Genomic DNA, 57,423 nt, shown 5'->3' with positions numbered 1-57,423 from the left:
CCAGGCGCTCGAGCAGCGGCACGCGTTCCTGTCCGACCAGCTCGACGACCTGCAGAAGACCCGCGCCGACCTCCTGACGATCATCGAGGAGCTCGACGGGAAGATGCAGACCATCTTCGCGTCCGCGTTCGAGGACACCCGCGAGGCGTTCGACGTCGTGTTCCCGATCCTGTTCCCCGGCGGTTCGGGATCGATCACGTTGACGAACCCGGACGACCTGCTCACCACCGGCATCGACGTGCAGGTCAAGCCCGCGGGCAAAAAGATCGACCGACTGACGCTGCTGTCCGGTGGGGAGCGGTCCCTGGCCGCCGTGGCGCTGCTCGTGGCGATCTTCACGGCCCGGCCGAGCCCGTTCTACATCATGGACGAGGTCGAGGCGGCGCTCGACGACGCGAACCTCGGCCGCCTGCTCACCGTGTTCGGGCGGCTGCAGGAGTCGTCGCAGCTCATCGTCATCACGCACCAGAAGCGGACCATGGAGATCGCCGACGCGCTGTACGGGGTCTCGATGCGGCAGGACGGCGTGTCCGCCGTCGTCGGCCAGCGGGTGCAGAAGCCCGAGCCCGCCGCAGCGGTCGCGTAGCCGACGCGGTCGGAGACGGACGGGAGGCTCCCCACCGGCCGGTTCCGGACCGACGCGCCAGCGTCGGGTCGGCCGTGACCGGTGGGGAGCCTCCTGTCAGGCGTGGGGAGGTGGCGACTACTTCGCGTCGGCCTCGACGGCGTCCGCCGGCTCGCCGGTCGGGGTGAGGCCGCGCTGCTGGCGCTTCTTCGACACGACGAGGCTCGCGACCGTCGCGACGGTGATTGTCAGGAGGATGAAGCCCAGCGAGAACCAGATCGGGATCTCGGGCGCCCACTCGACGTGCTGACCGCCGTTGATGAACGGCACCTCGTTGACGTGCAGGGCGTGGAAGACGAGCTTCACGCCGATGAAGGCGAGGATGACGGCCAGGCCCTGACCGAGGTAGATGAGCCGCTCGAGCAGGCCGGCGATGAGGAAGTAGAGCTGGCGGAGACCGAGGAGCGAGAACGCGTTCGCGGTGAACACGATGAACGCGTCCTGCGTCAGCCCGAAGATCGCGGGGATCGAGTCGAGCGCGAAGAGCACGTCCGTCAGGCCGATCGAGACCATGACGAGCAGCATCGGGGTGAAGAGGCGCTTGCCGTCGACCTTGGTGGTGAGGCGGTCACCGTCGTAGTGCTCGGAGGTCGGGATCACGCGGCGGAGCAGACGGATGAGCTTCGAGTCGCCCTCCTCGGCACCGTGTTCGTCGCCGCCCTTGGCCTGCGACCACGCGAGCCAGAACAGGAGGAGACCGAACAGGTAGAAGACCCACGAGAAGTTCTCGATGATCGTGACGCCGAGGGCGATGAAGACACCGCGCGCCACGAGGGCGATCGCGACACCGACGAGCAGGACCTTCTGCTGGAACTCCTTCGGCACCGCGAAGGTCGTCATGATGATGAGGAAGACGAAGAGGTTGTCGACCGACAACGCCTTCTCGGTCAACCAGCCGGCGAAGTACTCACCGCCGGCCTGTCCGCCGCCGAACACCCACACGCCGACACCGAACAGGATCGCGAGCGCGATGTAGACGATGGACCAGAAGGCCGATTCGCGGATGTGCGGCACGTGCGGCGTGCGCACGTGCGAGAAGAAGTCGAACACGAGCAGGCCGAGGATGCCTGCGATCGTGAAGAGCCACACGTACAGGGGGACGTCCATGGAGAGCCTCCAGGTCAGGGGCGTGCCACACAGAGAAAGTGGGTACGCCGGAGCCTGAAGGTCTCTTCCGCCGCGGTCCCGTCCGGTGATCCGGTGGGGCCGCGACCGACGCCCCGGGTCCGGGTCGTTCCGGGCCGTACTGACGGGGTCGCCGAGAGGGAATACTCCCCTTCGCGACTCCGACCCTACCGAAGGCCGGCACCGAGTGGGCACCCGTAAGCTGGGAACATGGCGAGTAGTTGGTCCCTGTCCTCCCGGCTCCGTGGTCTGTTCCAGCGGAAGACCATCGACGAGACGACGTGGGAGGACCTGGAGACGGCGCTGATCGGCGCGGACTTCGGCCCCGACATCTCCGAGGAGATCATCGAGGACCTCCGTGCGCGCGTCGCCCGGTACGACACGACGGACCCCGCCGACCTCAACCGCATGCTGCGCGAGGTGCTCGAGGAGCGGCTGTCGAAGCTCGACACGACGCTCAAGCTGAGCAACCGTCCCGCCGTGGTCCTCGTCGTCGGCGTCAACGGCGTCGGCAAGACCACCACCATCGGGAAGTTCGCGAAGTTCCTCCGCACCTACGACCGCACGGTCCTGGTCGGCGCGGCGGACACGTTCCGCGCCGCGGCCGTCGAGCAGGTCGCGACGTGGGCGCAGCGTGCCGGCGTCGACGTCGTCCGCCCCGCACAGCCCGGGCAGGACCCGGCGTCGGTGGCGTACCAGACCGTCGAGCGTGCGATCCGCGAGGGCACGGAGATCGTCGTCATCGACACCGCCGGCCGGCTGCACACGAAGGCCGGGCTGATGGACGAGCTCGGCAAGATCAAGCGCGTCGTCGAGAAGCAGACCGAGATCGCCGAGGTCCTGCTCGTGCTCGACGCGACGACCGGGCAGAACGGGCTCGCGCAGGCGCAGGCCTTCATCGAGGGCGCCGGGGTCACGGGACTCGTCATCACGAAGCTCGACGGGTCGGCCAAGGCAGGGTTCGTGCTCAGCGTGCAGGAGAAGACGGGCATCCCGATCAAGCTCATCGGCCAGGGCGAGGGCATCAACGACCTGACCGGCTTCACGCCGCACGTCTTCGTGCAGAACCTGGTCGGGTGAGTCCCGTCCTCCGCCGGCTGACCGACCGCGCTCCCGGCGGCGTCTCCGTCCTCGAGCTCGTGGTGATGTGCTGCGTCGCCGTCGCGCTCACGTTCGGGAGCCTGTTCCACAAGCTGCAGTGCGCGGCGGACGGGTTGGACCTGGCGTACGTGACGGGGCACGCGTGCCTCGGCGACACCCTCAGCCTGTGGGGGATCCGCGACCTCGGGTCGCACGTGTTCCCCTACGTCGGGGAGCTCACCGACCGCGGTCTGCCGCCCGGCACCCTCGAGTACCCGACGCTGACCGGCCTCTGGGCCTGGCTGTCGGCACTGCCCGTCGACTCGCTGCGCGGGTTCCTCGTCGTCACGGCGATCACCTTCGTGCCCGTGGTGGTCCTGGTCACCGTGTTCCTGGCCCGCGTCGCCGGACGCCGCGCCTGGGTCTTCGCCGCGACTCCGCCGCTGTTCCTCTACGCGCTCTACAACTGGGATCTGCTCACCGTGCTCTGCACCGCTGCCGGCCTGTTCGCCGCGGTGCGGTGGCCGGCCGGACGCGCACCCGTCTGGCGAGCGGTCGTCGTCGGGGCGCTGTTCGGCCTCGGCGGGGCCTTCAAGCTCTACCCGCTCGCGTTCGTCGCACCGTTCGTCCTCGCCTTCCTGGTCGACGCCGGTGTGGCGTGGCCGGACCGGTTCCGTCGCGCGGCCGCTGCCGTGGCGGGTGCCGTCGGCGTGGTGCTCGCGGCCAACCTGCCGTTCGTGGTCGTCAACGCCACGTCGTGGTTCTCCGTCATCCGGTTCCAGGGCACCCGGGCCATCGACCCGAGCACGATGTCGGTCTGGTACTGGGGCCTGCAGCCGTGGTCGGCGAACCCCGACCCGGGCGTGCAGCACAAGCTGAACCTGCTCTCCACCGGAGCGACCGCGGTCGCCGTGCTGGCCGTCCTGGTCGTCGGGCTCCTCATCGGGCTCCGCCGCGGTCGGATGCCGTGGATCGAGACGAGTGCGGCCCTGCTCTGCGCCTACCTGGTCGCGAACAAGGTCGATTCGCTGCAGTACGTCCTGTGGCTCACCCCGTTCTTCGCGGTCGTGCGCATCCGCCTGTGGTGGGTCGTCGCGTACATGACGGCGAACCTGCTGCTCTTCGTCGGCTGGTTCCACAGCTTCGCGCTGAAGGCGGTCGGCATGACGGCGCGGAGCTGGGCGGACGAGGCGCAGTCGATCGGCATCTGGGGACAGATCATCCTGCTGCCGATCCTGGCGGTCGTCTTCCTCCGCAGTCGTGCCGTGGACAGTGACGTCGCGCAGGGTGTCGATGTCGACGTCGACCGGCGCGCGCAGCAGCCCGCTGACGTGTACCGTCCGGCTGGTACCTGACCGACCGGAAGAGGACATCTCATGCCCGCACTGCTCATCATCGCGATCATCGTCGGCGTCGTCCTGCTGATCACCGGCATCGTCAGCGCCGCGCTCAAGGCCCTGCTCTTCATCGGGCTGGTGCTCATCGTGCTCGCCGTCGTGGGGTGGATCCTCCGGCGCGTGCGCGGAGGCGGTTCGCGCGTCTGACGTCGCGACTCCACGGCCACTGGCGCGTCCCGTTCGGCGGGGACGCGCCAGTCGTCGTTCCGGTCGCGCTGTCGAGGTGACGGACGGCCCGGACCGGTGGGAGGCCTACCGGCCGGCCGCTGCCGGTGGTGCCCGCCGGTCCGGGAGTCAGACCGACTGTCGACCTGCCGGCGCCTCGAGCAGGTGCGCCAGGTGCGCCGGCACCGTCCCACCGCGAGCGACCGTCGCCCGGGCCCAGAGGCGTCCGGCCCGGTAGGACGACCGCACGAGCGGTCCGGCGAGGACCCCGGCGAACCCCATGCCCTCGGCGAGCTCGCGGAGCTCGACGAACTCCTCCGGCCGCACCCACCGTGCGACGGGCAGGTGCCGCGGCGAGGGGCGGAGGTACTGCGTCAGCGTGATGATGTCCGTCCCCGCGTCGCGGAGCTGCTGCAGGGCGTCCTCGACCTCGTGCCGTTCCTCGCCCATGCCGAGGATGAGGTTCGACTTCGTCACGAGACCGGCGTCCCGCCCCTGCGTGATGACGTCGAGGGAGCGGTCGTAGCGGAACGCCGGGCGGATGCGCTTGAAGATGCGCGGGACGGTCTCGACGTTGTGGGCGAAGACCTCGGGCCGGGCGTCGAACAACGCACCGAGCTGGTCCGGTCGGCCGGAGAAGTCCGGCACGAGGATCTCGACGCCGGTGCCGGGGGAGTGCTCGTGGACGGCACGGATCGTCTCGGCGTAGAGCCACGAGCCGCCGTCGTCGAGGTCGTCCCGCGCGACGCCGGTGACCGTCGCGTACCGCAGCTGCATGGCAGCGACCGAGTCCGCGACGCGCCGCGGCTCGTCCCGGTCGAGGGGCTCCGGCCTGCCGGTGTCGATCTGGCAGAAGTCACAGCGGCGGGTGCACTGCGAGCCGCCGATGAGGAACGTGGCCTCGCGGTCCTCCCAGCACTCGAACACGTTCGGGCAGCCGGCCTCCTGGCAGACCGTGTGGAGGCGCTGGTCACGCACCAGGTCGGTCAGTTCCCGGTACGCCGGGCCCTGCGTGGCGCGGGTCTTGATCCACTCGGGCTTCGCCTCGATCGGGGTCTCGGCGTTGCGTGCCTCGACGCGGAGCATCCGCCGGCCTTCCGGGGCGAGGGTCATGCTGCGGTCTCCTGTCGATCGGCGGCGGCCGGGAGGCCCGACCCGCTTCCGGCGTGCATGGTCGCCTCGTCCCGCGGCCGGCTCGGGGCGCCTCCGCGTACCGCGGCCACGGCATCGAGGACGCCGGCGGCCACCACCTCGACGACGTCGTCCACGGAGACCGGTCGTCCGGCGGCGAGGCTCAACGTCGTCACGCCGGCGTCGGCGATGCCGCACGGCACGATCGCCTCGAAAGCCGTCAGGGGGTTCGAGCAGTTGAGCGCGATGCCGTGGCTCGAGACCCCCTGGGACACGTGCAGTCCGACCGCACCGACCTTCGCCGCCGTCGGCCCGGTCCCGACCCAGGCTCCGCTCCACCCCGGCACCCGCTCGGCGGGAACGCCGACGGCCGCCGCCGCGTCGATGAGCACCTGCTCGAGCGACCGGACCCACGCGACGACGTCGAGCGGCTCGCCGAGCCGGACGATCGGGTACGCGACCAGCTGTCCCGGGCCGTGCCAGGTGATCCGGCCACCGCGGTCGACGTCGACCACCGGAGAGCCGTCCGTCGGCAGGTCAGCGGGCTCGGTCCGTCGCCCGGCGGTGTAGACGGACGGGTGCTCGCAGAGGACGAGGACACCCGGGGAACGCCCGGCGACGACGTCGGTGTGCAGCGACCGCTGCAGCGCGAGCCCCTCGGCGTAGGGCAGGAGTCCCGGCCGACGGACCACCTCGATGTCGGTCATGGGCCGAGGGTACCGAGTAGTTGGACTGCGTACAAGAACCCGGTCGCGGACGGAGCGGTTCGGCACTGGCGCTCTGCTGCGGTCTCACGACCAGCGGCGCACCTCCGCTCAGAAGGAGTCCTCCGCGATCTGGCGAGCCTCCGTCGACCGCGCTTCGCTGCCTGAACAGGATCGCGGCTCCTGCGCCTTGTCATACTCTGACGAGAAGAGTATCCTTGCCACATGAGCACGCCGGAGATGCGCGAACCGACCCTGCTCGTGCTGACCTCCCTCGCCGGAGGGCGCAAGCACGGGTACGGGCTCATCGGTGACGCCGCCGAGTTGTCCGAGGGGCGGGTGCGACTCAAGGTCGGCACGCTCTACGCCGTGCTCGACCGGCTCCTCGACCAGGGCCTGGTCGCCGAGGCGGGCGAAGAGGTCGTCGACGGACGACTCCGTCGCTACTTCGAACTCACCGACACCGGCGCCGACGCACTCGACGCCGAGGTCCGCCGCATCGAGGCCAACGCCGCCGCTGCACGCGCGCGGCTCACCGCGTGGCGGCCGGCTCCGGCCACACGCAGCATCCACATCCGACTGGGGGGAGTGTCGTGACGAACACGAGGCTGGGACAGGGCCCGAGCCTGGAACGCGAATACGGACGGGCGCTCGGGTGGTACCCGTCCCGGTGGCGGCGGACGCACGGGTCGGCGATGCTCGGCACCCTGCTCGACGTCGCCGAGGGGGAGGGCCGCGACCGACCGGCGCACGGAGAACTCGCGGACTTGCGGTGGCAGGGCCTCCGCGAACGCGTCAACGCCGTCGTGCCGGCCGACGTCCGGGCGCTCGCCGCGTCGATCGGCACCGGCTCCGCGGCCGGCTTCGCCCTGGTCTACCTGCTCGCGGTGTCCTGGGTGCCGTGGGGGCCACCGGCGGGGACGGCCTGGCCTGAGCTGCCGTGGTTCGGCCCGTTCCGCAACCCCGGGGTGCTCTTCGCGGTCCCGGTGCTGATGGGAGCGCTCGCCGCCCTCGTCCGGCAGCGGATCCTCGCTCACGTGTCCGCGGTGATCGCCGTGCTCGGCGTCGTCGTCGCACGGATCACCGTGCAAGCGACCGAGAACTGGAACGGACCGGGGACGACCACGCTCGTGACGGTGGCGGCGCTCGTCGTGGTCGCGAACGTCGGCGATCCACGGGACCGTCGAGCGCTCGGCGTCGCGTTCGCGGTCGTCACCGTCGGGCTGGCGCTCTTCGCCGGCCTGCAGCTGCCGACCGGTCACCCGTTCGAGTCGACGCTCTTCACGGACGGCGCGTGGTGGGGCGCCGCGGTGACGCCGGCGCTCCTCGGCGGCACCGGGGTCCTGGTCCTCGTGACGGTGGTCGGACTGGTCCGTCGTCGCCGGACGGACATCGCGGCAGCGCTCGCCGTGGCCTGGATGCCGTGGGCGCTCGCAGGGACCATCACGCTCCGGTACTTCGCCTCCGAGGACGTCGCCTCGCTCCTCATGGCGGTCGGGTCGACCGCGATGGCGCTCGTCGCCCTGGTGGTCGCCCGCCGGGTCCCCGAGCGGTTCCGGCGCGAGCGGGCGTGAACGGCGCCGGCGGTGCGGGCCCGCGCAGCGCCTCCCGGGCCGACGACCGCGGACGGTAGGATGGTCGGATCATGGCGCAATTCGGTTCACTCTCCGATCGGCTCACCGAGACCTTCCGCAACCTGCGGAGCAAGGGACGGCTGACCCCGTCCGACGTGGACGGCACCGTCCGCGAGATCCGGCGGGCCTTGCTCGACGCGGACGTCGCGCTCGAGGTGGTGAAGTCGTTCACCGCCGCCGTGCGTGAACGTGCGCTCTCGGACGAGGTCAACAAGGCCCTCAACCCGGCGCAGCAGGTCGTCCAGATCGTCAACGAAGAACTCGTGGGCATCCTCGGCGGGCAGCAGCGCCGCCTCGAGTTCGCCAAGCGACCCCCGACGGTCATCATGCTCGCGGGTCTGCAGGGCGCGGGCAAGACGACCCTCGCGGGCAAGCTCGGCAAGTGGCTCAAGAAGGACGGCCACACCCCGATGCTCGTCGCGGCGGACCTCCAGCGTCCGAACGCCGTGCAGCAGCTGCAGGTCGTCGGTGAGCAGGCCGGCGTGCACGTCTTCGCGCCCGAGCCCGGCAACGGCGTCGGCGACCCGGTCAAGGTCGCCAAGAACGCGATCAAGGCGGCCGTCGACCAGCAGTACGACACCGTCATCGTCGACACCGCCGGTCGACTCGGTGTCGACGCCGAGCTCATGAAGCAGGCGGCGAACATCCGCAAGGCGGTCGACCCGGACGAGGTCCTGTTCGTCATCGACGCGATGATCGGTCAGGACGCGGTGAACACCGCCCGTGCCTTCCAGGAGGGCGTCGACTTCACCGGCGTCGTGCTGTCGAAGCTCGACGGCGATGCCCGCGGTGGTGCGGCGCTGTCGGTCGCGTCGGTCACGGGCCGGCCGATCATGTTCGCCTCGACGGGTGAGGGGCTCGACGACTTCGAGCCGTTCCACCCGGACCGCATGGCGAGCCGCATCCTCGACCTCGGCGACATCCTGTCCCTCATCGAGCAGGCGCAGGGTGCGTTCGACGAGGAAGAGGCGCGCAAGGTAGCGGACAAGATCGCGTCCGACAACTTCACGCTGAACGACTTCCTGCAGCAGATGCAGCAGCTGCGCAAGGCCGGCTCGATCAAGGGCATGCTCGGCATGCTCCCGGGTGCGAAGGGCATGCGCGAGGCGCTCGACAACTTCGACGAGCGGGAGATCATCCGCACCGAGGCGATCATCCAGTCGATGACGCCGCAGGAACGCGAACTGCCGAAGCTCCTGAACGGTTCCCGTCGTCTCCGCATCGCGCGCGGTGCCGGCTCGACCGTGACCGAGGTGAACGCCCTCGTCAACCGGTTCGAGCAGGCCGCGAAGATGATGAAGACCGTGGCGCGCGGCGGTGTGCCGCAGATGCCGGGCATGGGACCGATCCCGGGTATGCACGGCGGCAAGAAGCAGCAGCCGCAGACCAAGAAGAAGAAGGTCGGCAACCCGGCCAAGCGCGCGGCGCTCGCGGCGGGCGCCCCGGCCACCCCGCAGCAGGCACCGTCCGGCGCCGGACTCGGGCTGGGCATGGGCAAGGGCGGCAAGGCACCCAGCGAGGAGGAGCTCGCCTCGCTCCAGAAGTTCCTCGGTCGCTGACCACGACCAGGGGTCGCGCACGCGACCACCAACACGACGGGAGGCCCGTCACCGGCTGGTGACGGGCCTCCCGTCGTGCGTCCGGCGGGTGTCAGAGCGAGTCGCGCAGCTCCGCGACGAGGTGCCGGACCACGGCGCGCAGGTCCCCGCTGTTCTCCTGCGCCACCGCGAGTTGCCGCTGGTACGACGCGCCGCGCTCGATCATCGTGTCGAGGTGGTGCAGCTCCTGCTGGCAACCGAGCCGCTCGGCGACCGGGTCGAGCCGGGTGACGAGGTCGTGCACCTCGTCGGTCACGAGCCGTTCGTCGCCGGCGACGTTCGTGATGATCTCGGCCTCCATGCCGTACCGGGCAGCGCGCCACTTGTTCTCGCGGACGAACCAGGGCTGCATCGCCTGGAGGGTCTCGCCGGCGTCGAGCCGGTCGGAGCTCTCGGTCACCAGGCACTGCACGAGGGCGGTGACGGCGCCGACCTCGTCGAGCGTGGAGATCCCGTCGGACACGCGGTTCTCCAGCGTGCCCCAGCCCGGCGACGGTCGGATGTCCCAGCGCAGGTCCTTCACGCCGTCGATCACGCCGGTGTGCACGAGGTCCCCGACGACCTCCTCGAAGTTCGCCCATGCCCCGAGCTGGGGCGGGAGTCCGCCGGTCGGGAGCTGCTGGAACATCAGGGCCCGGTTCGACGCGTAGCCGGTGTCGGTGCCGCCCCAGAACGGACTCGACGCGGTGAACGCCTGCAGGTGCGGGACGAAGCCGAGCATCGCGTTCATGATCGGGACGGCCTTGTCCCGGTCGTCGATGCCGACGTGCACATGGACGCCCCAGATGAGCATCTGCCGTCCCCACCAGCGGGTCCGGTCGATGAGTTCCGCGTAGTGCTCGCTGTCCGGGGTGATCTCCTGCTGGTCCCACTGGGCGAACGGGTGTGTGCCGGAACACATCACGTCGGCGTCGAGGGGAGTCGCGGCGTCGATGACCTCGCCGATGATGCCGGAGAGTTCCCGCGTCGCCCCGCCGACCGAACGGTGGACGCCGGTGACGACCTCGACCGTGTTCGTCAGGAGCTCCTCCGTCACCCGGTCCGCATCGCCCAGGCGCTCCCGCACGGCTGCGAGCACAGCCGGTGCCCGGGGAGCGAGGTCACCCGTCGCGCGGTCGACGAGGGGCAGCTCCCACTCGACGCCGATCGTCGACGGGGCTGATTCGGTGAACCGGATGTCCATGGGGCCATCCTGCCCGTCCACCTGACGGATCGGCGGGGAGCGCGGCGTGTCCGCCCTGACGAGCACCCGCACGGGTCGCCTAGTCTTCCTTGCGTGACCGCTGTCGTTCCGCCCGCCGCCACCGTGCCCGTCGACCTCCGCACGGTCGGCTCGCCCTGGACACTGGGTCCGCTGCACCTGCCGAACCGGGTGGTGATGGGGTCGATGCACACCGGGCTCGAGGTGCTCGACGACCGTGGGGTCGCGATGGCGGCGTTCTACCGGGAACGAGCGGCCGGGGGAGCGGCCTGCATCATCACCGGCGGCATCGCCGTGAGCGACGAGGCGCGGGGCGGTCCGGACTTCGCGGTCTTCGGCGTCGGCGGGGCCGACGAGCGCTTCCGCACGGCGGTCGACGCGGTGCACGACGCGGGCGGGACGGTCCTCGCGCAGCTCTTCCACGCCGGTCGGTACGCCCTGGTCGGCGGGCTGCAGGACCGACACGGCCGACCCCAGCGCGCGGTCGCTCCGTCTGCGCTGCCCTGGGCTGCCGCGCGCGGGGTGGTGCCTGAGGAACTGACCGCGGACGAGGTCCGGCGCACGGTCGAGGACTTCGCCGCCGCGGCGCGGACCGCCGCTGCGATCGGCTTCGACGGCGTCGAGATCATGGCGTCCGAGGGGTACCTGGTCAACCAGTTCCAGTCGCCGCTGACGAACCTGCGCGACGACGAGTGGGGTGGGACCCCCGAGAAGCGCCGTCGGTTCGCGGTGGAGGTCGTGCGTGCGGTCCGCACCGCGGTCCCGGACCTGGCCGTCACGATCCGCCTGTCCGGAGCCGACCTCATGCCCGGCTCGTCGTCCGATGCCGACGTCGACGCGCTCGTGCTCGAACTGCTGCCGCTCGGGCTCGACGCGATCTCGGTCGGCATCGGGTGGCACGAGTCCCGGACGCCGACGATCCAGGCCGCGGTGCCGCACGGCGCGTGGATCGAGCAGGCCGCCCGGATCGCCGACGTCGTCCGCGCCTCCGACCACCCGCACGTCCGGGTCATCGCCTCGAACCGGATGACGGACCTCCGTGACGCCGAGGCCGTGCTGGCCGACCGACGGATCGACGCGGTGGCGCTCGCCCGACCGTTCCTGGCCGACGCGCAGCTCGTGGAACGGTCCCTGGCCGGCCGGCCCGACCTCGTGAACACCTGCATCGGCTGCAACCAGGCGTGCCTCGACCGGTCCGTGGTCGGCGCACCGGTGTCGTGCCTCGTCAACCCACGCGCAGCCCGGGAGCTGCAGTTCCCCCTCCGACCCAGCTCGGAGCCGAAGCGCGTGGACGTCGTGGGCGGGGGACCGGCGGGACTCGCCGCAGCGGTCGACGCCGCCCGCCGTGGTCACGACGTCCGGCTGTGGGAGGCGTCGGACGTCCTGGGCGGACAGTTCGGACTCGCCGCGGTGATCCCCGGCAAGGAGGACTACGCCGGTCCGGTGCAGGCCGCACGCGCGGAACTCGCGGAGCGCGGCGCCACCGTGCACCTCGGGCGGGCGGCGACCGTCGACGACCTGACGGGCAGCGACGCGGTGGTGCTCGCATCCGGTGTCGTGCCCCGGGAGGTTGCCCTGCCCGGCGCCGACCTGCCGCACGTGCTCACCTACGAGCAGGCGCTCCGCGAGGGCGTGCCCGAGGGCAGCGTCGCGGTCATCGGCGGCGGCGGGATCGGCGTCGACACCGCCGCCTTCCTCACCGAGTCATCCGACGAGGCGGTCCGCGCCGTCGAGTTCGCCGCCCGCTGGGACGTCCCGGTCTCCACGGAACTGGTCGGTGACCTGCCACAGCGCCAGCCGACCGTGCACCGGACGGTCCGCCCGGGCCACCTGGTCACGGTGCTCCGGCGGAACGGGAAGTTCGGCCAGGGCGTGGGGCTCACCTCGCGGTGGGTGGCGCTCGGTCGGCTCCGCGACGCCGGCGTCCGGATGGTCGGTGACGTGCAGGAGTACCTCCGCATCGAACCGGGCGCGCTCTGGATCCGCGACGGGTCCGGCACGGAGGTCGCCGTCCCGGCGGACGTCGTCGTGCTCTGTGCCGGCCAGGAGGCGCGGGACGACCTGGTCGCGGGCCTCCGGTCCGCCGACGTGCCGTTCGCGGTGGTGGGCGGTGCCCGGGACGCCCGCGCGGTCGACGCCGTGCGCGCCACGAGTGAGGCCCTGGAGACGGTCCGCGCGTTGGCGCCGTGACCGCCCGGATCGAGTGCCCGGGGCGCGCCGCGCGTCGTGGCTCGCTTCCCGCTCGGGAATCTGCAAGAATGAACGGTCGAATCGTGTCCGCTCGACCCTCTATCCAGCGGATCGCGAGTCTCTCAGAGCTTCCACCGTGTGTGCCCCCACGCCCGCGGTTCCGGTTCAACCACAACACGTACGCAACAGGAGTCATTGTGGCTGTCAAGATCCGTCTCAAGCGCCTCGGCAAGATCCGAGCGCCGTACTACCGCATCGTCGTCGCCGACTCGCGCACCAAGCGCGACGGTCGTGTGATCGAGGAGATCGGCAAGTACCACCCCACCGAGGAGCCCTCGTTCATCGAGGTCCAGTCCGAGCGTGCGCAGTACTGGCTCGGCGTCGGCGCGCAGCCGACCGAGCAGGTCGCCGCGCTCCTCAAGCTGACCGGTGACTGGGCCAAGTTCAAGGGCGAGAAGGACACCGAGTCCAAGGTCAAGGTCCGCGAGCCGAAGCCGGCCTTCACGGTCGACAGCTCGAAGAAGGCCGTCCTCAAGCCCAAGTCGGAGAAGACGGCCCCGGCCGCTCCGGCAGCGGACGAGTCCTCCGACGAGACGACCGAGGCGTAGTCCTTGCTCGAATCCGCGCTGACGCACCTCGTCAAGGGGATCGTCGATCACCCTGACGACGTGCGCGTCGCCAGCTCCACCTCCGCGCGGGGCGAGGTCCTCGAGGTGCGTGTGCACCCCGAGGACCTCGGCCGCGTGATCGGTCGCGCCGGACGCACCGCGAAGGCGCTCCGCACGCTCGTCACGGCCCTGGCCGACGGCAAGCGCGTGCGGGTCGACGTGGTGGACAGCGATTCCTAGGGAGACGACCCAGCTCCGGGTGGGTCGCATCACGAAGGCGCACGGGCTCAAGGGCGGCATCAAGCTCGAGCTCTACACCGACGACCCGGATCGTCGGTTCACGCCGGGAGCGGTCTTCACGCTCCAGGTCCCCGACGACTCCCCGTGGTCGGGCAAGACCATCGCGCTCGACGAACTCCGCTGGTACAACGGCCACCCCGTCGCGTTCTTCGCGGGCGTCGCCGACCGGAGCGCCGCCGAGACCCTCGCGCGGGCGATCCTCTGGGTCGAGCAGGACACCGACGAGGACACCGGTGAGGACGACGCCTGGTACGACCACCAGCTGGTCGGCCTGAAGGTCCTCCGCGACGGCGTCGAGGTCGGCACCGTCGCACGGGTCGACCACCTGCCGGCACAGGACCTGCTCGCGGTCGACACGCCCGATCGCGGCGAGGTCCTCGTGCCGTTCGTCGCGGCGATCGTGCCCGCGGTCGACCTCGACGCCGGCACCGTCACGGTCACCCCGCCGACCGGTCTGTTCGAGGACCCGGAGGACACCAGCCGTCCCGAGACGGTGACCCCACCGGCGACCTCCCGGGCCGCCGACACCGAGGACTGACCGTGCGGATCGACATCGTCACGATCTTCCCGGAGTTCTTCGGGGTGCTCGACGTCTCCCTGCTCGGCAAGGCCCGGCAGGGCGGCCTGCTCGACCTGCACGTGCACGACCTCCGCTCGTGGACGACCGACCGGCACCGCACGGTCGACGACACCCCGTACGGCGGCGGCGCCGGCATGGTGATGAAGCCGGAACCGTGGGCCCAGGCCCTCGACGCCCTGCTCCGCCCTGACGGCTCGTCGACGCTCGTCGTGCCGACGCCCGCGGGGACGCCCTTCCGGCAGACCATCGCCCGGTCCCTCGCCGAGCACGAGCACCTCGTGTTCGCCTGCGGACGGTACGAGGGTATCGACGCCCGCGTGTTCGAGTGGGCCGCGGCGCGCAGCACGGTCGTCGAGCTCTCCCTCGGTGACTACGTGTTGAACGGCGGCGAGGTCGCGGCGATGGCCGTGATCGAGGCCGTCGGACGGCTGGTCCCGGGTGTCGTCGGCAACCCCGAGTCACTCGTCGAGGAGTCCCACGAGGACGGCCTGCTCGAGTACCCCTCCTACACGAAGCCGGCGTCGTGGCGCGGCCTCGACGTGCCGGACGTGCTGCTCAGCGGGCACCACGCGCGCGTCGCCTCCTGGCGCCACGAGCAGCAGGTGGAGCGGACGCGGCGCGTCCGTCCGGACCTGCTGCCGGACTGAGCGGGTCGACGCGACCCCTCGACGGACGGGAGGCCCGACACCAGCTGGTGTCGGGCCTCCCGTCCGTTCGTCGGTGCTGCCGCCTCAGGCGCCGCGCTGCGCGCGCCGGAGGGTGAGGACCTCCGGGCCCTGTTCCGTGACGGCGACCGTGTGCTCGACGTGCGCGGCCCGTGACCCGTCGACACTGCGGAGCGTCCAGCCGTCCTCGTCCTGGACGAGCTCGTCCGTGCCCTGCATGAGCCAGGGCTCGATCGCGACGACGAGGCCCGGTCGCAGCTTCAGTCCGCGTCCCGGGCGGCCGTCGTTCGGGACGTGCGGGTCGCCGTGCATGGTGCGGCCGACGCCGTGCCCGCCGAACTGCAGGTTCACGTCGTACCCGGCGCCCCTGGCGACCGAGCCGATCGCGGCGGAGACGTCGCCGAGCTTGTTGCCCGGGGTCGCCTGCGCGATGCCGGCGGCGAGGCACCGTTCGACCGTGGTGATGAGACGCTGGTCCTCGTCCCGGGGTGTGCCCACCTGCACGGTGACGGCGGAGTCCGCGACCCACCCGCCGACGCTCGCGGCGAAGTCGAGGCTGACCAGGTCGCCGTCCTGCAGCACGCGGTCGTACGGCAGCCCGTGCAGGGCCGCGTCGTTCACCGACGTGCAGAGGTTCTTGCCGAACGGCGACTTCCCGAAGGACGGGTGGTAGTCGACGTAGCAGCTCTCGGCGCCACGGTCCGCGATCATCCGCGCGGCCACGCGGTCGAGGTCGAGCAGGTTCACCCCGACGTCGACCGTCTCCAGCAGGATGTCGAGGACGTCGGCGACGAAACGGCCGGCGACACGCAGTCCGTCGAGTTCGGCGGGGGTGCGGAGTTCGATCATGGGACCATCCTGCCGGTTGGCTGCGGTGGGGTTGTTGTGGCATGATGATCGATCGTGCCCTGGCTGGACTCTGCCACGGGGGAGTCGCCGACACCGGGCACGCATCTCGTACTTTCCGAATTCGATCCGCGGCGACCCGTGTGCGTCCGCAGGAAGTGACACCATCATGCAGCTGCTCGACCACGTGACCGCCGGTGCCCTGCGCACCGACCACCCGGACTTCCGCCCCGGCGACACCGTCAAGGTCCACGTCAACATCGTCGAAGGCACGCGTTCGCGTATCCAGGTGTTCCAGGGCGTCGTCATCGGCCGCCAGGGCCACGGCATCGGCGAGACCTTCACGGTCCGCAAGGTGAGCTTCCAGGTCGGCGTCGAGCGCATGTTCCCGGTGCACTCCCCGATCATCGACCACGTCGAGATCGTCACCCGCGGTGACGTCCGTCGCGCGAAGCTCTACTACCTCCGCGAACTCCGCGGCAAGGCGGCCCGCCGCAAGATCAAGGAGAAGCGCGACAACTGATCGCCTTCACAGCGACGCCCGGAACGCCGGGCCCGCTGCGAGCCCCTCGTCCATGTACGGTTGTGCATCGGCGGGGGGCTCGCCCGTTCCCGGAGCCGCTCGCGCTCCGGGGGCATGCGTCCCGGGCCCCCGGGGAACAGGTCGACGAGAGTGGAAATGACGGACACGACTGAGGGCGAGGCCCGTCGCCCGCGCAACACGAAGAAGCCGCGGAACGGGGTGCTGACCTTCCTGCGGGACCTCGTCATCATCTTCATCGCGGCACTCCTGGTGTCCTTCCTGGTGAAGACCTTCCTGATCCGCTCCTTCTACATCCCCTCGGCCTCGATGCAGAACACCCTGCAGATCAACGACCGCGTGATCGTCAACGAACTCGTGCCGGACACCGTCGCCCTCAAGCGCGGGGACGTCGTCGTCTTCAAGGACCCGGGCGGGTGGCTCGACGGCGAGCAGCTGCCGAACGTGACCCCGACGTCGCCCGTCGGTCAAGCGGCCGACTGGCTGCTCACGCAGGTCGGGCTCGGGACCGGGGACAGCGACGACCACCTCATCAAGCGGGTCATCGGGCTGCCGGGCGACACCGTCGCGTGCTGCAACGACCTCGGTCAGATGACGGTCAACGGGGTCCCGATCACGGAGCCGTACCTCAAGCTCCCGGCCGGCGACACCCGTGCCTCGTCGACCGACTTCTCCGTCACCGTGCCGAAGGGCACCATCTGGGTGATGGGCGACAACCGGAACGACTCGAAGGACTCCCGGTACAACGGGGACACCCCGTCGAAGGGGTTCGTCCCCCTCTCCGACGTCACGGGCCGGGCGTTCGTCATCTCCTGGCCGATGAGCCGGTGGACCTGGCTCGACGACCATCCCGAGGTCTTCGCCGGCGTGGAGGAGCGGGACGAGTGACCCCGGTCCGTCCGTCCCTGCGGCTGGAGAAGTCGCTCTTCGCCGCCGGCCGGGTCACCGTGATCGGTGTCGACGAGGTCGGCCGTGGTGCCATCGCCGGGCCGGTCGGCGTCGGTGTCGCGGCGGTGACGGTCGACGTCCGTCGCGTGCCGCAGGGGCTGGCCGACTCGAAGCTCCTGTCCCAGGCGCGGCGGACCGAGCTCGTGCCGACGGTCACCCGGTGGGCGCGCACCGCCGTCGGGATGGCGTCCGCCGAGATCGTCGACGAGCAGGGCATCGTCGCCGCACTGGGGCTGGCCGGGGCGCGGGCGATCACGACCCTCGTCGACGACGGGGTCTCGCTCGAGGGAGCGGTGGTGGTGCTCGACGGGTCGTTCGACTGGCTCTCGCGGGCCCTGCCGTCCGAGCACCGGCCACTGGACGTCCAGGTGCGGGTGAAGGCGGACCGTGACTGCGCCTCCGTGGCCGCGGCGTCCGTCGTCGCCAAGGTCGCTCGTGACGAGCTGATGATCGCTGCGCACGACGATGCGCCGCACTACGCGTGGGCGTCCAACAAGGGGTACGGCTCGACCGCGCACTACGACGCCATCCGAACGGTCGGGCCGCATGCGCTGCACAGGAAGACCTGGTTGCACGCCGCCTCCGCGGTCGCGCTCGACGGGTTCGAGGAACTCGACCGCGTCGCCGTAGACTGAGCGCGCGATGGATGACGAAGAATTCGACGACTACGACCGCGAGGTCGAACTTGCCCTGTACCGCGAGTACCGCGACGTCGTCGGGCAGTTCCGGTACGTGGTCGAGACCGAGCGCCGCTTCTACCTGGCGAACGAGGTCGAGCTGGTCCGTCGGGACACCGAGCACGACTTCTACTTCGAATTGACGATGAACGACGTGTGGGTCTGGGACGTCTACCGGTCCGACCGATTCGTGAAGTCCGTTCGCGTTCTCACGTTCAAGGACGTGAACGTCGAAGAACTCACCGCGCGGGAACTCGAACTCCCCAAGGAACTCGCTCTCGACGAGTAGGGGATCGCCGACGCATTCGGTCATTCCGGAAACTCCTGCGATACGCTGGACCGTATTCACGATCCTGAAGGAGTGAGAAATGGCGCAGAAGGTCACTGTCCAGCTCGTCGACGATCTCGACGATTCGCCGATCGCCGCTGGCGATGGCCGCACGGTCGAGTTCGCGTTCGACGGTTCGTCCTACGAGATCGACCTGTCCAACGACAACGTCGACAAGTTCCGGGACGCGATCTCGGACTACATCGCAGCAGCGCGCAAGACCGCCGGTCGTCGCACCGGGTCGACGGGCAAGCCCTCGTCGGCGCCGAAGCGCGGCAACTCCGAGGAACTCGGCAAGATCCGCGAATGGGCGAAGGAGAACGGCTACGAGGTCTCTTCTCGTGGTCGTATCTCGACGCAGGTGCAGGAAGCGTACGCAGCCGCACACTGATCATCCCGATCGGCGTCCGTCGCCGATCACAGCAAGGGCCGGACATTCCGTGAGGAATAGTCCGGCCTTTGTCGTTGTGCGGGACATCGGGCCAACCGTTCCTCCACAGGACGGTCTTTCCGCGCGTCCATCCACAGGACACCACGAGCCTTCTCCATTCGGTCCCGGCGTTCATCATCCTGACTCCATGACGAATCGAGCAGCGCCACGAGTTCCGACCGACTCGCGGAGAGCAACGGGGATGACCGGAGAACGCCACGCCGTGGAATGGCTCGAGCGGCACGGGTTCCGGATCATCGACCGGAACTGGCGATGCGCACGCGGCGAGATCGACATCGTCGCGCGGACCGGCGAGACCATCGTCTTCGTCGAGGTGAAGACCCGGACCGGCCAGGCCGCCGGTCATCCGCTCGAAGCCGTGACGCCGCAGAAGCTCGCCCGCATGCGTCGACTCGTCCCGGCCTGGTTCCACGCGAACCGCGAGGAGACGGCGCGCGCGATCCGGCTCGACTGCATCGCCGTCACGATCGTGGCGGACCACGTGGCGATCGAGCACGTCGAGGCGATCGGATGAGTGACATCGGACGGACGTCGGCCGTGGCGCTCGTGGGGGTGCGGGGGACCCTCGTCGAGGTCGAAGCGCACCTCACCAGTCAGCTGCCGACCTTCAGCATCATCGGGTTGCCGGACACGTCGCTCGGGGAAGCCCGGGAACGCGTCCGCTCGGCAGCGACCGTCGCCGACTGCCCGCTGCCGTCACGTCGCATCACGGTCAACCTCACACCGGCCAGCGTCCCCAAGCGCGGCTCCGGGTTCGACCTGGCCATCGCGATGGCGGTCCTCGCCGCCGCGGGGACGGCTCCCGGGGCCGACCGACGGACCGTCTACGTCGGAGAGCTCGGTCTCGACGGACGCGTCCGCCCCGTGTTGGGCATCATCCCGGTCGTGCTGGCGGCCCGCGAGGCCGGGATGGACCGCGTCGTCCTGCCGATCGGGAACCTCGCAGAGGCGCAGGCCGTCCCCGGGGTGACGCTCACCGGGGTGGACTCGCTCCGGTCCGCCGCGATCGACGCCGGTGCCGATCTCCCGGCCGGGTTCGTCGACCCGGTGCTCCTCCCGGTGCCGGTCGACGACACACCACCGCCGCTCGAGCTCGCCGACGTGGTCGGCAACGCCATCGGTGTCCGCGCGGTCGTCACCGCCGCCGCGGGCGGCCACCACGTCCTCCTGCTCGGGCCGCCGGGTTCGGGCAAGACCATGCTCGCCGAACGCCTGCCCGCGCTGCTGCCGGACCTCGATGGCGACGCGGCACTCGAGGTCGCCGCGGTCCGGTCGGTCGCAGGGCACGGCGTGCGCTCCTGGACACGGCGACCGCCGTGGGAAGCGCCGCACCACTCGGCGTCGGCGGCCGCCCTGATCGGCGGCGGGACGGGGCAGCTCCGGCCGGGAGCGGTGTCACGGGCGACACGCGGTGTGCTGTTCCTCGACGAAGCCACCGAGTTCCCCCGAGCGGTCCTGGACGCGCTCCGGCAACCCCTCGAAGCAGGGCGCATCACGGTGCACCGCGCCGGCGGATCAGCCGAGTTCCCCGCCCGGTGTCAGCTCGTGCTCGCCGCCAACCCCTGTCCGTGCGGGAACGCCGGGGGTGTCGATGGCCCGGCCTGCACGTGTCCGCCGAGCGCGGTCCGGCGGTACCTCGGTCGCCTGTCCGGGCCGCTGCTCGACCGCATCGACATCCGGGTCGCGGTCGCCCGGGTGACGACCGGGACGCTCCGCGCGAGTGACGGGACGGCCCCGACCACCGATGCGGCGAGGCGGATGATCGGCCAAGCCCGGGAGCGCATGCGGACTCGGCTCCGGGGGACCGGATGGACCACGAACGCCGACGTCACCGGGACGTGGCTGCGCGGTGACGGCCGCGCCGCACCGGGTGCCTCCGACGTCCTCGACCGAGCACTCGACCTCGGCACCCTGACGATGCGCGGCTGGGACCGGGTGATGCGACTGGCGTGGACGATCGCGGACCTCGACGGCGACGACCGACCCGACCGACGACACGTCGAGCGCGCGCTCGCGCTGCGGACGGCGCTGTGAGCACCGGGGGCAGGACTGCCCGGCGCAGGAGCGTCGACCGTGCCGCCGCGCTGTCACGACTCCGTGCCGCCGTCGTACGACCCGGCGAGCTGGGCACCGACGAACTCCTCGCCCGGGTCGCCTGGTCGACGGTCATCGAGCCGGGGGACGGCACGGCCGGCGAGCTGGTGGGACGGCTGGGCGCGGGCCGCTCGATCCGTGCCGTCCTGCAGGCGCTCGACGACGGGCCGGTGGCACTCGGGGAGATGCTCGTCGACACCGGAGGCGACTCGGCGGAGGACGACGTGCGCGACGAGCTCGCCCGGGCGGCCTCGGATGCGCTCGTGCCGGCACTCGAACGGTGGCGCCCACGGCTGCTCCGCCTCGACGTCGACGCCGTCCTGGGAGCAGCCTCCGCCGTGGGGTGCACGCTCCTCGTCCCGGGTGACGAGGACTGGCCGGCCGGGATCGACGACCTCGGTGTCCATGCTCCCCTCGTGCTGTGGCGTCGAGGAACGCGTCCGGTCGGTGGCCTCCCGGGCATCTCGGTCGTGGGGGCCCGGGCGAACACGGTCCTCGGAGCGGAGGCCGCGGCGGAGATCACGTCGGCCGCGGCGGACGCCGGGTGCCTCGTCGTCTCCGGGGGCGCGTACGGCATCGACGCGGTCGCGCACCGGGTGGCCCTCGCAGCAGGTACACCCACGGTCGCGGTGCTCGCCGGCGGTGTCGACCAGCTCTACCCGGCGGGGAACAGCATCATGCTCCGGAGCGTCGCCGACCACGGAGCCCTGCTCGCGGAGTGCCCGCCCGGCACCAGACCGTCCCGGTGGCGGTTCCTCGCCCGCAACCGGCTCATCGCTGCCCTGGGGTCGGTGTCGGTCATCGTGGAGGCGGGTGCGCGGTCGGGCGCACTCAACACGGCCCACCATGCCGGGCAACTCGGGCGACCGGTCTTCGCCGTGCCGGGGCCGTACTCGTCCTCGGCGTCGGCCGGCTGCCACCGGCTGATCGCCGATCGCCGTGCCGAGATCGTCGTGCACCCGGCGGATCCCGTCGACGCGGCCCTCCGCACCCGGTCCGGGGACCCGACGACGGACCCTGCGGTGCCGATCGCCGCCGCGCGCGTCGATCCCGAGGTGCTCCGTGCCGTCGATGCCCTGAGCCGCCGGAGACCGATCCCGCTCGACGAGGTCGCCGTCCGGTCCGGGCTGTCACCGGCGGACGCGACCGACGCTCTCGCGCTCGCCGAGCTGCAAGGGCTGGTGACGCGGGGGCCTGGCGGGTGGACGGCCGCATGACACCAGACGACGGGGGGAGCCGGCGGCGGAGCGGGAGGACGACCAGCGCGACGTCCGGAGCGGGACCGGGACCGCCGTCGTCCTCCGCAGTCTCGGGTGGGGGACGGGCCGCGCACCCGGCGGGGTGACGGGAGCGTGCTCGATGCCGGCCGTACCCTGACGAGGTGCACGACGACGAGGGACACCACCGCGGGAGTGACCGGCTCGACCGGGCCGTGTCGGCGTTCCTCGAGCACGGCCGACACGGGCGCGGCCTCAGTGAGCAGACCGTGCGGGCGTACCGCGCGGACCTCGACGACCTCACGGCGTTCGCGTCCGGGCGGGGGATCGACCGGACCGACGGCATCACGCTCGAGCTCCTGCGCGACTGGTTGTGGACGGCGAACGAGCGCGGTCTGGCCCGCTCGACGATCGCCCGTCGGAGCGCGTCGGTGCGCGCCTTCACCCGGTGGGCGAGCGAGTCCGGCGTGCTGCCGGTCGACCCCGGCGTGCGGCTCCGCGCGCCGAAGGGTGCCGCGCACCTGCCGCGCGTGGTCGCACAGGACCAGGTGCGGGAGATGCTCGACGGATTGAGCGCCCGCGCGGTCGGTGACGACCCCGCCGCCCTGCGCGACCTCGCCGTGGTCGAGCTGCTCTACGCCGCCGGCATCCGGGTGAGCGAACTCGTCGGACTGGACCTGACGGACCTCGACCGGGAGCGATTGACGGTCCGGGTGCTCGGCAAGGGCGGGAAGGAACGCGTCGTGCCGTTCGGGGTGCCGGCGCGGGACGCCCTGGAGGACTGGCTCGAGCGCGGCCGACCGGCGCTCGCCGCCGCCGGTACTCCGTCGACCGGCGCACCGCCCGCTCGGACGTCCGCGGCGGGCACCGCGCTGTTCCTCGGCGACCGCGGAGCGCGACTCGGCACCAGGAGCGCCTACCGCATCGTGGCGAGACTGCTCGAAGCGCTACCGGGGGACGGGCCGAGCGGCCCGCACACCTTCCGGCACACGGCGGCGACGCACCTGTTGGACGGGGGAGCGGACCTCCGCGCCGTGCAGGAGATGCTCGGGCACGCCAGCCTCGGCACGACGCAGATCTACACGCACGTCTCGTCCGCTCGGTTGCGCGAGGTGTACCGGACGGCGCACCCCCGCGCCTGACCCGTGCCCGCTCCGACGCCGGCGGCCAGCGCGTCCTCCGGCAGCAGGACCGGCCAGGCCGGTGCCGGCAGCAACGGGAGCGGATCGACGTAGCTGCCGTCGTCCCGAGCGCCGAGGTGCAGGCACGGCGTCACGGCAGAGCAGTGCCCGGACGCGACGACCCCGACCGGCGCCCCACGGTCGACACGGTCGCCCTTCCGGACGACCGGTCGCACGGGGTCGAGGGTGCTCACGAGCCCGTCTCCGTGGTCGATGGTCACGACCGGTCGACCTCCGACCGGGCCTGCGAACGTGACGGTCCCCGCGTCGGGGGCCGTCACGGTGGTGCCAGGGTCCGCGGCGACGTCCAGCCCACGGTGCCCGGGCCCGTACTCGGTCGCCGGGGGTTCCCACGGCCGCTGGACGACGTGACGTGCCGTCGGCCAGGACCACCGGGGCCGTCCCACCGTGGACCGGGCCGCGCCGGACGGGGCGGAGGCAGGTGCTGGCTCGACGAGGCCGGTCCGTCTCATCTGGCCGTCCTGGCCGACCGCGCCGACCGCGCCGACCGCGCCGACCGCGCCACCCGAGCCACCCGCGCCGATCTGGCCGCCCGCGCCGACGCCGTGGAATGCCGCCGCCCACCCCCGCTCGCCGGGCCGGTCGACCATCCCGGCGGCACGACCCGGGGCGGCGAGGTCGGCCACACCGACCCGACCCACCGGTCCGACCAGGCCGACCACGGCCACGGCCACGGATGCAGCCAGCCCCACCCGCAGGACGCCCGGCAGCGCCCTCCGAGTCCTCATCGCGGTCGCAGTCGCCGCGGACGCCGGGACCCGTGGCCACCCAGCCCGCCACTCAGCCCGCCACGGACACCGCCACGCACCCCGCCACCGACCCGGTGCCGGCCCCCGCTCGGCACGCCGCCCCGCCACGCCCGGCACCACGCTTCCCCGTCCGCTCCTCGTCGCGCTCGTCATGCCACCCAGGCTCGCCGTCCCGACCCGGCCCCGAGGCGGACCGGAGCCCTCCTGTGGACGGAGCCCCGGGCCTCCCGGCCAGTGGAGGAGCGGGCGCCGCACGGCGCCCGATGTGCTCAACCACCCGCGAAGGGGTACTGTCAGGGCCGCTCCGGACACCGCAACGCCGCTCGGACGGCGATCCAGCCGACCGCCGGGGCACCGTGCACCACCCGGCACGGCGGCGGGAACCCAGGAGCATCGTGTCGACCAGGACCAACGAGCACGGCGAGGACCGTGCGTTCAAGGGGAAGGTCACGCTGTTCGCCGTCGCGGCGGCGGTCGGTGGCTTCCTCTTCGGCTTCGACTCGTCCGTCATCAACGGGGCGGTCGACGCGATCAAGGGGGAGTTCGACCTCTCCGACGGCGCCAGCGGGTTCGCGGTCGCCTCCGCGCTCATCGGGTGTGCGTTCGGCGCGTACTTCGCGGGACGCCTCGCGGACCGGTTCGGTCGTACCCGGATCATGTTCTGGGCCGCGGTGCTGTTCTTCGTGTCCTCGATCGGGTCGGGGTTCGCCTTCGCCACGTGGGACTTCGTCATCTGGCGCCTCGTCGGCGGACTCGGCATCGGCACCGCATCGGTCATCGCACCCGCGTACATCTCCGAGGTCTCCCCGAAGGCGATCCGCGGGCGCCTCGCGTCCTTCCAGCAGCTCGCGATCACGCTCGGCATCTTCGCCGCCCTGCTCTCCGACCAGTTCTTCGCGGTCACGGCGGGCAGCGCGTCGGCGGACGTCTTCGGCCTGCCGGCTTGGCGCTGGATGTTCCTGGTCGGTGTCGTCCCGTCGATCGTCTACGGCATCCTCGCGATCACGCTGCCGGAGTCGCCCCGGTACCTGCTCACCAAGGGCCGGAAGGACGACGCGCGTGAGGTCATGGGCAAGATCGTGCCCCGTGACACCGTGAACACGAGCCTGGAGGAGATCCAGGACGGCATCCAGAAGGAAGCGAACGAGAAGAAGGGCTCGATCCGCGGCAACCGCTTCGGCTTGCAGCCCATCGTCTGGGTCGGCATCATCCTCGCCGTCCTGCAGCAGTTCGTCGGCATCAACGTGATCTTCTACTACTCGACGACGCTGTGGCAGGCCGTCGGCTTCAAGGAGAGCGACTCGTTCCTCATCTCGACCATCACGTCGGTCGTGAACGTCCTGGTCACGTTCATCGCGATCTTCCTCGTCGACAAGGTCGGCCGGAAGCCGCTGCTCGTCGCGGGCTCCGCGGGCATGTTCGTCTCGCTGACGATGGTCGCCATCGCGTTCTCGCAGGCCCGCATCGTCGACGGTGAGCCTTCGCTGCCCGGCGCCTGGGGTGTCATCGCCCTCGTCTTCGCCAACCTGTTCGTCGTCTCCTTCGGTGCGACCTGGGGCCCGCTCATGTGGGTGCTGCTCGGCGAGATGTTCCCGAACCGCATCCGCGCCACCGCGCTCGGCATCGGCTCGGCGGCGAACTGGATCGCGAACTTCATCGTCACGATCTCGTTCCCGGTGCTGTCCGGTTTCAACCTGACGGTCACCTACGGCATCTACGCGCTCTTCGCGCTGCTGTCGCTGTTCTTCGTCATCGCGAAGATCCCCGAGACCAAGGGCCGCTCCCTCGAGGAGATGGGCATCTCGGCCGAGGGCGACACGGTCAGCGCCAAGGCCTGACGCTGCCGCCCACCCAGCCGGGAGGCCCGGATCGCGTGACCCTGCCGGGTCGCGTGATCCGGGCCTCCTTCCTCTGTTAGCATCTATCCAGCAGCGCGCTGGTCGCGCTGACTTCGCGTGTCCACCAGTGCCGGCCTCCGGCACGTCCCGCGGCCATCGGTCCTGCTCTCACGAGCGGGCGGTCACGGGGCTGGGCACCAGGGGCCACGACCACCGGTCGTGACCGACACAACCGCAACCGTGTGCACGGGCTCCGTCCCGTGCGCCGAGAACAAGGAGGGACGGCATGGCCGTCGTCACCATCCGCCAGCTGCTCGACAGCGGCGTCCACTTCGGACACCAGACCCGTCGGTGGAACCCGAAGGTGAAGCGCTTCATCCTCGCCGAGCGCTCGGGCATCCACATCATCGACCTGCAGCAGTCGTTGGCCTTCATCGACCGTGCGTACGACTTCGTCAAGGAGACGGTCGCGCACGGTGGCACGATCCTCTTCGTGGGCACCAAGAAGCAGGCGCAGGGCTCCATCGCCGAGCAGGCGACCCGCGTCGGCCAGCCGTACGTCAACCAGCGTTGGCTCGGCGGTCTGCTCACGAACTTCCAGACGGTCTCCAAGCGCCTCGCGCGCATGAAGGAGCTCGAGGAGATCGACTTCGACGACACGACGAAGGGCTTCACCAAGAAGGAGCTCCTCATCAAGAAGCGCGAGCTGGACAAGCTCCACAAGACCCTCGGTGGTATCCGCAACCTCACGCGGACCCCGAGCGCGCTCTGGATCGTCGACACCAAGAAGGAGCACCTCGCCGTCGACGAGGCGCAGAAGCTCGGGATCCCGATCATCGGCATCCTCGACACCAACTGCGACCCGGACGAGATCACCTACCCGATCCCGGGCAACGACGACGCGATCCGCTCCGTCGGCCTCCTCACCCGCATCGTCGCCGACGCCGCGGCCGAGGGTCTGAAGACCCGCCACAACGGTGGCGACGACGACGCGGCCGCCGAGCCGCTCGCCGAGTGGGAGCAGGAGCTCCTCGGTGGCGACAGCGCGACGCCGGCCGCCGACGCCGCCCCCGAGGGTGCGACCGTCGCCGAGAACGACGCTGACGCCCAGGTCGCCGCGAAGGAGATCGGCGAGCCGATCGCCGACGCCGACAAGAACGCCGAGCCGACGGCCGAGGCCGCCGCCGCTGCGGAGACCACCCCCGCCGAGTGAGCACCCGGGGCGCCGGACCGTCACCGGTCCGGCGCCCCTGCTCCGCTCCCCACTCTCCACACACGCACAGTCCAGAAAGGACTCCAGGCAATGGCAAACTTCACCGCTGCTGACGTGAAGAAGCTCCGCGAGGACCTCGGCGCCGGCATGATGGACGCCAAGAACGCCCTCGTCGAGGCTGACGGCGACTACGACAAGGCCGTCGAACTGCTCCGCATCAAGGGCGCGAAGGCCGTCGCCAAGCGCGACGACCGTGCGACCTCGGAAGGTGTCGTCGTCGCATCGGCCGACAACGGTGCCGCCACCGTCGTCGAGCTCGCCAGCGAGACCGACTTCGTCGCGAAGAACGAGAAGTTCACGACCCTCGCCGACAAGGTGCTCGGTGCGGTCGCCGCTGCCGGTGCCACCGACGTCGCCTCGGCGAACGCGGCCCCGCTCGACGGCAAGACCGTCCTCGAGGTCGTCAACGAGAGCGCCGCGGCGCTCGGCGAGAAGCTCGAGGTCCGCACGGTCCGCCGTGTCGAGGGCTCGGCCTTCGAGATCTACCTGCACAAGACGAGCCAGGACCTGCCGCCGCAGATCGCCGTCGTCGTCGCCTACGAGGGTGACAACGCCGCCGAGGCCCGTTCCATCGCGCAGCACGTCGCGTTCGCGAACCCGTCGTACCTCACGCGCGACGAGGTGCCGGCCGACGCGATCGAGAAGGAGCGCGCCACCGTCGAGGCGATCACGCGCGAGGAGGGCAAGCCCGAGGCCGCCCTCCCGAAGATCGTCGAGGGTCGCGTCAACGCCTTCATCAAGGGCATCTCGCTCCTCGACCAGGACTACGCGAAGGACAACAAGATCTCCGTCGCGAAGGCCGCCGAGAACGCCGGCATCACGATCCAGGGCTTCGCCCGCGTCAAGGTCGGCGCGTAACGAACCCATGACGGGGCCAGGAACCAACCGGTTCCTGGCCCCGTTGTCGTGCGCCCCGGCGCACCGAGTACATTTCCACGAGACCACGACGAAGGGTGCTTGACACATGACCGACGAGAAGACCGGACGCCGACGGGTCCTGCTGAAGCTCTCGGGAGAGGCGTTCGGCGCCGGTTCCCTGGGCGTGAACCCCGACGTGATCAGCTCCATCGCGAAGGAGATCGCGAACGCCGCTCGCGAGGTCGAGGTGGCCGTGGTCGTCGGTGGGGGGAACTTCTTCCGCGGTGCCGAGCTGTCGCAGCGCGGCATGGACCGGGGCCGTGCGGACTACATGGGCATGCTCGGTACCGTCATGAACGCCCTCGCCCTCCAGGACTTCCTCGAGCAGGCCGGGGCCGCCACCCGTGTGCAGTCGGCGATCAGCATGACCCAGGTCGCCGAGCAGTACATCCCGCGTCGCGCCGAGCGGCACCTCGAGAAGGGCCGCGTCGTCATCTTCGGTGCGGGCGCCGGCCTGCCCTACTTCTCGACCGACACCGTCGCCGCGCAGCGTGCGCTCGAGATCGGTGCGGACGAGGTGCTCGTCGCCAAGAACGGCGTCGACGGCGTGTACTCCGCCGACCCGAAGAAGGACCCGACCGCCGAGAAGCTGCACCACGTCACCTACCAGGACGCACTCCTCAAGGGGCTCAAGGTCGTCGACGCCACCGCGTTCTCGCTCTGCATGGACAACGGCATGCCGATGCACGTGTTCGGCATGGAGGGCGAGGGCAACGTCCGCGCCGCGATCCAGGGCGAGCGCATCGGGACCGTCGTCAGCAACTGACCGGGTCCCGACCGCCGACTGACTAGACTCGACCCGTACCGAAGGAGAACCACCGTGATCAGTGACGTCATGACCGAGGCGACCGAGAAGATGGCGAAGGCCGTCGACGTCGCGAGGGACGACTTCGCCACCGTCCGCACCGGCCGCATCAACGCCGCGCTCTTCCAGAAGATCCCGGTCGAGTACTACGGTTCGCCGACCCCGCTCGCGCAGCTCGCGTCCCTCCAGACGCCGGAGGCCCGCACCCTCATCGTGACGCCGTACGACAAGTCGGCGCTCAAGGAGATCGAGCGTGCGATCGCGACCTTCCCGAACCTCGGGGCCAGCCCGACGAACGACGGCGAGATCGTCCGCGTGACGATCCCCGAGCTCTCGGCCGAGCGCCGCAAGGAGTTCGTGAAGATCGTCAAGGGGAAGGGCGAGGACCACAAGGTCGTCCTCCGCAACATCCGCCGCAAGGCCAAGGACGACCTCGACGCGCTGAAGGGCGAGGTGTCCGACGACGACATCGCCCGCAGCGACAAGGAGCTCGACGCGCTGACGAAGAAGCACGTCGACCAGATCGACGAGGCGCTGAAGAAGAAGGAAGCCGAACTCCTCGAGGTCTGATGCGCCGTCCGGACCAGGGCGACGACCGCCCCACATCAGATGACCGCCGCATGACGGGGTTCCGACAGGACTTCGACGCGCGGGCGAGGGCGGCCCGGAGCGACTTCGAGGCGCAGATCCGGCAACGTCGTGCCGAGTTCGGTGTGCGCAACGAAGCACTGACCGCCCGCACCGGGCGGAACCTGCCGGCGGCGATCGCGATCGCACTCGCGTTCGCGGTGGTCATGCTCGCGTCGCTCCTGGTCTTCAAACCGGTGTTCATGCTCGTCGCCGCGTTCCTGCTCGGCGTCGGCGTCTACGAGCTCGCGAGCGCGATGCGGTTCGCGGGTCGTGACGTCCCGAGGATCCCGAGCGTCGCGGTCGCGGTCGCGACCGTCCCGGCCGCCTTCCTCGGCGGGCAGGACTGGGCGCTGTCGACGCTGCTCGGCGGCGTCGTCGTCATCTCGGTGTGGCGCCTCGTGGAGGTCGCCTTCGCCCGCACGAAGCCGTCGGCGCAGAACGTCGTCCGCGACCTCACGAACGGGTTGTTCGTCCAGGCGTACGTGACGCTGCTCGGTGCCTGCGTGGTGCTCCTGTCCGCGCAGGACCACGGCGAACGCTGGGTGATCGCGTTCATCCTCGTGGTCGTCGCGGTGGACACCGGGGCGTACGCGACGGGCATCAACCTCGGCAAGCACCCGATGGCGCCGCGCATCAGCCCGAAGAAGACGTGGGAGGGCTTCGGGGGATCGGTCGCGGCGAGCATCCTCGTCGGCATCCTCGTCACGTGGCTGATGCTCGGACTGCCCTGGTGGACCGGGATCATCCTCGGGGTGCTCATCTCCGGATCGGCCACGCTCGGGGACCTCACCGAGTCGATGATCAAGCGCGACCTCGGGATCAAGGACATCTCATCGTTCCTGCCGGGCCACGGCGGGCTGCTCGACCGGATCGACAGCATCCTGCCGTCGGCGGCCATCGCGTACCTGATGTACCTCGTCATCGTGCGCTGACCACACCCCGGACGGGGCTCCGCGCACGCTGTCCCCGCGCGTCCAGGAAGTGCTCCGACACAGGCCTGGCACAATGGCGCCGTGCCTTCGACGTTCCCGACTGCCCCCCGCTCGGTCCTCGGCTACGACGCCGACGAGGTCGAGCGTTTCCTCGAGGACGCTCGGCGTGCCTACACCGCGAACGACAGCGCCCCCGGGATCGAGGCGGCGAAGATCCGCGCGACCGCCTTCTCGATGAAGAAGGGCGGCTACTCGACGCAACACGTCGACGCCGCGCTGGAGCGTCTCGAGGACGCGTTCGCCGCACGTGAGCGTGAGCGGGAGATCGCCGACGTGGGCCAGAAGGCCTGGTACGCGGAGGCTCGGAGCAAGGCGTCCGACGTGGTCGCACGACTCGGCCGACCCGACGGGCAGCGGTTCCAGCGCGTGAGCGTCCTGACGACCGGCTACCACCCGAAGGACGTCGACGCGTTCTCGCGCCGGCTGCACGGCTACTTCAAGGACGGCAAGCCGCTGAGCCTGACCGAGGTCCGGTCGATCGTGTTCCGTCCGAAGCACGGCGGGTACCGCGAAGCCCAGGTCGACGCCCTCCTCGACGCCGTCGTCGAGGTCATGCTCGCCGTGCGCTGAGGGACCGGCGCAGCGGGCCGCATCGGCGCCTGCCGAATCGCCGTCCCCAGGTGCTTCGCTTTCCGTGATCGTTCCGTTATCCTGGTTGGACTCATGGGCAGGCACACGGCAGACACTCGATCCGACCGCGCGAACCGCGAGCTGCACGATCACGCGATCGTCAGCGAGCGACGAGCGGCGAAGAACCGAACGCGCACGGCGGAGACCTCGGTCGTCCGTCCCACCCCGGCCCAGCAGGAGCAGCCCGTCGCTCCCGTCATCGCGCCGGTGTCCGTCGCAGCGAACCGCGTCTCCGACGCCGAGGCCACGCGCGCCGCAGCTGTCGTGACCGCTCCCGCCGCCCGGATCGTCCGCCGGTCCCGCGCGCGGTCCGTCGCGCCGTCGAAGCCGTCGACCCCGCGGTCCTTCAACGGGTTCGTGCGGCAGCGTTCGACGATCCCGGCGATGTCGTTCCTCGCCGTGTCGGCCTTCGTCGGTGGATCGCTGTTCAACCCGATGCAGACCGACGCCGCCACGGCCGCGCCCGTGCTCGCCCCGGCTCCGATCTCCACGCCCCAGCAGTTCTCGGCGCACGGCACGTACGGGGACTTCGACGCGGCCCGCGACGGGTTCGACGTCGTCAAGCCCGCGCCGAAGCCGACTCCCACGCCGACTCCGACCGCCACGCCCGCGGGGACCGACAGTGCGTCGAGCGACACCGCGTCGACCGAGGACGACGCCACCGCAGCGCAGCCCGCCGCGAGCACGCCCCTGGCCGCCACCGCAGCGACGCCGGACCCTGGTAGCGCCCAGGCGATCGCGCAGCAGATGGTCGCCGCCCGCGGGTGGGGCAACGACCAGTACAGCTGCCTGGTCTCGCTCTGGAACAAGGAATCCGGCTGGCGGGTGAACGCCTACAACCCGAGCGGTGCGTACGGCATCCCGCAGTCCCTCCCGGGCAGCAAGATGGCCTCCGCCGGTGCCGACTGGCAGACGAACCCCGCCACGCAGATCACCTGGGGACTCAACTACATCACCGGTGTCTACGGCACGCCCTGCGGCGCCTGGGCGCACAGCGTCTCGTACAACTGGTACTGATCGGCGATCGCGGTGCCGCGGAGCAACCGGCCGCGTCGCCCGCGTGGTCGTGGCCACGATGACGTCCCTGAGGGGGCCGGACTCGAGCGACTGACGGGCGGTTGGCGCCGGACCGAAGTCCGTCGTGGCCGCGAGTGGTCGGTGCAACCGATCTCGGCAGCATCGGCGCAGAAGGAGTACCTCTGCCCGGGCTGCGGCCTGACGATCGAACCCGGGATCGCGCACGTCGTGGTGTGGCGTGCGGACGGGGTGCTCGGCGACGCCGCCGACCTCGCTGCGCGCCGTCATTGGCACCACCACTGCTGGAGCATCGCATGACGACCGGACACCCCGAGGGACACGCCCGCGAGCCGGTCGCGCCCGGCGAGGAGATCCGTTCCGGCACCGTGCTGCCTGCTCGGCGGACGGACGTGGAGCTCGTCACCGACGACCACCTGACGCTGGTGGGGGAGTTGGCCGAGCCGCTGGACCGACCGGCACGGGGGACACTCGTCACGCTGCACCCGCTGCCCACCGCGCAGGGCTTCATGGACTCGCACGTCCTGAAGAAGGCCGCGGCCCGGCTCCCCGCGCTGGCCGACCTGGCCGTCCTGCGGTTCAACTTCCGCTCCGTCACCTCACCGCGCGGGACGTCCGAGGGTGTCTTCGGCGACGGGGTGTCCGAGGGCTTCGACCTCCGGGCCGCCGTCGACGAGGTCATCACGCGGGGCCTGCCGGCGCCGTGGCTCGTCGGGTGGTCCTTCGGGACGGAGGTCATCCTGAAGCACGCGCTCGAACACGTCGGGGCCGGGAACGTCGCCGGGGTCGTCCTGCTGTCGCCACCGCTGCACCGGACCACCGACGAGGAGCTCGCCCGGTGGTCGGGCGTGGGCGTGCCGCTGGTCGCCCTCGTCCCCGAGCACGACGACTTCCTCGTGCCGGACGATGCGGTCCGCCGGTTCGCCGTCGCACCGGACGTCCGGGTCGTGCCCGTCGCCGGCGCGAAGCACCTGTGGGTGGGGGAGAAGTACGTGCGGGTCGTCCTCGACGCCGTCGCGGACCTCGTCGTGCCGGGTAGCGCTCCGCTGCCCACGCACTGGCCGACGCAGGCCTAGCCCGACCAGCGCCGACCCCGGGCGACCGGTCAGTGCGCCGCGTCGCCGTCCGTCTCGAGCCGGGCCTGGTCCGCGTCGTCCGCGCCGACCGTGGCGGGACGAGCGGCGCCCTGCTCCTCGATGACGCCTGCCGCGTGCGTGAGCACGCCCCGCAGGTTCTCCAGGTAGCCGGCCACGGCCTCCCGCTCGGTGCGGATGGCGCCGAGACGGTCCTCGGCCTCGGCCAGCAGGAGCGCCGTCCGCTCCTCGGCGTCGGCCACGAGTCGGTGCGCACGTTCCTGGGCGTCCCGGACCAGGTCCGCGGCTCGTTCCCGGGCGTCGGACTCCTGCTGTCGTGCGACGTCGGCGGCCTCTCGCTCGAGGCGGTCGGCGATCTCCCGGGCGGCGGCGGCGCGACGCGTCGCGTCGGCGAGCTGCAGGTTCGCCTCGTCGAGGTACTTCTGCGTCTCGGTCACGGTGGCGCGGTGGCGTTCCAGGTACTCCTGCTCGGCGTCGTCCCGTCGAGCGGCCAACTCCGTCTCGAGGGCGGCCCGAGCGTCCTCCCGTTCGCGTTCGACGGTCGCCCGGGCTTCGTCGCGCTCCTGCGCGAGGGCGGCGCGTGCCGTGTCGATCTCCTGTCGCAGGGCGGTCCGCTCGGCGAACAGGGCGTCGAGCTCGGCGCTCCGTCGATCGGCGATCTCGGTGTCGACCTCGGCGTGCTCGCGCTCCCGCCGTGCGGCGAGTTCGTTCTCGTGCTCCCGTGCAGCCCGCTCCGCTGCGGCTTCGGCGGCCTCGCGCTCCCGCTGGATGCGGTCGAGGTGGTCGGCCGTCTCGCGCTCGATCCGTTCCGTGGTCTCCTGGACGCGGCGGGCGTTCTCGGCGGCGGTCTGCTCGGTGTCGACACGGAGCTGCGCGTGCGCGGCCTCGATCTCCTGCTCGAGCGCGGTCCGCGCCCCGGCGAGTTCGCGTTCCCACGTGGCCCGGGCGGCGGCGAGGTCCTCGTCGAGCTGTCGGCGGCGGTCGTCGACCTCGGCTGCGAGTTCAGCGCGGCGGCGGTCGACCTCGGCGGCGAGCTCCGCGCGCGCGCTCTCGACCTCGAGGTCCAGGGCCTGTCGGGCTGCGCCGTGTTCGCGCTCCCAGGCCGTGCGCGCCTCGGTGAGGGTGCGGTCGAGGGCTTCGCGGCGGGTGCTCTCCTCGCGGTCGAGGTCCTCGAGTCGGCGGGTCTGGTCGGCTTCGAAGACGCTGCGACGGTGCTCCGTCTCGCGCTCGAGGTCGGCGGCGGCACGGCGGGCGGCTGCCGACTCCCGCTGCGCGACCTCACGGAGTTCGGCGACCTCGTGCTCGACCTGGGCGCGGAGCGCGTTCGTCTCGCGGATCGCGACCGACCGCACCTCGGCTGCTTCGGTCACGGCGGCCCCGCGGACGGCGGCGGCCTCGTTCCGGGCGTCCTGCACGAGGATCCCGGCTTCGGCACGCGCCCGCTCCACCGTGTCGGCCGACTCGGCCCGGGCGCGGGAGAGCTCGTTCGTCGCCCGGGTCCGCGCGTCCTCGAGCGTGTCGTGCGCCTCGTCGCGTGCTTCGCGCAGGACGCGCTCCGCTTCGGTCCGGCTGGTGGCACGGAGCCGCTGGGCGTCGATGTCGGCCTGGCTGATGAGCCGCGTCGACTGTTCCTCGGCCACGCGGAGCGTCGACTCCAGGCGGGTACCGAGGCCGCTGTACGTCGGCGTGCCAGCCTCGTCCAGTTCGCCCTGCAGGTCGGAGACGCGGGACTGCAGCAGGCGGATCTCCTTCGCCGCCTCGGCCCGGTCGGTGTTCGACTTGATGAGCTCGCGGCGGAGGTCGTTCAGAGCACGGTCGACCTCGTCCTTGCGGTACCCCCGCAGTTCGGTCCCGAACTCTGCCTCGTCGTTCGCCACGCGTCGCTCCCTGCGGTCGTCCCGGACCACCCCGTGCGGTCCGGACCCCGAGTGTAGTGGTGCGTCCAGGTCGGCCCCTGGAGGCGTGGACCAGGCCCGGGGGATGCGCCTCACAGCTGTCCTGGGTACCCTGGACCGTTGTTTCGCGCGCCGTCCACCCCACCCCGGCGCGGAGGGAGAGAGTCCGTGCGGTTCGTCCTGGCGATCGTCAGTTTCGTCATCGGGGTGCTCCTCGTCGGTCTCGGCGTCGGGCAGCGCACGGTGTTCGCGCCCCCGTCCTCGATCGTCGCCGCGACCAGCGGTACGACGTCCGCCCCGGTGACCGTGATCCCGGGGAGCGTGCTCAACGCCAACCCCGGCTACCAGCGAATCAGCGTCTCCGGCACGGGGAAGGTGTTCGCGGCCTACGGCAGGACGTCGGACGTCGACGCCTGGGTCGGCGATGCCGCACACACGACCCTGCGCTACGACGCCGCAGCGGGCAAGCTCACGGCGCGCACCACCGGGACCGCGACGGAGGTACCGGACCCGCGGGGCAGCGACCTCTGGTACCAGGAGTACGACGACGCCCGGCAGTTCACCGTGCGGCTGCCCGCGGACGTGTCCCTCGTGGTCGCCTCCGACGGGTCGGCGCCGGCCCCGTCGGACGTCTCCGTCACGTGGCCCCGCGACACCGCGACACCGTCCGTCGGTCCGCTCCTGACCGTCGGCGGGTTGTTCGTCCTCGGTGGGGTCGTCCTGCTGGTCTGGGCGTTCCTGCACCAGCGTCGGTCCCGTGGTCCGCGTCGTCGGAGCGGGGGCGGACGACCGCCGCGTGTCCGTGCCTCCCGTCGTGCCGCCGCTGCCGGGGCACAGGTCCCGGCACGGAGCCGACGCGGTCGTCGGTCCTTCGTGGCCGTGCCGGTGCTCGTCGCCGGTGCGCTCGTGCTGAGCGGTTGTTCATCCGAGTACTGGCCCCAGGGCGGCGACGCGGGCGCGACGCCCACACCGACCGCCACGGCGACCGGCGGTGCCGCACCTGCCCCGGCCACGGCCGCCACGAAGCAGCAGATCTCGCGGATCGTCTCCCGCGTCGCCGACGTCGCCGAGCAGGCGGACGCGGACAAGGACGCCGACCTCGCCGGTACCCGGTTCGCCGGACCGGCCCTGGAGCTCCGGAAGGCCAACTACGCGATCCGGGACGCCGATGCAGAGGCGAAGCCGCTGCCGGCGATCGCGGCGGACGACGTCTGCGTGGCGCTCCCGCAGCAGACGGACTCCTGGCCGCGGACGGTCTTCGCAGTCGTCGCCGCGGACTGCTCCGACGAGCAGACCGCCCCGCAGGCGTTGACGCTCGTGCAGCAGGACGCCCGTTCCGACTACAAGGTGGAGTACGCCGTCTCGCTCGAGGCGGACGCGCAGCTGCCCTCGCTCGCCCCAACCGCGATCGGTGCCGCGCAGCTCGCCCCGGACTCGAAGCTCCTCGCGCTCGCTCCGGACGAGGTGGCGGCGGCCTACGCGGACATCCTGTCCAAGGACGCCGAGAGCCCCTCCGCGGACCTGTTCGCGGGTGACGGCGACGACCTCCGCACCCGGATCGGCAAGTCCTACAAGGACGAGAAGGCGAAGTCGCTGGACGACACGGCCGAGATCGCGTTCTCCTCGGAGATCCCGGACGACACCCCGCTGGCACTCGCCACGAACACCGCGGGTGCGCTCGTCTCCGTGGACCTCGACGAGGTCGAGGAGGTCACGCCGACGGCCACCGGGGCGAAGGTCAACACCGAGGGCGCCGTGAAGGCGCTGTCGGGCGTCGACTCGAGCACGAAGGGCGTGCGGGCGACGTACGGCGTCCAGCTGCTCTTCTCCGTGCCCCCGGTGGGCTCGGACGACAAGATAGAACTCCTCGGGTTCACCCAGGGCCTGATCGCAGCTAGTGAGGTGCAATGACCAACGTCCCCCCGACCCCGTCCAGCCTGCGCGGAGCGGTCGACCTCTCGTCCCTCGTCGACCGCGCACAGCGGCCGCAGACCGCCCCCGCGACCACCGGTGCCGGTACGCCCGCGCCGACCGGTGCGGGACAGCCCGACGGCGTCCTGAGCGTCCCGTCGCTGGTCATGGACGTCACGGACCAGAGCTTCCAGGACGTCGTGCAGCTGTCGACGGTCGTCCCGGTCATCGTGGACATCTGGGCCGAGTGGTGCGGGCCGTGCAAGCAGCTCTCCCCGGTGCTGGAGCGTCTGACCGAGGAGTACGCCGGCCGTCTCGTGCTCGCCAAGGTCGATGCCGACACGAACCCGCAGCTCGTGCAGGCCTTCCAGGCGCAGTCGATCCCCACGGTGGCCGCGGTCATCGGTGGACGTCCGCTCGGGCTGTTCGTCGGTGCACTGCCGGAGGCCGAGGTCCGCGACGTCTTCGAGCAGGTGCTCCAGGCCGCGGAGCAGAACGGCGTCGCGGGCCGCGTGCAGGTCGACGGCGCTGCGGACGTGCCCGAGGGCGCCGAGCAGGGTGAGCCGGAGCCCGAGCCGCTGCCCCCGCACCACCAGGCCGCGTACGACGCGATCGAGCGCGGGGACTACGCCGCCGCGATCGCGGAGTACCGGACCGCGATCCTGCAGGACCCGCACGACCAGATGGCCGTCGCCGGGCTGGCGCAGGTGTCGCTCCTCGACCGGCTGTCCGGACGGACCGCGGACGAGATCCGCGCCGCCGCGGGAGCCGACCAGCGCGACGTCGCCGCACAGCTCGCGGTCGCCGACCTCGACATCAGCGGCGGGCACGTCGAGGACGCCTTCGGACGCCTGCTCGACCTCGTGCCCACGGTCTTCGGCGAGGACCGCGAGGCACTCCGGGTCCGTCTGGTCGAGTACTTCGAGCTCATCGGCTCCGAGGACCCGCGCGTCGTCGCGGCGCGACGGCGGCTCGCCAACGCGCTGTACTGAGCAGCCGCCGCGGAGCGGCCCCACGACGGACGGGAGGCCCGGTACCAGCTGGTACCGGGCCTCCCGTCCGTCGTCGCGTCGGTGCGCTACTCCGCCAGGCGCAGCCAGACCGCGCCGAGCGGCGGCACCACGAGGTTCGCCGAGGCGGGCCGGCCGGCCCACGGGACGTCCTCGGCCTGCACGGCGCCGAGGTTGCCGACACCGGAGCCGCCGTAGGCCGACGCGTCGGTGTTCAGCACCTCGTTCCACGTCCCCGCGGTCGGCAGACCGAAGCGGTGCTCGACGGGGACGCCGGAGAAGTTGACGAACACGGCGATGCGCTCGTCACCGGCCTTGCGGAGGAAGCCGAGCGTGGAGTGCGGTGCGTCGCCGCCCTCGAGCCACTCGAAGCCGTCCTGCGTGGCGTCGTGCGTCCAGAGCGCCGGGTTGTCCTTGTAGACACGGTTCAGCTCGGCGACCAGGTCCTGGACACCGCGGTGTCCCGGGTCGTCGAGGAGCCACCAGTCGAGACCGTTCGCCTCGCTCCACTCGCTGGGCTGCGCGAACTCCTGTCCCATGAACAGCAGCTGCTTGCCCGGGTGCGCCCACATGAACGCCAGGTAGGCACGGACGTTCGCGAGCTTCTGCCACTCGTCGCCGGGCATCTTGCCGTAGAGCGAGCCCTTGCCGTGCACGACCTCGTCGTGGCTGATCGGCAGCGTGAACTGCTCGCTGAACGCGTAGACGAACGAGAACGTGATCTCGTCGTGGTGGTAGGAGCGGTACGCCGGGTCGCGCTCGACGTACTGGAGCGTGTCGTGCATCCAGCCCATGTTCCACTTCTGGCCGAACCCGAGCCCGCCCGCACTCGTCGGCTGCGTGACACCGGGCCACGAGGTCGACTCCTCGGCGATCATCACGATGCCGGGGTAGCGCTTGTACGCGGTGGCGTTCGTCTCCTGCAGGAGTGTGATCGCCTCGAGGTTCTCGCGGCCGCCGTGGATGTTCGGCAGCCACTCGGTGCGGGAGTAGTCGAGGTACAGCATCGAGGCCACGGCGTCGACGCGGAGGCCGTCGATGTGGAACTCCTCCAGCCAGTACAGCGCGTTCGCGACGAGGAAGTTCCGCACCTGCGGCTGCCCGAAGTCGAACACGTAGGTGCCCCAGTCGAGCTGCTCGCCGCGACGGGGGTCCGGGTGCTCGAACAGTGCGTAGCCGTCGAACTTCGCCAGCGCCCACTCGTCCTTCGGGAAGTGCCCGGGGACCCAGTCCATGATGACGCCGATGCCGGCCGAGTGCAGCCGGTCGATGAGGTAGCGGAGGTCGTCGGGGGAGCCGAAGCGCGCGGTCGGCGAGTAGTACCCGGTGACCTGGTAGCCCCACGAGCCGCCGAACGGGTGCTCGGCGAGCGGCAGGAACTCCACGTGGGTGAAGCCGGTGTACTGGACGTGCCCGATGAGGTCGTCCGCGACCTCGCGGTAGCTCAGGCCGGGGCGCCACGAGCCGAGGTGCACCTCGTAGATGCTCATCGGCCGGTCGTGGGTCGTCGACGCGGCACGCTCGGCCATCCACCGGTCGTCGCCCTCGGACCAGGTGTGGTGGGCGCTCGTGATGACGGACGCGGTGAGCGGCGGGACCTCGGTGCGGCGGGCGAACGGGTCCGCCCGCTCCACCCAACCGCTGTCGGTGAGGATCTGGAACTTGTACCGCTGGCCCTCGAGGGCGCCGGGCCAGAACAGTTCCCAGACGCCGAGGTCGTTGAGACGGCGCATCGCGGTCGTGCGGCCCTCCCACCCCTCGAAGTCGCCGATCACACGGACGGCGGTGGCGCGGGGCGCCCAGACGGCGAAGGCGACGCCCTCGACGTCGTCGACGATCTGCACGTGTGCGCCGAGGTGGTGCCAGAGCTGCTCGTCGCGGCCCTCGCCGAACAGGTGCAGGTCGAGCTCGCCGAGCGTCGGGGCGAACCGGTACGCGTCGTCGGTGGTCCAGGTGGCGTCGTCTTCGTAGTCCGCCTCGACGCGGTAGCGGCCGAGCTCGCCGGTGGTGGCACCGGCCCAGACGCCCTCGCCCTCGTGTCGGAGCTCGACGTCGTCGCCGTCCGGACGGACGATCCGGACCGCCGTGGCCAGGTGGCGGACGACGCGGACGCTCGTCCCGCCCTCGACCGGGTGCGGGCCGAGGACGTCGTGCGGCTGCGACCAACGGCCTTCGGCGACCTGCTGGCGGATCCACTCGTCGACCGGTGCGGGGACCGGCTCGGTGGCCGTCGCGGACGCCGTCGTGGTCTGCGGCGGGACCTCCGTCCGGGAGGCGGGGGTCGCCTCCGGAGCGACAGGCGCGTCGCTGGTCAGCCCGCCGGTGAGCGTCGCCGACTCCGGGACGTCCCGGGAGGGCGACTCGGGCTGCGCGGCGGGCGCGCCGGGCAGGTCCTCGCCGGGTGCCGAGGTGTTCGGCTCGACGCGCTCGGTCCGGGGCTGCTCCGACCGACGGGGGAGCGCGGGCGGCGGCGGCGGGACCGGGGGCAGGCCGGGGCCGGTGCCGGGCGTGCCCGCCGCGGGGGCCGACGTGGACGGCTTCTGCTCGGGTGTGGTGTTCGGGTCGGTCATCGGTGCGGTCCTTCCACGACGAGCAGGTGCACGGGCTCCTGGAAGGCATCCAGGCGCACGTAGTTGGCGGAGCCCCAGGTCCAGCGGGCACCGGTGACGACGTCGCGGACGTCGAACAGGGTGCCGGGCTCGAGCCCGAGGGCGGTGAGGTCGAGGTGCACGGTGGTCTCCCGCGAGGAGTGCGGGTCGACGTTCGCCACGACGATGACGGTGTCGTCACGGCCCGATCGGTTGTACTGCCCGGGCAGGTGCTTCGAGTACACGACGATCGCGTCGTCCTCGGCGGAGTGGATCGTCGTGTTCCGGAGCTGGCGGAGCGCGGGGTGCGCCGACCGGAGGCGGTTGAGCATCGTCACGTACGGGGCCAGGCTCGCGCCCTCGGCCTCGGCGAGCGCGAAGTCACGCGGCTTGTACTCGTACTTCTCGTTGTCGATGTTCTCCTCGGAACCCGGCCGGGCGACGTCCTCGAAGAGCTCGTACCCGGAGTACATGCCCCAGGTCGGGGCGCCGGTGGCGGCGAGGGCGGCACGCACCTTGTACCCGGCGCGACCGCCGTACTGCAGGAACTCGGTGAGGATGTCCGGCGTGTTCACGAAGAGGTTCGGGCGCAGGTAGGCGCTCGTCTCGTGGGACAGCTCGTCGAAGTAGGTCTCGATCTCCTCCTTCGTGTTCCGCCACGTGAAGTACGAGTACGACTGCTGGAACCCGGTCTCGGCGAGCGCCCGCATCATCGCCGGGCGGGTGAACGCCTCGGCGAGGAAGACGATGTCGGGGTGCTCGTCGCGGACCTCGCGGATGACCCGCTCCCAGAACCAGAGCGGCTTGGTGTGCGGGTTGTCGACGCGGAAGATCCGGACACCGAACGCGATCCAGTGCCGCAGGACCCGCAGGACCTCGGCGACCAGGCCCTCGGGGTCGGTGTCGAACTGGATGGGGTAGATGTCCTGGTAGCGCTTCGGCGGGTTCTCGGCCGTGGCGATCGACCCGTCGGCGCGGACCGTGAACCACTCCGGGTGCTCGGTGACCCAGGGGTGGTCGGGGGAGCACTGCAGGGCGAAGTCGAGCGCGACCTCCATCCCGGTGTTCTTCGCCGTCTCGACGAAGTCCCGGAAGTCGTCCTCGGTGCCGAGGTCGGGGTGGATGGCGTCGTGGCCGCCCTCGGGGCCACCGATGGCCCAGGGGCTGCCGGGGTCGTCGGGGCCGGCGGTCAGGGTGTTGTTCGGTCCCTTGCGGGCCGTCGTGCCGATCGGGTGGATCGGCGGCAGGTAGACGACGTCGAAGCCCATCCGGGCGACGGCGGGCAGGCGACGTGCCGCGGTGCGGAAGTCACCGCTCTTCCACGAGCCGTCCGGGTTGCGCTTGGCGCCCTCGCTGCGGGGGAAGAACTCGTACCAGGCACCGACTCCGGCGCGGGTGCGCTCGACGTCGAGCAGCTGCGTCGCGGAGCGCGTCCGGAGCGAGGTGAGCGGCGACTCGGCGAGCTCGGCGACGACACGGGGGTCGTCCACGGCGGCGAGGCGCTCGGCCGGGTCGAGGTCCTCGTCCTGCAGGCGGGCCGCTGCGCGGGCGGCCGTGGTCGAGTCGGTCTCGGCGGCGAGTCGCTCGAGGAGCGCGGCGCCGTCGAGCAGGGTCGCGTCGGTGTCGACGCCGGCGGCGATCTTCAGCCGTGCGCCGTGCACCCAGCTCGCCCAGTCGTCGGCGTAGGACTCGATGTGCCACTCCCAGACGCCGACGCCCTCGACCTGCACGGTCGCTTCGTACCGGTCGGTCCCGGGTGCGACGAGGGTCAGCGGGACGGTGCGTGTCGCGCCGTCGGGCCGGACGAGGACGAGGTCGGCGCCGATGACACCGTGTCCCTCTCGGAAGACGGTCGCGCCGAACGTGATCACCTCCCCGTCGAAGCCCTTGCCCGGGAAGCCGTTCGGCGTCGTCGGGGCGAGTTCGGTGATCGGGATGCGCCCGATCTTCGGACGCCGGGGTCGGTCTACGGAGGCCACGGAGCAGACGCTACCCGGCCGGGCCGTCCGTGTTCCCCGTTTGGTGTGTCGGGCCCGGCGGACCGGCTGCGGCGCGACGGATCGTCAGACGACCTCGAAGACGTGGATGCCCGGTCCGTAGGCCGTGAACACGGTGCCGGCGGGGCGGTGCCGCTCGTGGTCCCGGTGCTTCTCACTCGACCACGCCAGCCGGTACGCGAAGACGTCCTCGCGGGACGGCAGCGTGAGGTCGCGGGTGCGGCCGCTGCCGTGCACGACGACGAGGACGCGGTCGTACGGCTCGTGCTCCGGGGTGGACTCGACGAAGTACCGCAGCGCGCGGTGGATCGGCTGGTCCCAGCCCTCGGCGGTCATCGGCAGCCCGTCCGGGCCGTACCAGGTCATCCGGGACGCCGACGGCGTGGTCTGCCCGGGGACGCCGAAGCGTGACGGACGGAGCGCCGGGTGTGCGGCGCGGAGGCGGGTGAGGGCCGCGACCGTCTCGGTCATCGACTCGGCGTCCTCGTCGTCGGACCAGTCCACCGGGGTCAGGTCCTCGGAGACGACGTACGCGTTGTTGTTGCCGTGCTGGGTGCGGCTGCGTTCGTCGCCCGCGGTGATCATCGGGACGCCCGCGGACAGCAGCACGGTCGCCATGAGGTTCCGCATCGACCGACCACGGGCAGCGCGGACGCCGCGGTCCGCCGTCGGGCCCTCGACGCCGTGGTTGAACGAGCGGTTGTCGTTCGAGCCGTCGCGGCCGTCCTCGCCGTTCGCCGCGTTGTGCTTGGCGTCGTACGACACCAGGTCGTGGAGGGTGAACCCGTCGTGGGCGGTGACGAAGTTGACGCCGGAGAGCGGCCCGCGGCTCCCGAACAGGTGCTGCGACCCGGTCAGTGCGCCGGCGAGGCCGCCGATCCCGGTGTCGGGTGAGCCGTGCCGGCGTTCGTCGGCGACGTCCCCGAGCCAGAACTTCCGGACGGTGTCCCGGAAGCCGTCGTTCCACTCGAGGGTCCCGGCACCGAACGACCCGGTGCGCCAACCATCCGGGCCGACGTCCCACGGCTCGGCGATGACGAGGGTGTCCTGCAGGTCCGGGTGGCTGCGGATGCGATCGAGCAGCGGGTGCTCGGGGTCGAACCGGTGGTCGGCGTCCCGGGCGAGCGCGGCCATCAGGTCGAAGCGGAACCCGTCGACCTGCACCTCGCGCGCCCAGTAGCGCAGGCTGTCGAGGACCAGGTCGGCGGTCGCCTCCACCGAGGTGTCGAGCGTGTTGCCGCAGCCCGTCGTGTCGTAGTAGGTGTCCGTGTCGGACCACCGGTAGCGGTTCGCGCCGTCGATGCCGCGCAGCGACGTGGTCGGGCCGCCGAGGCCCTCCTCCGCCGTGTGGTTGTAGACGACGTCGAGCACGACCTGGATGCCGGCCTCGTGGAGCAGTCGCACCATGCCCTTGAACTCGCGGAGCACCGCGTCCGCACCCGCTGCCCGTGCTGCGGCCGAGGCGTGCCCGGCGTGCGGGGCGAAGAACCCGAGCGTGTTGTAGCCCCATGCGTTCTCGCGCCCGGCCTCGCGGAGCCAGCGTTCCGTGTCGAACGCCTGCACGGGGAGGAGTTCGAGCGTCGTCACGCCGATCCGCTGGAGGTGCGCGATGGTGCTCTCGTGCGCGACGCCCGCGTACGTGCCGCGGAGGTCCTCCGGCACGGCGGGGTTCGCCGCGGTCAGGGTGCGGACGTTCGCCTCGTAGACGACCACGCGGTCGCGGGGCACCTCGGGCTTGCCGACACCGCCCCAGTCGAACGCACCGTCCACGACGACGCTCGTCCACCGGGGGCGGCCGTCCGTGTCGGCGCCGTCGACCGGGTCGTGCCCGGTGGGGACGATGCCCCGCGCGTACGGGTCGAGGAGCGGCAGCGCCGGGTCGAACCCGTGCCGCGGCCCCGTCGGCCCGTCGACGAGGAGGTGGTACGCGTCACCCGCTCGGACGCCGGGGGTGGCCGCGGTCCACAGGTCGGAGTCGCCCTGCCGGGTGAGGTCGAAGCGTCCGCGGCCGTCGACGACCACCGCCGCGGCCGTCGCCGTCGCCGACCGGAGCGCGAAGCGCGGGTCGCCGTCGTCGAGCCGGAAGCCCGGGATGGTGTCGATCGCCGTCTGGTACACGACCCCAGGGTACGAGGACACCCGGGTATCCTGAAAACGCTCCAGAAAGGGGTACCCCGTGCCCGTCTACCTCGACCACGCCGCCACGACGCCGATCCTGCCCGAGGCGCTCGCCGCGTTCACCGATGCGTTGCGCACCGTGGGGAACCCGTCGTCCATCCACAGCGCCGGCCAGCACGCCCGCATGCTGCTCGAGGACGGACGAGCGCGGGTCGCCGCGTCGCTCGGCGCCGACCCGGTGGAGGTCGTCTTCACCTCCGGCGGCACCGAGAGCATCAACCTCGCCGTGAAGGGCCTGTTCTGGGCGCGCCAGCGGGACCGACGGCGACCCCGCATCGTGGTCCCGGCCGGCGAGCACCACGCCACGGTGGACACCGTCGACTGGCTGGAGCGCCACGAGGGCGCCGTCGTCGACGTCGTCCCGCTGGACGCGCAGGGTCGGGTCGACCTGGCCGCACTGGAGGCCCGACTCGCCGCCGCGGACGACGTCGCCCTGGTGACGTTCCTGTGGGCGAACAACGAGGTCGGCACCATCCAGCCGGTCGAGCGCATCGTCGCGCTCGCGCACGACGCCGGCGTGCCGGTGCACAGCGACGCGGTCGCCGCCTACGGCCAGGTCCCGGTGGACTTCGCCGCGTCCGGGCTCGACGCGCTGAGCGTGTCGGCCCACAAGATCGGCGGACCGGTCGGCGTCGGGGCCCTCGTGCTCGGGCGTCGCGCCGTCGTCGAGCCGCTCATCCACGGCGGGGGCCAGCAGCGGCAGGTGCGGAGCGGGACCCAGGACGCGCCGGCGGCCGCCGCCTTCGGGGTGGCCGCCGCCTCGCCGCACGCCGACGTCCGGCACCTCCGTGACCGGCTCGTCGCCGGGGTCCGCAGCGCGGTCCCCACCGCGGTGCTCATGGGGGACCCGGACGACCGGCTCCCGGGCAACGCGCACTTCACCTTCCCCGGCTGCGAGGGGGACTCCCTGCTCTTCCTGCTCGACGCCGCCGGCGTGGCCGTCTCCACCGGGTCCGCGTGTCAGGCCGGGGTCCCGGAGGCCTCGCACGTGCTGCTCGCGATGGGGCTCAGCGAGGACGACGCGCGCGGTGCGCTCCGCATCACGCTCGGACACACCTCGACGGACGACGACGTCGACGCGTTCCTGGCGGCGCTGCCCGCAGCGGTGGCGCGCGCGGGTGCCGCCGGCATGGCGTCCCGGGAACCGTCGCTCGGACGCTGACCGGCCCACCCGGTTCCGCGGGCGACGGGACGGGGCCGGCCCGGTCCTCCCGGCCGGGAAGCGCCGGTAGGATCGGGGACCATGGTCGAACTGGACATCGCCGAACAGGTCAACGCCCTCCGCGTGACCTTCGGGAACATCCGCTCGGTGGTCGATGTGGACCGCCTCGAGCGTGAGATCGCGGAGCTCAGCGAGCAGGCCGGCGCGCCCGACCTGTGGGAGGACACCGACCACGCGCAGCAGGTGACGAGCGCGCTCGCGCACCGGCAGGCCGAGCTGAAGAAGCTCACGGCCACCGAGCAGCGCCTCGACGACCTCGAGGTCCTGGTCGAGATGGCGAACGAGGCGGAGGACCAGGAGTCCGCCGACGAGGCGCTCGCCGAACTCGCCGCGATCACCAAGACCATGGGCGAGCTCGAGGTGCAGACCCTCCTGGACGGCGAGTACGACGACCGTCCCGCCGTCATCACGATCCGTGCCGGCGCCGGCGGTGTCGACGCCGCGGACTTCGCCGAGATGCTCATGCGCATGTACCTGCGGTACGCCGAGCAGCACGACCAGAAGGTCACCGTGATGGACACCTCCTACGCGGAGGAAGCGGGCATCAAGTCCGCCACGTTCGAGGTCGACGGTCCGCACGCGTTCGGCACGCTGTCGGTCGAGGCCGGCACGCACCGCCTCGTCCGGATGTCGCCGTTCGGTGCCGCCGGCAAGCGCCAGACGTCCTTCGCCGCGGTGGAGGTCATCCCGCTCATGCCGGAGACCGCCGTCATCGACATCCCGGAGAACGACATCCGCGTCGACGTGTTCCGGTCCTCCGGCCCCGGCGGGCAGTCCGTCAACACGACCGACTCGGCCGTGCGCCTGACCCACATCCCGACCGGCACCGTCGTCTCGATGCAGAACGAGAAGTCGCAGATCCAGAACCGTGCCGCCGCCATGCGCGTGCTGCAGTCGCGCCTCCTGCTCCTGAAGAAGGAAGAGGAGAACGCGAAGAAGAAGGAACTCGCGGGCACGATCACGGCCAGCTGGGGCGACCAGATCCGCAACTACGTGCTGGCCCCGTACCAGATGGTCAAGGACCTGCGCACCGACTACGAGGTCAACAACCCCTCGGCGGTGTTCGACGGCGACCTCGACGGCTTCATCAACGCCGGGATCCGCTGGCGCAAGCGCCCGGACGAGGACTGACCTGCACGAGTCCACGGGGTCGTGAGCCGCGCGCCTGGAGCAGGATCACCGGATCGCGACCTACCCTGATCCGGTCATGATCAAATTCGACCAGGTCACCAAGGTGTACTCGGGCAACCCGAGTCCCGCTCTCGACAACGTCACCCTCGAGATCCTCAAGGGTGAGTTCGTCTTCCTCGTCGGTGCGTCCGGCTCCGGGAAGTCGAGCTTCCTCCGGCTCGTCCTCAAGGAGGAGAAGCCCTCCCGCGGGCAGATCCACGTCCTCGGACAGCGTCTCGGCGCGCTCTCGTCCCGCAAGGTCCCGTACTTCCGCCGCAACCTCGGCGTGGTGTTCCAGGACTTCCGGCTGCTCCCGAACAAGAACGTGTTCGACAACGTCGCGTTCTCGCTGCAGGTGATCGGCAAGAGCAAGGGCTTCATCAGCGAGTCCGTCACGGACGTGCTCAAGCTCGTCGGGCTCTCCGGCAAGGCGACCCGGATGCCGCACGAGCTCTCCGGCGGTGAGCAGCAGCGCGTCGCGATCGCCCGTGCCGTCGTCAACAAGCCCGCGGTCCTGCTGGCCGACGAACCGACCGGCAACCTCGACCCGACGACCTCGGCGGGCATCATGGCGCTCCTCGAACGCATCAACCAGGGAGGCACGACGATCCTGATGGCGACGCACGACGCGAGCATCGTGAACCAGATGCAGCGGCGGGTCATCGAGCTCTCCGGCGGCACGGTCCTCCGTGACGAGCAGGCCGGCGGGTACCAGACCCAGGCCCTGCCGATCCAGCGCGGCGGTGTCTCGAACACGACCGGCATCCAGACGATCCCGGGGCTCATCCGATGAGGCTCGGACTCGTCATGGCCGAGGTCGGTTCCGGTCTCCGACGGAACGCCTCGATGGTGGTGTCGGTCGTCCTCGTGACCTTCATCTCGCTGACCTTCGTCGGCACCGCGATCCTGCTCCAGATGCAGATCAACCAGATGAAGGGCTACTGGTACGACCGGGCCCAGGTGGCGGTGTACCTGTGCACCGACACCGACACGACCGGCAACTGCACCGGCGCGAAGGCGACCGCCGACCAGCGGGACCAGATCAAGCAGCAGCTCGACTCGTCCACGCTCCAGCCGTACATCGAGAAGTCCTACTTCGAGGACCAGCAGGACGCGTACACGCGGTTCAAGCAGCAGTTCAAGGACTCCCCGGCCACGGAGTTCGTCAAGCCCGAGTACCTCAACGAGACCTTCTGGGTGAACCTGAAGAACCCGTCGCAGGCGGACGTGCTCGTGGAGAGCCTGTCGAAGGTCGCGGGCGTGCAGAGCGTCGTCGACCAACGCGGGTACCTGCAGCCGATCTTCAACCTGCTCAACGCCTCGTCCTACACGGCCATCGGCATCGCGTCCCTGATGCTCGTCGCCGCGGTGCTGCTCATCGCGACGACGATCCGCTTGTCTGCGTTCTCGAGACGCCGGGAGCTCGGGATCATGCGGTTGGTGGGGGCGTCGAACCGGTTCATCCAGACGCCGTTCGTGCTCGAGGGCGTGATCGCCGCTGCGGTGGGAGCGGTCCTGGCCGGCGGCGCGATCCTGGCGGTGGTCTGGTTCTTCGTCCGGAACTACCTGACGAAGCGCTTCTCGGGCACCGCGTTCATCGGCATGGACGACGCGGCGGTCGTGGTCCCGGCGGTGATCGTCATCGGGGTCGTCCTGGCGGCGCTGTCGGCGTCGATCGCGATCCGCCGCTACCTCAAGGTCTGACCGGGCGACGCCCGCGGACCCCGGACGGGCCCGCGCACCGGGAAGGTGCGCGGGCCCGTCCGTGTTCGATATGCTGGGCGGCTCGCACGGGCGAGTGCACACCATCGAGAAGGAGCCGGGCATGGCGAAGGAACGCGGGGAGAAGGTCGTCGCGACGAACCGTCGTGCGCGCCACGACTACCTCATCGAGGACACGTACGAGGCCGGCATGGTGCTCAGCGGGACCGAGGTGAAGTCGCTGCGGGAAGGCCGAGCGTCGCTCGTGGACGGGTACGCGTTCGTCGACGCGGGGGAGGCGTGGCTCGACGCCGTGCACATCCCCGAGTACACCGAGGGCACGTGGAACAACCACGCACCGCGGCGGAAGCGCAAGCTGCTCCTGCACAAGCAGGAGATCGTGAAGATCTCGCACAAGACCGCGCAGGGCGGGTACACGCTCGTGCCGATGAAGATCTACTTCTCGGACGGCCGGGCCAAGGTCGAGATCGCGGTCGCGAAGGGCAAGCGCGAGTTCGACAAGCGCCAGGCGCTGCGCGAGAAGACCGACAAGCGCGAGGCCGAGCGGGCCATGCGGTCGCGCAACCGACTCGGCGAGTGACCAGCCGGGTCGACTAGCGTTGATGCTGTCCGGTCGGTAGACTGAACAGCTGCCTGACCCGGAGGTCTCCGGGGACGGGCTTGGCAACTCAACAGCGTGACAGTGGTCCGCACGACGGCCTGCATGGGGATGATCGGTTTCGACATCGCCTGTGTGCCGACGGGAAGCGGGCCGAGGACCCACGGTCATCTCGTCAACGATCCGTGGAAAACAACAAGTGCCAATTCCAAGCGCACTGACTTCGCTCTCGCTGCGTAAGCAGCCCAGCACATGAAGTCCGTCGGCCAGGTGATCGTTCCCTAACCTGAGTCCGGCGTCATCAAGGGGACTTGCTGCGCGGTTGTGCCTCAGGGCCGTGCGGGACGTGCACTGAGACTGGGCCTGTCGTCCGAGAAGCCGGTAGCAACGGACGGGGCCGAGCAGAACGAACATCCGGATACGCCCGTAGAAGACGTCGAATTGCAGCGATGGACGGGGGTTCGATTCCCCCCATCTCCACCACCTGCCGATCGTCGGACCACTGTCACGTGAGTCGCCACAGAACGCCCCGCACCGTCCTCGGACGGTGCGGGGCGTTCTGCCTGTCCGGGCCCGTTGCGCAGGCGCGGGCGCGCGCCCCCGGAGCTGCCGGGTGTGAGGACTACGTTCGAGGGCACGGTTCCGCGTCCGCGGTGCCGTCCCCGAGCGAGAGGTACGCCGTGCAGGAGATCGCGATCCGAGTCCGTCTGCGAGAGCAGGACCGTCTGGGTCTGGCCGAGTACGAGCGCATCGTGGGGTCCGTCGCCTCGGTCGCGGCCGTGGTCGCGTGGCTGCCGACGCCGGATGCCCGTCTGGTGTTGCGCGGGCGCGGCACGGAGCCGGTGCGGCTCGAGACGATGTCGTACGGCGCGGTCTTCGAGATGCTCGTCGTGATGGACCAGCGGAGCCCCGCGGTCGAGCAGGCGGCGGCAGCGGTCGCGGCGCTCGTCGAGACCGTGCGGCACGAGCACGTCGAGGACGACGTCGCGGGGACGGCCGGTGCGCTCGACCGTCTCGACCGGGCGGCGCCGCGTGGCCGGAGCCAGCCGGAGCGTGCGCTGCGGACCCTCCTCGAAGGGGCACGTGCGGACGCCCTGGCCCGACGGTCGACGACGCGGCTCCGTGCCGCCCAGGCCCTGGTGCGTCTCGCCGGGGCCGGTGCCGAGATCGTCGTCGAGCGGATCGAGGACGCGCTCGCGACCGAGGTCGAAGGGCGGGCCGTCGAGACCATCACGGACACCGGTGCCGCGGTGGTCGTCGAACCGGTCCACGGTGTCGACGGTTCCGGTGTCGACGGTCCCGGTGTCGACGGTTCCGGTGCCGACGCTCCGGATGCCGACGCGCAGAAGCCCGGTGGGAAGAAGAAGTCGGGCGGGAAGAAGTCGGACAAGAAGGTGAGCGGGAAGAAGAAGTCGGGCGGGAAGGACAGCGGGAAGAAGAAGTCGGACGGGAAGGAGAAGTCCGACAAGAAGGCCTCGAAGAAGAAGAAGTAGCCCGTCCCGCGGGGGTCAGAAGTCGAACAAGTTCGACCGGAGCCCACCGTCGCCGTACTCCCGGCGCAGCACCCCGCGCTGCCGGAGCACCGGCACCAGGTCCCCGAGCATGCGGTACACCTGCGCCGGGTGCAGGTCGCCCGACAGGATCACGCCGTCGTTGTCCGCTTCCGAGCCGAGTTCCTCGATGAAGTCCGCGAACTCCTCCGCCGTCCCGACGAACCCGGACCGGTCGGCGACACGGCCGAGCCGGGCCTTCCGGGTGAGCAGTTCCCGGAGCGGTGCGTCCGGGGTGTCCCCGACGAGTCCGCGGACCGTGCCGGCGGACACGTGGTCGGCGAACGTGCCCTCCGGGATCGGCGCGTCGAGGTCGAGCGCGAGCAGGTCGGTCTCCGCGTCGCTCGACCAGGCCAGGGCGGCGGCGCGGAGGTCGTCGTCCGAGGGATGCCGCGAGGCCTCGACGACACGGTCGGCCTCGGCCGCCGAGGACACCACGACGGGCTTCAGGACGAAGAGGACCCGCACGTCGTCCGGGCCGCGACCGGCGCGGGCGGCCGCGTCGTGCACCGTCCGCCGGTACGCCGACACCGCCGCCGCGGAGAGCGGGGCGAGGGCGAGCTGCACGTCGGAGTGCGTCCCCGCGAAGCCGAGCCCGCGTCCGGACCCGCCGGGGGAGACCACGACCGGGTCCGTGGCGAGCGGGAGGGCGTTCAACGGCCCGGCGGTGCGGAAGTGCTCGCCCGCATGGCTGAACGCGTCGAGGCGGTCGCCGTCCGCGAAGTGCCAGTCGGCCTCGGACCCGACGTACCCGTCGCCCCACGAGTGCCAGAGGCGGCGGAGCAGACCGGTCCACTCCTCGGCGCGGTCGTAGGCGACGTCGTGCGGCACCGGGTCGAGGCCGGCGTGCCGGGCGCTGCCGACGTCGGTGACCACGTTGACCCCGAGCCGGTCGGAGGACAGGTGCGCGAGGGTCGCGAGCTGCCGGGCGGCCAGGTACGGCGGCGTCACCCCGGCGTTCACGGTCGGGGCGACGCCGATGTGCCGGGTCGCCGCGAACAGCCACGGCGCGAGGAGGAGCGGGTCGTGCTTCGGGCCGCCGTACGCCTGGCGGATCCGGAGGTCGAGCGTCGCGGGGTTCCCGAGCGAGATCGCGTCCTCCGCGATGACGAGGTCGAACCCGGCGTCCTCGAGCGCCCGGACGGACTGCTGGTACAGGTCCGGCTTCGTCCAGTCGTGCCCCCAGTGCCAGTCCGGCCGACCCCACGCCTGCGGCCCGAAGCCCCGCGAGAAGAAGTAGCCGATGTGCTGCATCCGGGCCATCAGCGCACGCCTGCCGGGGCCGGGACGCCGACCGTCGCGCCGACCGTCGCGGGGTCGGGGCGAGCCTCCCGGCCGGGTTCGGCGAGCGCACGGACGGCCGCGAACCCGCGCTCCAGGTCGCGGATGAGGTCCGTGACGTCCTCGATCCCCACCGACAGGCGGACGAGCCCGTCGTGGATGCCCTGCGCCGCGCGCTCCTCCGGGGTCCGTCCGGCGTGCGTCGTCGACGCGGGGTGCAGCACGAGCGACCGGACGTCGCCGAGGTGGGTCATCCGGCTGAAGAGCCGGACCGCGTCGATGAGGGCGTGCGCGGCGACCTCGCCGCCGGCGAGCGTGAAGGCGAACACCGACCCGGCACCGCGCGGCAGGTAGCGACGGGCGAGGTCGTGGTACGGACTGGAGGCGAGCCCCGCGTGGTCCACGCTCGTCACCTCCGGCTGCGCCTCGAGCCAGGTCGCCACGGCGAGCGCGTTCGCGACGTGGCGTTCGACGCGCAGCGACAGGGTCTCGATGCCCTGGCGGAGGAGGAACGCGTTGAACGGCGACGGTGTGGGGCCGATGCGCGCGGCGACGACGTCCCGGGCGTAGGCGATGAACGCGCCGCGTCCGTACCGGTCGGTGTGGCTCGCACCGCCGAGGGCACGGTCCGACCGGGTCAGGTGCGGCCAGCGCTCGGGGGTCACCGTCCAGTCGAAACGGCCGCCGTCCACGACGACACCGCCGAGCCCGGCGCCGTGGCCGGAGAGGAACTTCGACGCGGAGTGGATCACGACGTCGGCGCCGTGGTCGACCGGCTGCACGAGGTACGGGGTCGCGAGGGTGTTGTCGACGACGAGCGGGACGCCGGCTCGGTGCGCGACCTCCGCGACGCCGGCGATGTCGAGGACGTCGTTCTTCGGGTTCGGGATGGTCTCCGCGAAGAAGAGCTTCGTCTCCGGGCGGACCGCGGCGGCCCACGCGTCGAGGTCACGCGCGTCGGTTACGAAGTCGACCTCGATCCCGAGTCGTCCGAGGTTCTGCAGCAGCAGTCCGCGGGTGCCCTCGTAGATGCTCGACGCGCTGACCACGTGGTCCCCGGCGGCGAGCAGCCCGAGGAACGCGACCGTCGCCGCCGCCTGTCCGCTGCCGACGAGGACGGCCTCGGTGCCGTGTTCGAGGAGGGCGATGCGCCGCTCGACGTCCCCGTTCGTCGGGTTGCCGAGCCGCGTGTACGTGTAGCCGTCGTCGGTGCCGGCGAAGCGGTCGCGAGCCTGCGCGGCGTCGTCGAACAGGAAGCCCGAGGACATGTGGATCGCGGGGACGCGTGCGCCGTGTCCGGTGTCCGGGAGGAACCCGCCGTGCACCTGCTCCGTCGCGAACCCGGGTCGCTCGTCCGTCATCCGTCCACCTCCGTGCTGCCGCCCCGCGCTCTCGGGTCTGCTGTGGGCGGTACTCTCGCAGGCCCCGGCGGCGGGGGAGCGAACACGACGTCGCGTTACGGCATCCCGGGTGCGGCGTCCGTCGGTCCGGGTGTCCGGCTACGCCCCGACGACCGCCCGGACGCCCACCACGACGGTGTCCCACACGGCGAGCAGCGGTCCGCGGGCGGCCCACACCGCGACGCCGTTGACGCCGAGGAACAGCACGAACCAGACGACGGCGGGCAGGCGCATCTCGGCGGCGGCGATGTGGAAGTCCGTCTGGACGCGGGCCCCGGTCAGCAGCCAGCGGAGCACCTGGAGCAGCGAGCGGAGTCCGTCGACGAGGAACGCGGCGCCGAGGGCCGCGACGACGAGCAGGGTGAGGCCGGAGGGGCGGAGCGCCACCCAGAGGGCGAGGGCGTCGAACCCGACGACGACGAGCAGGCCGAACCAGTTCCGGACGAACGCCAGGGCGACGAGACCGACGACGCCGAGCACGACGACCGGGAGCCAGGGCGTGCCCACCACCGCGCCGGTGACGAGCAGTGCCCCCGCCCAGAGCGGTGCGCTGTACCCGGCGAAGAGGTTGAGCACCCGGACGAGCCACCGCACGGCCCCCGGGACCCGGCCCAGCGACACCCACGCCTCACCCGAGCCGTCCGCGTGCAGGTCGATGCGCCGGATGCGACCGCCGAACGGCACGACGACGACGCAGTGGCCCACCTCGTGGGCGATCGTCGCGGCGAGGCGCGCGATCCGGCCGAGGAACGGCAGGAGGGGGAGCACGGCGCCGATGAGCAGGGCGCCGGACACGGCGGAGGCGGGCAGGGCGGTCAAGGCGCCATCGTCCCAGACCGCCCGCTGGTGTTCACTGGGAGTCCGGCGTCACCCCAGCAGTGCCACCAGGTGCGAGCGTGACCGGGCGCCCACCTTCCGGTAGATCTGCGTGAGGCGCAGTTCGACCGTCCGCTGCGACATGTACAGCGACGAGGCGATCTCGCGGTTGCGGTACCCCTCGGTCACCTTCTGCACGACGGCACGCTCCTCCGCGGTGAGCAGGGGGAGGACCGGGGCGGCGTCCGGGGCGCTCCGGGGCGTGGTCGGCGACGTCGCGGTGCGGAAGCGGGTCGCACTGACCGGCGCCGTACCGCTCGCCTCCGCGTGCACCCCGACGCCGTCCACGACGACGGCGTGGACCGGGGGCATCGCGACGTCGCCCTGCGGTGCGACGAGCGGACGCCGCAGCCCCGCGGCCTCGAAGGCAGCCGCAGCGGTCGTACCGAGTCGGGCGCGGTCCGGGCCGGTGCTCGTCGCAGCGAGCGCGGCCAGCGTGCGGCCACGCTCGTACTGCGGGTCCGTCGGCTCGAACAGCTCGAGCGCCCGGTGCCGTGCGGCGTCACGCGTGTCCTCGTCGGCGACGAGCGCGAGGCTCCTCGCCAGCACGAGCGCGCCCCAGCGCGACGGGTGCGCACGGTGGTCGGCCGCGAGCCGAGCGGTCGTCGACCGCGCGTCCTCGGTCCGGCCGAGCCGGACGTACGTCTCGACGAGGTCGCCGAGGTGACGGAGGACCGTCGGGTTCCGCAGCGTCCGACCGATCGCGTCCGCGGTCTCGAGCGCGGTGACCGCCTCGTCCGGCCGGTCCTCGGACAGCAGGACCCGCCCGCGGAACGCGTGCAGCTTCGCCGTCGCACCCCAGAGTCCGCTCGTGGACCGGTCCGCGAGGCACCGGTCGAGGACGTCGAGGGCCGCGAAGGGGTGTCCTTCGAGGAAGTGCCGCCACGCGATCGCGATCGCCCGCGACGGCTCCCGGAGGCGCTCGACGACGCTCGACCCGGACTCCCACGCGTCGATGGCCCGGTGCGCGAGGCGGAAGTCGCCGGACCGCACCTCGTTCTCCGCGGAGAGGTACCGCGCGGCCTCGAGCCACACCGGCGCGGTGTGTGTGGACCGGGTGAGGACCAGGGCGAACACACGGCGGGCGCTCCGGTGCCGATCGGACAGGCTCAGCGCGTGCGCGAGCATGAGCAGCGCCGGGTCGGACAGCGCGAGCAGGCTCGGCGTCGCGAGTCCGTCGTGCAGGTCCCGGTCGGCCGGCAGGTGACCGGCGATCGCGGCCACCATGGTGCGGGCGGCCTGGAGGACCTGTGCGGTCGGTGTGGGGAGGTCGTGCTCGTACGGTTCGGCGCGCTCCAGGAGTTCACGGGCCTGGTCGAGCTCCCACGCCTCGGCCCGGAAGCTCGCGACCATGGCCACGAGGCCCGTCACGGCCAGGGCCTCGTCGTGGTCGCCGGCGTCGGCCGGGACGATGAGCTCGTCGGCCACCACCGCTTCGCCGCTGAGGTACTGCACCGAGTAGTGCAGGCGGAGGCGGCGGACGTCGTCGAGGCGGGAGGCGAACGGCTCGATCGCCGCGAGGTACCGCGCCGCGTAGCCGAGGAGACGGCGCGTGAGCAGCACCTCCGCGACGGCCAGGAGCGCCAGGTGTTCCGGCTCCGAGCGCGTCCCGACGTGCAGGGCCCGTTCGGTGAGCGTGACCGCGGCGCCGGGTTCACCGTCGGCCGCGTACTCGCGCGCAGCGTGCAGGAGCGCCACGGCGTCGGGCTCGTCCGCGGTGAAGCTCCGGTGCCAGGCAGCGGCACGCGGGTCCGAGATGTCGGCGGACGCAGCCAGCCCGGCGTGGGCGGCACGACGGTCACGGGCGGGCATCTGCCAGTGCAGCCAGGACCGCACGAGCGGCGAACGGACGGCGATCGACTGCCCGCGGACCGTGACGAGACCGAGTGCGGCGAGGTCCTCCACGACGTCCCGGTCCCATTCCGGCCCGACCGCGCGGGTGACGGGCACCAGGGCCAGGCGGGCCAGGACCTCGAGGTCGCGGGTGCCGGTCCCGGCGACGGCCGCGGCGGCGATCCGGCCGGTGGTGTCGGTGGGTCGCAACGGCAGCACGAGCGGCTCGGAGCCGAGCAGCTGGTCCCGACTGAGCACGTCGAGCTGTTCGCGGAGCACGCCGGGGTTCCCGGCGGTCTGCTCGGCGACGACCGCCAGCACACCGTCGTTCGCGTCCTCGGCGACCATGCTGCGGGCGAGCAGCAGCGTCTCGTCCGCGGGCAGGGCCTCCAGGCGCATCGACGGCAGTGCCGTCAGCGGCCCGTCGGACGGGAGGCTCGCCACCGTCGCCACGATCCGCAGCGACGTGCCGACCAGCCGACCGGCGAGGAACGCGATGAGCGTCTGGCTCGCCGCGTCCATCCGGTCGAGGTCGTCGATGAGGACGAGCGTCGGCGGGAGCTGCAGCACACGCAGCGTCGCGAGGAGCTCGTGCGCCACGACGATCGCCCGGGACGGGTCCGCGTCGCGGACCGTGGCGAGGATCCGGGTGACGTGCGCGGCGGCCCGGGGGTCGTCGAGTGCGCCGAAGAGGGTCGTCACGCCGCTGAGTGGCCAACGGGACTCGGTCCCGTTGACGCCGATGCGGACGACGGGGACGGGGACGCGGCCACTGGCCGCGTCGAGGACGCTCGTGCGTCCGGAGCCGGGGTCGCCGACGACGACCAGCGCGGACTCCCGGGGGAGTACGGCGAGGGTCGTGATCCGGTCGACCTCAGTGCGTCGACCGGTGAGTTCCATGCCTGTCTCTTATACACATCT

At 71.6% G+C, this 57,423-nt stretch carries 53 protein-coding genes and 1 other RNA gene (1 of these 54 only partly in view); 40 read left to right on the top strand and 14 right to left on the bottom strand.

The features are described 5' to 3' along the window. Positions 1–586 carry the 3' portion of a chromosome segregation SMC family protein gene (locus tag DEI84_RS11620; protein ID WP_110890938.1) on the top strand. 3,155 nt of this gene lie to the left of the window's left edge, so only the last 586 of its 3,741 coding nucleotides appear in the window; its start codon lies beyond the left edge, outside the window; it ends in the stop codon at positions 584–586. 117 nt (positions 587–703) lie between these two features. Here DEI84_RS11620 and DEI84_RS11615 read toward each other — a convergent pair whose 3' ends face one another. After that, positions 704–1,732, bottom strand: a complete 1,029-nt coding sequence (locus DEI84_RS11615; protein WP_110826136.1) for a TerC family protein — start codon at positions 1,730–1,732, stop codon at positions 704–706. Between the two features lie 228 nt (positions 1,733–1,960). Here DEI84_RS11615 and ftsY point away from each other — a divergent pair, with 228 nt between their 5' ends. Genes ftsY through DEI84_RS15730 form a run of 3 tightly spaced genes read left to right on the top strand, consistent with a single transcriptional unit; the run spans position 1,961 to position 4,374 of the window. Further along, positions 1,961–2,830, top strand: a complete 870-nt coding sequence (gene ftsY, locus DEI84_RS11610; RefSeq protein WP_110826137.1) for a signal recognition particle-docking protein FtsY — start codon at positions 1,961–1,963, stop codon at positions 2,828–2,830. Then, on the top strand, positions 2,827–4,185 hold the full coding sequence (locus tag DEI84_RS11605; protein ID WP_110826138.1) for a hypothetical protein: 1,359 nt from the start codon (positions 2,827–2,829) through the stop codon (positions 4,183–4,185). Before ftsY ends, DEI84_RS11605 begins: the two co-directional genes overlap by 4 nt. Positions 4,186–4,206: 21 nt before the next feature. Next, positions 4,207–4,374, top strand: coding sequence for a hypothetical protein (locus DEI84_RS15730; RefSeq protein ID WP_181419521.1), 168 nt, complete (start codon positions 4,207–4,209; stop codon positions 4,372–4,374). 147 nt (positions 4,375–4,521) lie between these two features. Here DEI84_RS15730 and lipA read toward each other — a convergent pair whose 3' ends face one another. After that, complete coding sequence (gene lipA, locus DEI84_RS11600; RefSeq protein ID WP_181420435.1) at positions 4,522–5,505, bottom strand: lipoyl synthase; 984 nt, start codon at positions 5,503–5,505, stop codon at positions 4,522–4,524. After that, positions 5,502–6,230, bottom strand: a complete 729-nt coding sequence (gene lipB / locus DEI84_RS11595) for a lipoyl(octanoyl) transferase LipB (protein ID WP_110890937.1) — start codon at positions 6,228–6,230, stop codon at positions 5,502–5,504. The genes lipA and lipB overlap by 4 nt, the downstream gene beginning before the upstream one ends. Before the next feature lie 222 nt (positions 6,231–6,452). Here lipB and DEI84_RS11590 point away from each other — a divergent pair, with 222 nt between their 5' ends. From DEI84_RS11590 to ffh, 3 genes are all read left to right on the top strand, one after another. Then, a complete protein-coding gene (locus tag DEI84_RS11590) occupies positions 6,453–6,824 on the top strand; it encodes a PadR family transcriptional regulator (protein ID WP_110890936.1) in 372 nt (123 codons plus the stop codon). Continuing rightward, positions 6,821–7,801: a hypothetical protein gene (locus DEI84_RS11585; protein ID WP_146236357.1), complete on the top strand. Its 981-nt coding sequence runs from the start codon at positions 6,821–6,823 to the stop codon at positions 7,799–7,801. Before DEI84_RS11590 ends, DEI84_RS11585 begins: the two co-directional genes overlap by 4 nt. A gap of 71 nt (positions 7,802–7,872) precedes the next feature. Continuing rightward, complete coding sequence (gene ffh / locus DEI84_RS11580; RefSeq protein ID WP_110890934.1) at positions 7,873–9,420, top strand: signal recognition particle protein; 1,548 nt, start codon at positions 7,873–7,875, stop codon at positions 9,418–9,420. 91 nt (positions 9,421–9,511) lie between these two features. On the opposite strand, the gene DEI84_RS11575 is transcribed toward ffh, so the two are convergent. Beyond that, positions 9,512–10,642: a glutamate--cysteine ligase gene (locus DEI84_RS11575; RefSeq protein WP_110890933.1), complete on the bottom strand. Its 1,131-nt coding sequence runs from the start codon at positions 10,640–10,642 to the stop codon at positions 9,512–9,514. Positions 10,643–10,735: 93 nt separating this feature from the next. Here DEI84_RS11575 and DEI84_RS11570 point away from each other — a divergent pair, with 93 nt between their 5' ends. From DEI84_RS11570 to trmD, 5 genes are all read left to right on the top strand, one after another. Then, on the top strand, positions 10,736–12,850 hold the full coding sequence (locus tag DEI84_RS11570; RefSeq protein ID WP_258371770.1) for an FAD-dependent oxidoreductase: 2,115 nt from the start codon (positions 10,736–10,738) through the stop codon (positions 12,848–12,850). 197 nt (positions 12,851–13,047) lie between these two features. Beyond that, complete coding sequence (gene rpsP / locus DEI84_RS11565; protein WP_110826142.1) at positions 13,048–13,458, top strand: 30S ribosomal protein S16; 411 nt, start codon at positions 13,048–13,050, stop codon at positions 13,456–13,458. 3 nt (positions 13,459–13,461) lie between these two features. After that, positions 13,462–13,698, top strand: a complete 237-nt coding sequence (locus DEI84_RS11560; protein WP_110826143.1) for an RNA-binding protein — start codon at positions 13,462–13,464, stop codon at positions 13,696–13,698. A gap of 19 nt (positions 13,699–13,717) precedes the next feature. Next, on the top strand, positions 13,718–14,296 hold the full coding sequence (gene rimM, locus DEI84_RS11555) for a ribosome maturation factor RimM (RefSeq protein ID WP_181420434.1): 579 nt from the start codon (positions 13,718–13,720) through the stop codon (positions 14,294–14,296). A gap of 2 nt (positions 14,297–14,298) precedes the next feature. Beyond that, positions 14,299–14,985 carry a tRNA (guanosine(37)-N1)-methyltransferase TrmD gene (gene trmD, locus DEI84_RS11550; RefSeq protein WP_110826145.1) on the top strand — a complete coding sequence of 229 codons (687 nt, stop codon included), beginning with the start codon at positions 14,299–14,301 and terminating at the stop codon, positions 14,983–14,985. 84 nt (positions 14,986–15,069) lie between these two features. Here trmD and map read toward each other — a convergent pair whose 3' ends face one another. Beyond that, a complete protein-coding gene (gene map, locus DEI84_RS11545; RefSeq protein WP_110890931.1) occupies positions 15,070–15,852 on the bottom strand; it encodes a type I methionyl aminopeptidase in 783 nt (260 codons plus the stop codon). A gap of 166 nt (positions 15,853–16,018) precedes the next feature. Here map and rplS point away from each other — a divergent pair, with 166 nt between their 5' ends. From rplS to DEI84_RS11500, 9 genes are all read left to right on the top strand, one after another. Then, positions 16,019–16,372, top strand: a complete 354-nt coding sequence (gene rplS / locus DEI84_RS11540; protein WP_110826147.1) for a 50S ribosomal protein L19 — start codon at positions 16,019–16,021, stop codon at positions 16,370–16,372. A gap of 156 nt (positions 16,373–16,528) precedes the next feature. After that, positions 16,529–17,278 (top strand): signal peptidase I, encoded by a 750-nt coding sequence (lepB, locus tag DEI84_RS11535; RefSeq protein WP_110890930.1) that lies wholly within the window; start codon positions 16,529–16,531, stop codon positions 17,276–17,278. Further along, positions 17,275–17,973: a ribonuclease HII gene (locus DEI84_RS11530; RefSeq protein WP_110890929.1), complete on the top strand. Its 699-nt coding sequence runs from the start codon at positions 17,275–17,277 to the stop codon at positions 17,971–17,973. The genes lepB and DEI84_RS11530 overlap by 4 nt, the downstream gene beginning before the upstream one ends. Before the next feature lie 7 nt (positions 17,974–17,980). Then, complete coding sequence (locus DEI84_RS11525) at positions 17,981–18,304, top strand: DUF2469 family protein (protein ID WP_110826150.1); 324 nt, start codon at positions 17,981–17,983, stop codon at positions 18,302–18,304. Positions 18,305–18,383: 79 nt separating this feature from the next. Beyond that, a complete protein-coding gene (locus tag DEI84_RS11520; RefSeq protein ID WP_110826151.1) occupies positions 18,384–18,734 on the top strand; it encodes an Lsr2 family protein in 351 nt (116 codons plus the stop codon). Positions 18,735–18,921: 187 nt separating this feature from the next. Further along, positions 18,922–19,308, top strand: coding sequence for a YraN family protein (locus DEI84_RS11515; RefSeq protein ID WP_110890928.1), 387 nt, complete (start codon positions 18,922–18,924; stop codon positions 19,306–19,308). Continuing rightward, on the top strand, positions 19,305–20,828 hold the full coding sequence (locus DEI84_RS11510) for a YifB family Mg chelatase-like AAA ATPase (RefSeq protein WP_110890927.1): 1,524 nt from the start codon (positions 19,305–19,307) through the stop codon (positions 20,826–20,828). The genes DEI84_RS11515 and DEI84_RS11510 overlap by 4 nt, the downstream gene beginning before the upstream one ends. After that, a complete protein-coding gene (gene dprA / locus DEI84_RS11505; RefSeq protein WP_110890926.1) occupies positions 20,825–22,105 on the top strand; it encodes a DNA-processing protein DprA in 1,281 nt (426 codons plus the stop codon). Before DEI84_RS11510 ends, dprA begins: the two co-directional genes overlap by 4 nt. A 164-nt stretch (positions 22,106–22,269) precedes the next feature. Beyond that, positions 22,270–23,247 (top strand): tyrosine recombinase XerC, encoded by a 978-nt coding sequence (locus DEI84_RS11500; RefSeq protein WP_110826155.1) that lies wholly within the window; start codon positions 22,270–22,272, stop codon positions 23,245–23,247. Here DEI84_RS11500 and DEI84_RS11495 read toward each other — a convergent pair. Continuing rightward, complete coding sequence (locus DEI84_RS11495) at positions 23,184–24,035, bottom strand: murein hydrolase activator EnvC (protein WP_181420433.1); 852 nt, start codon at positions 24,033–24,035, stop codon at positions 23,184–23,186. The genes DEI84_RS11500 and DEI84_RS11495 overlap by 64 nt on opposite strands. A gap of 416 nt (positions 24,036–24,451) precedes the next feature. On the opposite strand from DEI84_RS11495, the gene DEI84_RS11490 reads away from it, so the two are divergent. The 10 genes from DEI84_RS11490 (at position 24,452) to DEI84_RS11445 (ending at position 33,253) form a co-directional block, all read left to right on the top strand. Continuing rightward, the gene (locus DEI84_RS11490) at positions 24,452–25,894 is read left to right on the top strand and encodes a sugar porter family MFS transporter (protein ID WP_258371769.1); all 1,443 of its coding nucleotides are present in this window, start codon (positions 24,452–24,454) and stop codon (positions 25,892–25,894) included. Between the two features lie 286 nt (positions 25,895–26,180). After that, complete coding sequence (rpsB, locus tag DEI84_RS11485) at positions 26,181–27,107, top strand: 30S ribosomal protein S2 (RefSeq protein WP_110825190.1); 927 nt, start codon at positions 26,181–26,183, stop codon at positions 27,105–27,107. 90 nt (positions 27,108–27,197) lie between these two features. Next, on the top strand, positions 27,198–28,025 hold the full coding sequence (tsf, locus tag DEI84_RS11480; protein WP_110825189.1) for a translation elongation factor Ts: 828 nt from the start codon (positions 27,198–27,200) through the stop codon (positions 28,023–28,025). Between the two features lie 106 nt (positions 28,026–28,131). Beyond that, positions 28,132–28,851: a UMP kinase gene (gene pyrH / locus DEI84_RS11475; protein WP_110825188.1), complete on the top strand. Its 720-nt coding sequence runs from the start codon at positions 28,132–28,134 to the stop codon at positions 28,849–28,851. Between the two features lie 54 nt (positions 28,852–28,905). Then, on the top strand, positions 28,906–29,460 hold the full coding sequence (gene frr / locus DEI84_RS11470; protein WP_110825187.1) for a ribosome recycling factor: 555 nt from the start codon (positions 28,906–28,908) through the stop codon (positions 29,458–29,460). 50 nt (positions 29,461–29,510) lie between these two features. Then, positions 29,511–30,452 (top strand): phosphatidate cytidylyltransferase, encoded by a 942-nt coding sequence (locus DEI84_RS11465; protein ID WP_110825186.1) that lies wholly within the window; start codon positions 29,511–29,513, stop codon positions 30,450–30,452. Positions 30,453–30,533: 81 nt separating this feature from the next. Then, the gene (locus tag DEI84_RS11460) at positions 30,534–31,082 is read left to right on the top strand and encodes a DivIVA domain-containing protein (protein WP_110825185.1); all 549 of its coding nucleotides are present in this window, start codon (positions 30,534–30,536) and stop codon (positions 31,080–31,082) included. Between the two features lie 93 nt (positions 31,083–31,175). Further along, on the top strand, positions 31,176–32,159 hold the full coding sequence (locus DEI84_RS11455; RefSeq protein WP_110825184.1) for a transglycosylase SLT domain-containing protein: 984 nt from the start codon (positions 31,176–31,178) through the stop codon (positions 32,157–32,159). A 12-nt stretch (positions 32,160–32,171) separates the two neighbouring features. Further along, on the top strand, positions 32,172–32,477 hold the full coding sequence (locus DEI84_RS11450; protein ID WP_181420432.1) for a hypothetical protein: 306 nt from the start codon (positions 32,172–32,174) through the stop codon (positions 32,475–32,477). Continuing rightward, a complete protein-coding gene (locus DEI84_RS11445) occupies positions 32,474–33,253 on the top strand; it encodes an alpha/beta hydrolase (RefSeq protein WP_110890923.1) in 780 nt (259 codons plus the stop codon). The genes DEI84_RS11450 and DEI84_RS11445 overlap by 4 nt, the downstream gene beginning before the upstream one ends. Positions 33,254–33,282: 29 nt before the next feature. On the opposite strand, the gene DEI84_RS11440 is transcribed toward DEI84_RS11445, so the two are convergent. Next, positions 33,283–35,148, bottom strand: a complete 1,866-nt coding sequence (locus tag DEI84_RS11440; protein ID WP_181420431.1) for a hypothetical protein — start codon at positions 35,146–35,148, stop codon at positions 33,283–33,285. 186 nt (positions 35,149–35,334) lie between these two features. Between DEI84_RS11440 and DEI84_RS11435 the strand changes: the two genes are divergently transcribed. After that, complete coding sequence (locus DEI84_RS11435) at positions 35,335–37,077, top strand: hypothetical protein (RefSeq protein ID WP_110825182.1); 1,743 nt, start codon at positions 35,335–35,337, stop codon at positions 37,075–37,077. Continuing rightward, positions 37,074–38,069, top strand: a complete 996-nt coding sequence (locus DEI84_RS11430; protein ID WP_110825181.1) for a tetratricopeptide repeat protein — start codon at positions 37,074–37,076, stop codon at positions 38,067–38,069. The genes DEI84_RS11435 and DEI84_RS11430 overlap by 4 nt, the downstream gene beginning before the upstream one ends. An 86-nt stretch (positions 38,070–38,155) precedes the next feature. On the opposite strand, the gene glgB is transcribed toward DEI84_RS11430, so the two are convergent. The 3 genes from glgB to DEI84_RS11415 form a co-directional block, all read right to left on the bottom strand. Beyond that, positions 38,156–40,657: a 1,4-alpha-glucan branching protein GlgB gene (glgB, locus tag DEI84_RS11425; protein WP_258371768.1), complete on the bottom strand. Its 2,502-nt coding sequence runs from the start codon at positions 40,655–40,657 to the stop codon at positions 38,156–38,158. Then, positions 40,654–42,654, bottom strand: coding sequence for an alpha-1,4-glucan--maltose-1-phosphate maltosyltransferase (locus tag DEI84_RS11420; RefSeq protein ID WP_110890922.1), 2,001 nt, complete (start codon positions 42,652–42,654; stop codon positions 40,654–40,656). Before DEI84_RS11420 ends, glgB begins: the two co-directional genes overlap by 4 nt. An 84-nt stretch (positions 42,655–42,738) precedes the next feature. Then, positions 42,739–44,811 (bottom strand): glycogen-debranching protein, encoded by a 2,073-nt coding sequence (locus DEI84_RS11415; protein WP_258371767.1) that lies wholly within the window; start codon positions 44,809–44,811, stop codon positions 42,739–42,741. 37 nt (positions 44,812–44,848) lie between these two features. On the opposite strand from DEI84_RS11415, the gene DEI84_RS11410 reads away from it, so the two are divergent. From DEI84_RS11410 to DEI84_RS11380, 7 genes are all read left to right on the top strand, one after another. Further along, a complete protein-coding gene (locus DEI84_RS11410) occupies positions 44,849–46,012 on the top strand; it encodes a cysteine desulfurase family protein (RefSeq protein WP_110890921.1) in 1,164 nt (387 codons plus the stop codon). Positions 46,013–46,093: 81 nt separating this feature from the next. Next, positions 46,094–47,203 (top strand): peptide chain release factor 2, encoded by a 1,110-nt coding sequence (gene prfB, locus DEI84_RS11405; protein WP_110825178.1) that lies wholly within the window; start codon positions 46,094–46,096, stop codon positions 47,201–47,203. Positions 47,204–47,279: 76 nt separating this feature from the next. After that, on the top strand, positions 47,280–48,035 hold the full coding sequence (gene ftsE / locus DEI84_RS11400) for a cell division ATP-binding protein FtsE (RefSeq protein ID WP_110825177.1): 756 nt from the start codon (positions 47,280–47,282) through the stop codon (positions 48,033–48,035). Then, positions 48,032–48,946, top strand: coding sequence for a permease-like cell division protein FtsX (gene ftsX / locus DEI84_RS11395; RefSeq protein ID WP_110825176.1), 915 nt, complete (start codon positions 48,032–48,034; stop codon positions 48,944–48,946). Before ftsE ends, ftsX begins: the two co-directional genes overlap by 4 nt. Positions 48,947–49,067: 121 nt before the next feature. Next, complete coding sequence (gene smpB, locus DEI84_RS11390) at positions 49,068–49,544, top strand: SsrA-binding protein SmpB (RefSeq protein ID WP_110825237.1); 477 nt, start codon at positions 49,068–49,070, stop codon at positions 49,542–49,544. A gap of 125 nt (positions 49,545–49,669) precedes the next feature. Then, positions 49,670–50,045: a transfer-messenger RNA gene (gene ssrA / locus DEI84_RS11385) on the top strand. A gap of 197 nt (positions 50,046–50,242) precedes the next feature. Further along, on the top strand, positions 50,243–51,055 hold the full coding sequence (locus tag DEI84_RS11380) for a hypothetical protein (RefSeq protein ID WP_146236355.1): 813 nt from the start codon (positions 50,243–50,245) through the stop codon (positions 51,053–51,055). A 15-nt stretch (positions 51,056–51,070) separates the two neighbouring features. On the opposite strand, the gene DEI84_RS11375 is transcribed toward DEI84_RS11380, so the two are convergent. The 4 genes from DEI84_RS11375 to DEI84_RS11360 form a co-directional block, all read right to left on the bottom strand. Then, a complete protein-coding gene (locus tag DEI84_RS11375) occupies positions 51,071–52,375 on the bottom strand; it encodes an LLM class flavin-dependent oxidoreductase (protein WP_110890919.1) in 1,305 nt (434 codons plus the stop codon). Then, the gene (locus DEI84_RS11370; protein WP_110890918.1) at positions 52,375–53,754 is read right to left on the bottom strand and encodes an O-acetylhomoserine aminocarboxypropyltransferase/cysteine synthase family protein; all 1,380 of its coding nucleotides are present in this window, start codon (positions 53,752–53,754) and stop codon (positions 52,375–52,377) included. Before DEI84_RS11370 ends, DEI84_RS11375 begins: the two co-directional genes overlap by 1 nt. 138 nt (positions 53,755–53,892) lie before the next feature. After that, complete coding sequence (locus tag DEI84_RS11365) at positions 53,893–54,612, bottom strand: M50 family metallopeptidase (RefSeq protein WP_110890917.1); 720 nt, start codon at positions 54,610–54,612, stop codon at positions 53,893–53,895. 48 nt (positions 54,613–54,660) lie between these two features. After that, on the bottom strand, positions 54,661–57,402 hold the full coding sequence (locus tag DEI84_RS11360) for a LuxR family transcriptional regulator (RefSeq protein ID WP_110890916.1): 2,742 nt from the start codon (positions 57,400–57,402) through the stop codon (positions 54,661–54,663). Positions 57,403–57,423 lie beyond the last annotated feature (21 nt).

This window comes from Curtobacterium sp. MCBD17_023 (assembly GCF_003224415.1).
Taxonomy (GTDB): Bacteria; Actinomycetota; Actinomycetes; order Actinomycetales; family Microbacteriaceae; genus Curtobacterium.
This window is presented reverse-complemented; position numbering and strand designations above follow the sequence as displayed.

What these genes read in the sequence shown, in the direction of transcription:
- DEI84_RS15730 (WP_181419521.1), top strand. Translation starts at nt 4,207, where the DNA reads ATGCCCGCACTGCTCATCATCGCGATCATCGTCGGCGTCGTCCTGCTG.
- rpsB (WP_110825190.1), top strand. Translation starts at nt 26,181, where the DNA reads ATGGCCGTCGTCACCATCCGCCAGCTGCTCGACAGCGGCGTCCACTTC.
- pyrH (WP_110825188.1), top strand. Translation starts at nt 28,132, where the DNA reads ATGACCGACGAGAAGACCGGACGCCGACGGGTCCTGCTGAAGCTCTCG.
- rplS (WP_110826147.1), top strand. Translation starts at nt 16,019, where the DNA reads ATGCAGCTGCTCGACCACGTGACCGCCGGTGCCCTGCGCACCGACCAC.
- DEI84_RS11520 (WP_110826151.1), top strand. Translation starts at nt 18,384, where the DNA reads ATGGCGCAGAAGGTCACTGTCCAGCTCGTCGACGATCTCGACGATTCG.
- lepB (WP_110890930.1), top strand. Translation starts at nt 16,529, where the DNA reads ATGACGGACACGACTGAGGGCGAGGCCCGTCGCCCGCGCAACACGAAG.
- DEI84_RS11510 (WP_110890927.1), top strand. Translation starts at nt 19,305, where the DNA reads ATGAGTGACATCGGACGGACGTCGGCCGTGGCGCTCGTGGGGGTGCGG.
- glgB (WP_258371768.1), bottom strand. Translation starts at nt 40,657, where the DNA reads ATGACCGACCCGAACACCACACCCGAGCAGAAGCCGTCCACGTCGGCC.
- DEI84_RS11515 (WP_110890928.1), top strand. Translation starts at nt 18,922, where the DNA reads ATGACGAATCGAGCAGCGCCACGAGTTCCGACCGACTCGCGGAGAGCA.
- DEI84_RS11430 (WP_110825181.1), top strand. Translation starts at nt 37,074, where the DNA reads ATGACCAACGTCCCCCCGACCCCGTCCAGCCTGCGCGGAGCGGTCGAC.
- ffh (WP_110890934.1), top strand. Translation starts at nt 7,873, where the DNA reads ATGGCGCAATTCGGTTCACTCTCCGATCGGCTCACCGAGACCTTCCGC.
- DEI84_RS11375 (WP_110890919.1), bottom strand. Translation starts at nt 52,375, where the DNA reads ATGGCCCGGATGCAGCACATCGGCTACTTCTTCTCGCGGGGCTTCGGG.
- DEI84_RS11360 (WP_110890916.1), bottom strand. Translation starts at nt 57,402, where the DNA reads ATGGAACTCACCGGTCGACGCACTGAGGTCGACCGGATCACGACCCTC.
- DEI84_RS11525 (WP_110826150.1), top strand. Translation starts at nt 17,981, where the DNA reads ATGGATGACGAAGAATTCGACGACTACGACCGCGAGGTCGAACTTGCC.
- lipB (WP_110890937.1), bottom strand. Translation starts at nt 6,230, where the DNA reads ATGACCGACATCGAGGTGGTCCGTCGGCCGGGACTCCTGCCCTACGCC.
- ftsE (WP_110825177.1), top strand. Translation starts at nt 47,280, where the DNA reads ATGATCAAATTCGACCAGGTCACCAAGGTGTACTCGGGCAACCCGAGT.
- lipA (WP_181420435.1), bottom strand. Translation starts at nt 5,505, where the DNA reads ATGACCCTCGCCCCGGAAGGCCGGCGGATGCTCCGCGTCGAGGCACGC.
- DEI84_RS11495 (WP_181420433.1), bottom strand. Translation starts at nt 24,035, where the DNA reads ATGAGGACTCGGAGGGCGCTGCCGGGCGTCCTGCGGGTGGGGCTGGCT.
- DEI84_RS11465 (WP_110825186.1), top strand. Translation starts at nt 29,511, where the DNA reads ATGACGGGGTTCCGACAGGACTTCGACGCGCGGGCGAGGGCGGCCCGG.
- ftsY (WP_110826137.1), top strand. Translation starts at nt 1,961, where the DNA reads ATGGCGAGTAGTTGGTCCCTGTCCTCCCGGCTCCGTGGTCTGTTCCAG.
- prfB (WP_110825178.1), top strand. Translation starts at nt 46,094, where the DNA reads ATGGTCGAACTGGACATCGCCGAACAGGTCAACGCCCTCCGCGTGACC.
- DEI84_RS11615 (WP_110826136.1), bottom strand. Translation starts at nt 1,732, where the DNA reads ATGGACGTCCCCCTGTACGTGTGGCTCTTCACGATCGCAGGCATCCTC.
- smpB (WP_110825237.1), top strand. Translation starts at nt 49,068, where the DNA reads ATGGCGAAGGAACGCGGGGAGAAGGTCGTCGCGACGAACCGTCGTGCG.
- tsf (WP_110825189.1), top strand. Translation starts at nt 27,198, where the DNA reads ATGGCAAACTTCACCGCTGCTGACGTGAAGAAGCTCCGCGAGGACCTC.
- DEI84_RS11445 (WP_110890923.1), top strand. Translation starts at nt 32,474, where the DNA reads ATGACGACCGGACACCCCGAGGGACACGCCCGCGAGCCGGTCGCGCCC.
- DEI84_RS11575 (WP_110890933.1), bottom strand. Translation starts at nt 10,642, where the DNA reads ATGGACATCCGGTTCACCGAATCAGCCCCGTCGACGATCGGCGTCGAG.
- DEI84_RS11370 (WP_110890918.1), bottom strand. Translation starts at nt 53,754, where the DNA reads ATGACGGACGAGCGACCCGGGTTCGCGACGGAGCAGGTGCACGGCGGG.
- ftsX (WP_110825176.1), top strand. Translation starts at nt 48,032, where the DNA reads ATGAGGCTCGGACTCGTCATGGCCGAGGTCGGTTCCGGTCTCCGACGG.
- DEI84_RS11590 (WP_110890936.1), top strand. Translation starts at nt 6,453, where the DNA reads ATGAGCACGCCGGAGATGCGCGAACCGACCCTGCTCGTGCTGACCTCC.
- DEI84_RS11455 (WP_110825184.1), top strand. Translation starts at nt 31,176, where the DNA reads ATGGGCAGGCACACGGCAGACACTCGATCCGACCGCGCGAACCGCGAG.
- map (WP_110890931.1), bottom strand. Translation starts at nt 15,852, where the DNA reads ATGATCGAACTCCGCACCCCCGCCGAACTCGACGGACTGCGTGTCGCC.